Raw genomic sequence first — 57671 nt, forward strand, 5'->3', positions numbered from 1 at the left:
ATAAACTCCTCCTTCCTATGGTACATGGCCTGTAGAGCAATGTTTTATAATTCAAAAACTGTCCACAGTATTGTAATGATAAGTTTTGCTCTAAGGTCGTTTCTTTAAAAGCGTCGAGTGCTTGATCACCCAATGCCGTACGATCCACTAAAAATAAAATCCGTTTAAACCGCTCGGCTTTTAAAAAGCGATACATTAGGCCAATAATGGTTCGGGTTTTACCGGTACCTGTAGCCATCGCCAGCAAACAGTTTTGTTGATTTTGTTGTAGTGCTGTTTCCACTGCTTGAATAGCTTTTTGCTGGTAATCACGTAATTTGAGATAAGCAAAGCCTTCTAGCTTTAACTGCTGTTCCGCTACCTCTTTATCTCGCCTTAACTGATCCAGTAACCCTTCAGGACTATGAAATTGCGAAAGGGGCCTGGCTAGATTAGAAGTTTTTCGGGCATCACGAAACCAAGTACCCGACTGCTCTTTGATCTGCTCAAATATAGGGGCGACCATTACAGGAATACACAAAAAGCACTTGGTAATGCCTATCTTCGGTATCTGCCCAAGCAGCGGGACGGCCTGCTAATTGCCAAGCAGGTACCATGGTTTTAGCTAATTGTATGCTTCGTCCATAACGTTCAGCTTGATGGATTTTACCTGCTACATTAGTGTTTTCCCGCTTAGCTTCAACGATTGCGATAGGGGTAAGGCCTGCAAATAAAATATAATCAGCTTTACCCGTTGCAGTAGGCCATTCAGCAATAGCTTTATTTTTACCCTTTTCTGGACGTGTACCTTTTCGATAAGCAATGGTCTGACTATCTGCTTCTCAACCAGCCTCTACTAATTGTTGGTCAATTAGTATTCGGGTAAACTCTTCATTTAAGGCCAGCTCATTGCTGGCTTGTTGGGTACGCTGAGAAACTTGCTTTAATGCTTGCTGGTGTTGTTTAGATTGTTCTGCCAGCCTTTTTTGTAACTTCTCTTCAAGGTGCCGATTAAACTCCTGCTGTTGCTTGATTAGCTCCTCTTCATACTGTTTAGCTTGCTGTTCAAAATGGCGAGCATCAATATCCATTTGTTCGGCAAGTGCAGCATATTCTGCTTTTTCCTTCGCTTCTAATTCAGCTAAATATTTATTGGAATCTAATTGCTCACTTGTTTCTGAAAGCTCACCTTTCAATTGCGCTATTTGGGTTTGTAAGTCACGTAGCTGCTGACTTGGATCTGATGGAAGCGTAAAGGGACCTGGCTTAAAGTTGGTGCCTTGCTTACCAAACGACTGGTGAAACCACACGGTAATGGCTCGTGCCACCTTAAGCCCATCCATTGCTTCTTTATGTTTGGTCTTAAATTGATGTGTGGCTTTATTACCTTCAATACGCAAGGTATGAAATAAGCCACGAATGGCAGGGTCTAGGTTAATCTCTCGATTAATTTTAAATAAAAGATCTGCTTGTGTTGTTTGGTTATCAAACTGAATACCACAACGAACTGCAATGTCTTGAGCTAAGGCCTCACCTAGTTGCCTCAGCTTCATAAGTGCTGTGTTTGGATCACCCGCAAATGCTTGTTCTGCAGTGATAGCCAACTGCATGAACATAGGGTCATGTTCCTTTAAAAACCAGAAATTACTACCAGAACTATTGTTATTTTTTGTATCCTTCATTTGTCTTATCTTTTACTCTCATGATCATACGACAAGTTTGCCATGAAATAAGGCTTTATGCATCATGCGGTAGTTAGAGGGTAGCAATGCAATATGGAAACTTACTATCAAAATATCAGTATTCAAAACTGATCATAGTTTAATATTTTTTTATTTAACCTGAATTTTAATACAAATTAGTTATTTTAAAGCTCACCAATAAAATGAAATATTTTATCTTAAATACATTCATTTATTTTATAAAAATACAAATCAATAGCTGTATTATTTTTTAAATTTAAATACAGTCACCTTTTAAAACCACTATATTAAAGCATAAACCAATATTAAAAATATTATATTAACAAAAAACATAAACAACATAATTATAATTTAGTTGTTGTGTATATTGTTTTTTACAACATAAATAAATTTAATTACTTAATAAAATAATAATATAAAAAGATAATTAAATAAAAACCGTATAAAACGGCACAAAAAAGCCCGTTAACCAAAGGAAAACGGGCTCAAAAACACGGAGACAATACCAATTACTTTCCAATGCAAAAACTGGAAAAAATTCTCCCCAGAAGGTCATCAGAAGTAAACTCACCTGTAATTTCACTCAGTGAGTGTTGAGCAAGTCGTAAGTCTTCAGCTAATAGTTCGCCGGCCCCATAACTGGTTAGCTGTTGTTTGCCTGTGTATAAGTACTCTTGTGCTTGATTAATGGCTTCAATATGCCTTCTTCTGGCTGTAAAGCCACCCTCTGTTGTTCCTTCAAAACCAATACAAGCTTTTAGATGATCTTTTAATTCTGCAATGCCTTGTTCTTGCATTGCAGAAATGGCAATAGTCTTTACACCTTGTGGATTAGTTTTATCCCCAGCATCTTCGCCAGTGAGATCCACTTTGTTTCGGATGATAGTTACTTTATCTAGAGTAGGGAGCTTATCCACAAACTCCGGCCAGATTTCATGCGGATCTGTTGATTGGGAAGTGCTGGCATCCACCATTAACAAAACTCGGTCTGCTTCACTGATTTCCTTAAAGGCACGCTCTACACCTATTTTTTCAACTTTGTCTTCGCTGTCTCGTAAGCCAGCTGTATCTATAATATGTAACGGCAGTCCATCAATGTGGATATGTTCTCTCAACACATCCCGAGTAGTACCTTCTATGTCAGTGACAATAGCCGTTTCTCTACCAGCCAATGCATTAAGCAAACTTGATTTGCCAGCATTCGGTCGGCCAGCAATGACCACACTCATTCCTTCACGAAGCATCGCCCCTTGATTAGCTTCTTTCAATACTGAATCTACGTTGTGGATAATTGAATCTAAATCACTGGCCACTTTGCCGTCAGCCAGAAAATCGATTTCTTCTTCAGGAAAGTCGATTGCAGCTTCGACGTAAATCCGCAGCTGAGTCAAGTTTTCCACAAGTTCGTTGATACGCTTAGAGAAAGCACCTTGTAATGAGCGAATCGCACTTTTAGCTGCTTGCTCGGATGCACTATCAATTAAATCAGCAATGGCTTCTGCTTGGGTTAGATCTATTTTGTCATTTAAAAATGCACGCTCACTAAACTCACCTGGCCGAGCATGGCGAATTCCCATAGAAAGTACTTCATTTAGTAATAAATCGAGAATAACGGGACCACCATGACCTTGTAGTTCAAGTACATCTTCACCTGTGAATGAATTAGGTCCTTGGAAAAATAAGCTAATGCCTTCATCCAATACCTCTCCTTGTTGACTATAAAAAAGACCAAAATGCGCCATTCTAGGTTTAAGTTGAGCTTTTACTAACTGATCAGCTACTTCCCGAGCTTTTGGTCCAGACACCCGGATAATTCCAACGCCACCTCTACCGGGAGGAGTAGCAATAGCAGCAATGGTATCAGTATCAAGAGAAGCAATAGAATTCATAATCTTTATCTGTGTAAAAGCAAAGCTAGGGAGGTTTATAAAAAAGCGTTAACTTATTGATTATAGGCAAGAAAAAGGCCCTAACCAATAGTTAGAGCCTTGTGGATAAAGTTGTGGAAAGCTGTTGATTATTTTGTTGATTTTGCAGCAGCTTGACCTTCTATCTGCCGTGTAATCATCCACTGCTGAGCAATCGACAACAAGTTGTTCACTACCCAGTACAATACCAGACCAGCAGGGAAGAATAAGAAGAACACAGTGAAGATAATTGGCATCATCTTCATCACTTTCGCTTGCATTGGATCTGGAGGTGTTGGATTCAACAACTGTTGAACAAACATGGATGCACCCATGATTAATGGCAAGATAAAGTATGGATCTTTTACTGACAGGTCAGTTATCCAGCCTAACCATGGTGCTTGACGTAATTCAACACTTTCTAAAAGTACCCAGTAAAGGGCAATAAATACTGGCATTTGAACCAATATAGGTAAGCAACCACCAAGAGGATTAATTTTCTCTTTCTTGTACATCTCCATCATCGCTTGAGACATCTTCTGGCGGTCGTCTCCAAAGCGTTCACGCATTTCCTGTAGCTTAGGAGACAAACGACGCATATTCGCCATAGAACGGTAGCTGGCAGCAGATAACGGGTAGAAAGCAGCCTTGACTAGAACTGTTAGCAAGATAATGCTCCAGCCCCAGTTAGGAATCAGACTGTGGATAAACGTTAATAACCAGAATAAAGGCTGAGCAACAAACCAAAGCACACCATAGTCGATGGTTAGCTCTAAGCCATCGGCCAGTTCAGCCAAACGTTTCTGATCCTTAGGGCCAATATAAAGAGTGGCACTGATTTCACCTTTCTCACCAGCAGCCAACTTGAGAGGATTATTCTGATTTTTAAAACCAACAATATTATTGTTGCCTGCTTTTCTGGTATAGAAAGTATTCAACTGCTCCTGATTAGGTATCCAAGAACTTACAAAATAGTGCTGAAGGATTGCAGCATAACCACCAGTTACATCAGCGCTGAATTTTTCTTCATCAAACTCATCAAAAGGCAGTTTTACATATCTTTCTTCTTTGCCACGTACAGCTGCTCCCAAATAAGTGCTCATTCCCATTGAAGAGGCAGAGTTACTGGGGTCTTGGGTATTGTCTCGCTTCAATTGGGCATATAAGTTGGCCTGCCAAGTTGTGGATGAAGTGTTATCCACAACATAACTAACTTTGACTTCATAAGTGCCCTTAGTGAAGGTATACCGTTTAATAACCTTAACCCCTTTCTTATCAATTAAAGAAAGGTCAACATTTAAGGTATCTCCACCATTAAGTTGATAGCTAGTTTGAGCAGTCTGATAAGTTGGCTTGCCTTTGCTATCAGTTCCATCAGGCCCAATCAAACCACTCTGAGCGATAAAGGTTCTGGCTGATGAGCGCTCAAGTAAAGTAAATGGAGCAGGATTTGGCTCTTCATCGTCTGGCAGTTTTACTGGGTACTTTAATAACGACACTTTAACGATGTTGCCACCTTTAGTATCAATTTCTACTGCTAATGTATCTGTGGTTACTGTGACAACCTGTTCAGATACTGAAGCAGAATCAGTAGGAGCATCGCTTACTGTATCCAGTTTTGGAATATCATCAGCAGTACCTTGTTTAGCCTGAGTCAGTTGAGGGGCATCCTCAGATGAAGGAACTGTTTGGTGCTGTTCCTGCTGTTGAGTAGTAGTTGGGACTTGGTTGTAGTCTTTGTCCCACTGCAAAATCATTAAGTAGCCAACTATTGCTAAGCCACCTATTAAAAGGGTTCTTTGAAAATCCATGGTTTCTTAAGCCATACCATCTGTTGATAACAGTTATTCACATCTAAATAAGAGGAGGGATTATACGCAAGTTTGCCTAATTACCCTACTGCTAATCTTGTTTAATTGTTCTTTGCCTGCAACTAAGTGATGAACAAACCGAGTACAAGCTATCAGGTAATGAGTAGTGTAATTATTTCTGTAGGTGTTTTAAGCAAAATAGCGTGCATTCAAAGGTTAATAATGTAGTTATGTTAGCTAAATAATAGTTAAGAAACTGGTTAACTGTTACTTGTGGATAGTTTTTGTAGATAGCTTGCTGGCTTTTTTTATCAACCGCTTCCATTGTTGTTCCAGTAGCTGAAACATAGCAGGGTTATCTAAATCTGCGAGCCCTTTACGACTTATGCACACTAAGTCTATTGCAGGAAGTTGCTGTTTATGACAACGGAAAGATTCTCGAATCAATCGTTTAATTCGGTTTCTTGCCACTGCTTTTTTGGTATTTTTTTTACCCACAACTAGGCCGAGTCGGGGTTGCTGATGAGAAGAGGGAGCTGCCAAAATTAGCAGGTTTGGGTGAGAAGCTCGAAAGGGCGCGTTGTCAAAGACCCGTTGAAAATCAGCCTTGTTTAATAAACGAGACTCCTTGCTGAATCTTTGATCCACGCTACAAGTGCCCTATCAAAACCAATTACGCAGCCAGGCGCTTGCGGCCTTTAGCACGACGGCGTTTGATTACCAAACGGCCGTTTTTGGTTGCCATGCGAGCACGGAAACCATGAGTGCGCTTGCGTTTTAGGTTACTTGGTTGAAAAGTTCTTTTCATACGTCGTACCTATTACTTTCCAGAAAGTATTTACTGCTCTTTTTTTAGATCTAAAAGACGCGCAATTGTAAGGAATCTTATTAGTCAGGTCAATTTATTAACAGCTTAGCTGCTACTTTTTGTTTTAAGAAGGGGTTTCTTGGCATTAGCCTGCTGCTTTTCCAAGGCTATTCGTTGATTTGAGCAATGCTTTGAATCTCCTTTGAAGCTCAGTTTTTTCTACTTATTCTTGCTTCTGATCCTCTTGCTTTGCTGTGGAAAATGTTTCAGAAGGGACTTATACACAGAAAACGAGTTTATATGGAAAGCACTTCGAGATGTGGGTAACTTTCAAGTTAACAGGCCAACCCTAAATCAAGTAAAGCACAGAATAGTCTCAATACTGTACACACTATCCTTAAGATCCTCTACTTTCAGGACAAATAATCAGCACAGGGCGTTTGAAATATTACTAGTAATGTTGAGTTTATCGAAGAGAAGCCAATAGTTTGGTCAAATGATTCTAATAAAGTCATTTATAGGTAATAACGATTATCCACAGGGAATGTTGGCCACCAGTTTAAAGTTTCTATTGTGAATATCTATAACTTTGAAGAAAAAAATCTTATCTAGAAAAAGTAAATTCTGGTGAGCACAGTTCATCTCATGCTTAAAACTTGTATAAAAATCGATCGTTGTAGGACAATATAGTTTGTTAACTGCATCAAAACTTGGATGGTTATACACAGAGAATGGTTTGAAACCGTTTTTAAAAACAGCAATGCTTTAGTTTAAAAAGCCATAAGTCTTGTTTGCTGTTGATAAATTTACGACTTGTGACTGCAAGGGCCGCCAATTCTATTCATTAATACTGAGGTTGTCCACATCAACTGACGTTTTAATTCTTTCACTACGCATCTTCTTTCATTTCGAGTCTGCAAATCATTATTAATTAAATAATATTCTTCTTATAGAAAGAATGTTGTTTTGTTATTGATGTTATTATTATAAACAACACTTTCTGTGGATAAGTTGGTTTTAGTCTTTAATTTAAGCTAATTATAAGAATGATAAGTTTGTGGCTATCTTGAGTATTATTTGTGTAATAACTATGAAAAGCTTGTGTAATATTTGTTGATAAAGTTATTCAGTGAGTTAACCACTGGGTTGTGCACAGGGTTATCCTATTATCCACTAACAACTTATTCACAACAAAAATTTTCTGTTAATAAACTTGTAAACAACTTGTTATCATCTTGTTTCTAAGTTTGTAATTTACTGATTAGTATAGATTTTTTTTATCCAGAAGAGACATTTTTTAACTCAAAGATTGATGTGGATAACTTTACTAAGAAGATATAGAATGAACCGTTGTGTATTCATTTGTCGCCTGTTGACACATTGATAAGGGGAGAGATTAGTGTCGCTCACAGTCTGGCAACGATGTCTTGAAATATTACAGGATGAGTTGCCTTCTCAGCAGTTCAATACTTGGATAAGACCACTCAAGGTTGAACTTGAGGGCAATGAACTGACAATGTTTGCTCCCAACCGGTTTGTAAAAGACTGGGTTAAGGAAAAATACTTAGTCAGAATTGAAGAGATTCTAAGCGAGCTAGCTGAAGGCATGCCTTTTTTAGTTATGCTAGAAGTAGCTGTGCGTAAGCCTAGTTTTTTAGCAGGTGCTCGCCAACAAAATCAAGCTGCTAATCAATTGGTCTCTAAAGCTCGATCCAATAATCAGCCAATAACAAAAGATAATGTTAGTAGTTTTGTAAATCCATTGACCAGTAATGGTAATAATGAGAGCCAAAATGAAAATATACCTGCAGAAACAGAGCCTACTCAACTGGATGTATTAGCTGAACTGACTGATACAACTAGTCGTAGTAAACCAGCGCCTGTGTCGAGACAGGTTGATGTTGAAGGTGGACTAAAACACAATAGTTCACTTAATGTAGATTTTACTTTTGATAGCTTTGTAGAGGGCAAGTCAAACCAACTTGCTTTAGCAGCAGCAAGGCAAGTGGCAGAAAATCCAGGAGCTGCATACAACCCGCTATTTCTATATGGTGGAGTTGGTTTAGGTAAAACTCACTTGATGCACTCAGTTGGTAACTTTTTAGTTAAACAAAATAGTCATGCTAAAGTCATTTATCTGCATTCTGAACGATTTGTTGCTGATATGGTGAAAGCCTTACAGCTAAACGCAATCAATGATTTTAAGCGATACTATCGTTCAGTTGATGCACTATTAATTGATGATATTCAGTTTTTTGCTGGTAAAGAGCGTTCACAAGAAGAGTTTTTTCATACTTTCAATGCTCTCTTGGAGGGTGGTCAGCAAATGATCCTTACTTGTGATCGCTATCCAAAAGAAATTAATGGCTTAGAAGAGCGCTTAAAGTCTCGTTTTGGTTGGGGCTTGACGGTTGCTGTTGAACCTCCAGAGCTAGAAACTCGGGTAGCTATTTTAATGAAAAAAGCAGAGCAAGCGAAAATTGATTTACCCCATGAGTCTGCTTTTTTCATTGCACAACGAGTGCGTTCTAATGTACGTGAGCTAGAGGGTGCTCTAAAACGGGTAATTGCTCATGCTAACTTTTTGGGCAGACCAATTACTATCGACTTGATTCGTGAGTCCCTCAAAGATTTGTTGGCACTTCAAGATAAGCAGGTCAGTATTGATAATATCCAACGAATGGTTGCTGAGTACTATAAAATAAAGATTGCTGATATTTTATCCAAGCGGAGAAGCCGTTCTGTTGCTAGACCAAGACAGGTGGCGATGGCTTTATCAAAAGAATTAACCAATCACTCATTACCTGAAATAGGTGATGCATTTGGTGGGCGAGATCATACGACTGTTTTGCATGCTTGCCGTAAAGTGAAAGAGCTGACTGAAACCGATTCAGAAATTAGAGAAGATTACAAAAATTTGCTCCGGTCATTAACGACTTAGAAATTATTACAGTGGTTTTCCTGTTGACGACTTTTGTATGAGAAGGAAATGATGAAATTTACTATTACCCGGGAAGCTTTGCTTAGGCCTTTACAAATAGTAGCTGGTGTAGTGGAGCGAAAGCATACGTTTCCGGTTTTGTCTAATGTGTTGTTAGTAGTTGAAGACAATCAGTTATCTTTAACAGGAACTGACTTGGAAGTAGAGTTCATTGGTCGAGTTCCACTTGAGTCATCAGCTCAACCAGGAGAGATCACTGTTCCTGCTCGTAAGCTAATGGATATTTGTAAGTCACTGCCTGATGAAGTAGAAATTGAAGTTAAACAGGACGATCAACGCGTTTTAGTTCGTGCAGGTCGTAGTCGCTTCACTTTATCATCATTGCCTGCTACTGAGTTTCCTAATATAGAAGAAGGAGAGAGTGCTCATTCATTTTCAGTTTCTCAGGCAAAACTTCGTCGCTTAATTGATCGTACTGCATTCGCTATGGCACAGCAGGATGTTCGTTACTATTTAAATGGCATGTTACTAGAGCTGCGCCCAGGTGAGTTACGTGGTGTTGCTACTGATGGTCATCGTCTAGCAATGTGTACGGTTGAGGCAGATATTAATAATGCTGATTTACAGCAAGTAATTGTGCCACGTAAAGGTATTTTAGAAATGGCACGGTTACTGACGGGTGGTGATGAGCCAGTCAACATTGTTTTAAGTAATAATCATATTCGTGCTCATACAGGTGACTTTTCATTTACTTCAAAATTAGTGGATGGCAAGTTTCCTGATTATAAGCGTGTTCTTCCTAAGGGTGGAGATAAAATTTTAGTTGGAGAGCGTCAAGTACTGCGTCAGTCTTTAAACCGTGCTGCAATTTTATCTAATGAAAAATACCGTGGTGTGCGGTTGTTGATGGATAACAATGCACTAACTATTATTGCCAATAACCCAGACCAAGAAGAAGCAGAAGAGCATGTTAATGTTCAATATGACTCAGAGCATTTGGAGATAGGCTTTAATGTTGGTTACTTGCTTGATGTGTTATCAGTTTTATCTGGTGACCAAGTAAAACTAACACTGTCTGACTCCAACAGCAGTGTGCTATTGGAAGAGCTTGAAGATGGAGACTCTACATTTGTAGTAATGCCTATGCGGATGTAATTGACTTGTATTGAAAATACTGCATGAGCATTTCCCGTTTATCAGTTTCCAATTTAAGAAATCTACGTTCTGTTGACCTTGAGTTTGCCACTGGCATTAACCTGTTTATTGGTAAAAATGGCAGTGGCAAAACCAGCTTACTAGAATCTATTTATTTACTTGGGCTGGCCCGTTCATTTCGAAGTACCAAACTTAAACCAATCATTAATTCTCAGTCTCAAGAGTGCACTGTTTTTGCTGAGCTATCAGTAGGAAGTAATCGAAAGCTGCCGTTAGGATTAAAAAGGAGTTTGTCTGGAGAGTTGATGATTCGGTATGCAGGTGAAAAAGTTCGTACTGTTGCTCAACTTGCACAATTGTTGCCGATTCAAATCATTAACCCAGATACTTTTCAGCTATTAGAAGGTGGCCCAAAGTTAAGAAGGCAGTTTCTTGATTGGGGAGTGTTCCACGTGGAACATCACTATATGGAACACTGGAGGCAGGCGCAAAAATGCATAAAACATCGGAATAGTCTACTGAGACGTGATAAAATATCACCAACTGAATTAAAAGTTTGGAGTGAATCTTTAGCTAACTTAGCCAATAAAATTGATCAGCAACGCCAGCTTTATATCGATCAATTTGTCCCAGTTTTTAATGAAATTGTTTCTCAATTAATCGATTTACCAGATCTCTCGTTAAGTTACTATCCAGGCTGGGATAAGAAAGTAGAATTGCTTGACTTGCTTACATCAAATTTTGATAAAGAGCAAAACCAGCATCGCACTTTATATGGCCCACATCGTGCAGACATAAAGGTAAAAGTCGATGGTTTGTCAGCTGATGAAATACTTTCAAGAGGACAATTAAAGCTAGTAACAGCAGCACTAAAAATTGCTCAAGGCTTTTTATTCAATAAATTTACTAACCAGCAGAGTATTTATCTAATCGATGATATTGCAGCAGAGTTAGATAATGAAAAGAAAAGTAAGCTGTGTCAGCTTATTGAAACAATGAATTGCCAAGCATTCATAACATGTGTTGAAGAGACATCTTTAGATTATGAATGGCATGAAACAAAAGATGTAAAGATGTTTCACGTGGAACATGGGCAAATCAGACCACTTGATAGGCCTAAAAAAGGCTGAAAGCTATCCTTTCAAAGCAGGAGTTATCGTGTATGACCACAAATTACGATGCATCAAATATTAAAGTTTTAAAAGGCTTGGATGCAGTTCGTAAAAGACCAGGAATGTACATTGGTGATACGGACGATGGTACTGGTCTTCACCATATGGTTTTTGAAATTGTAGACAACTCAATTGATGAGGCACTTGCAGGATTTTGCTCAAAAATTGATATCATCATTCACCCTGATAACTCGGTAACTGTTAAAGATAATGGTCGTGGAATTCCAGTAGATATCCATGAAGAAGAGGGGATGTCTGCTGCTGAAGTTATCATGACTGTACTACATGCGGGTGGTAAGTTTGACGATAACACTTATAAAGTATCGGGTGGCTTGCATGGTGTGGGGGTTTCTGTAGTAAATGCACTATCTAGAGAACTTCGCTTAACAATACGCCGAAATGGCAAGGTGCATCAGCAAATTTATGATCATGGAGTATCGAGAGAACAATTAGCTGTTATTGGTGACACTGACTACTCAGGTACTGAAATACAGTTTTATCCTTCAGAAGAAACCTTTACCAACATTAATTTTAGCTACGATATTCTGGCCAAACGCTTACGGGAACTATCTTTCCTTAACTCTGGTGTTTGTATTCACCTTAAGGATGAGCGTAGCGGTAAGGAAGATGAATTTAAATATGATGGTGGATTAGAAGCATTTGTTGAGTTTCTTAATCAAAATAAAAATCCCATCAACAAAGTATTTCACTTTACCACGCAAAGGGAAGATGGCATTGGTGTAGAAATTGCGATGCAATGGAATGATGGATTTCAGGAAAATATTTATTGTTTTACTAACAATATTCCTCAGCGTGATGGCGGTACTCACTTGGCTGGTTTTCGTGGGGCGCTTACCAGAACTCTGAACTCTTATATTGAAAAAGAAAATCTAATGAAACAAAAAGTTAACACTACTGGTGATGATGCCAGGGAAGGGTTAACTGCCATTATCTCTGTTAAAGTGCCCGATCCTAAGTTCTCTTCTCAGACCAAAGATAAACTGGTTTCTTCAGAAGTTAAGTCTGCAGTAGAGCAAGAGATGAATAAGCTTCTCTCTGATTACCTACTTGAAAACCCACAAGAGTCAAAGTCTATTGTTTCTAAGATGGTTGATGCTGCTCGGGCACGAGAAGCAGCGCGTAAAGCAAGAGAAATGACTCGTCGTAAAGGTGTACTGGATATTGCTGGCCTACCAGGTAAGCTTGCAGATTGCCAGGAAAAAGACCCAGCTTTATCTGAACTCTATATTGTGGAGGGTGACTCTGCGGGTGGCTCAGCTAAGCAAGGGCGCAATCGAAAAACACAGGCGATCCTTCCTCTGAAAGGTAAAATCTTAAATGTTGAAAAAGCGCGTTTTGATAAAATGCTTTCTTCTGCTGAGGTTGGCACCTTAATTACTGCGTTAGGTTGTGGTATTGGCAGAGAAGAGTTTAATCTGGAAAAGCTGCGTTATCACAATATTATTATCATGACTGATGCTGATGTTGATGGCTCGCATATACGAACACTATTACTCACTTTCTTCTTTAGACAAATGCCAGAGTTAATTGAGCATGGCTATGTCTATATTGCCCAACCTCCTTTGTACAAAGTGAAGCGAGGGAAACAAGAGAACTACATAAAAGATGAAGCTGCTTTAGATGATTATTTAATACAAGCAGCTCTAGAAAATGCTGCACTACATGTAAATGAAGATGCTCCTGGAATTGGTGGTGTACAGCTAGAAGAGTTGGTAAGTGCTTATCGCAAAATAGAATCCGCCATCAATAAGCTTTCACAACTTTATCCTTCAGAAGTATTGAAGAATGTTGTCTACAGTGAAGCAATTACAGAAGAAGGCTTGAAAGATCAGCAACTAATAACAAACTGGGCTGTAAATTTAAATAAAGCACTTGAGGTAGAAGGAAAATCTGGAAAGCTCTATAAAGTAGAGGCCCAGTATGACAAAGAGCATCAAGTATGGTTACCAGTGGTTAAGTTAACTCATCATGGAGTTGACTATGACTATCCGTTGTCAACAGAGTTCTTTATTTCCAATGACTATAGCAATATGGTCAAGCTAGGGGAGAAGCTCTCTGGTTTATTAGAAGAAACCGCTTATGTTGCTAAAGGTGAAAGGAAACACCCTGTAGACAGCTTTGAAGCTGCTTTAGATTGGTTGATGAAAGAAACCACTAAGCGCTTTACAATTCAGCGTTATAAAGGCTTGGGAGAAATGAACCCAGGTCAACTGTGGGAAACAACTATGGACCCAGAAGTACGGCGTATGTTGAAAGTGTCAATCGAAGACGCTATTGCAGCAGACCAGATCTTCACTACATTGATGGGTGACCAGGTAGAACCAAGAAGGAACTTCATAGAAGATAATGCATTAAGAGTAAATAATCTTGATATATAAATAAAAAATATTCTTTAATTAAAAATAAAAAAATGGGGCAAAATTAAAGCCCCATTTTTGTCAGCTTAATAATATTAAGAAATTCTTACTTGCCCTCTATGTTTGCATACTTATCTTGTTGTTAGTTTTTTCACTAATGTAAAACAGTCTTCTAAAGACCCACTCAAATCAACTCATCACCATTTAAAATAAAGAAAATTACGACTACATTTGAAGTAGAGTAGTTTTGTTTTAAATTAATATACTGTTTAAAATAATAGTATTTTTATATTACACAAAAACAACAACAGCCTCTGGGTGGATAGGGCAAATAAAATGTTAAAATTTATTATTGTATTAGTTGTAATAATTGCTATAGGGGTTGGAGGCGCGCAGTTTTACATTACATATAAAGTTGACAAGTTTTTAGAGCAAATGAGTAGTTATGCAGCAATGACTGGATTTGACTTTTCTTATAAAGATATCAAAACAACCTATGTTGGAGCGTTAGAGGTAAGTGAAGTAGAGTTTGGTATTCCAATTCCTGAAGACAATGTTACCTTTAATACTTCCATCGACTTGATGAGAGTGAAGTTCCCTTCTTTATTAGATGTAATCCAGCTTTTTTACAAAGACATGGAAGAGTTACCTAGTAGTTTAAAGTTTGAAATTAATGGCGTTAGAATTTCTCCTGAAAATATAGTTAAGTTAAATCCATTTATACGAAAGCCTACCTACTATCCATTTTATTTAGCTGAGTCAGAACTAGGTCTTGATGAAACCATATTAGATGCATCTGTAGGTTATACATATTACGAGTATACTTCGGGTGCTGATATAGATCTTAACTATGAAGTTAGAGGGATAAAATCTTATAGTATGAATGTTAAAGTAAAAGAAATACCCTCTATAAATATAAAGCAACTATTCATGATGTATCAGACACCACAGCTCCAACTGATGAATATAAACTATACGGATCAGTCATATAATGAGTTATGGATAAAGCTTTGCAAAGAAAAACATAAGATTACAGCTGACCAATGTATAGATAGAGAGATAAAAATTGCAAATAAACATTTAAAAAGAATTTATAGTCTTTCTTTTTCGGAGCAATACATAACAAAAGTTAAAGAGTTTATAAAGGCAACTGGAGGGAATATTAAAGTAAGTGTAGATCTAAGTGACGGATCTAAATCATTCTTTGACGCTATAATTAAGTGGGATGACCCAATTAATGCGATTATTCAAGAAAGTGCAATGTTGTCTATTAATGGAGAATATATACAGCCAATTTTTAGCCGGCTATCAGAAGAAGAAATTGCTAAATCAGTAGATGTAATAGAAGAGTCAGATGAACCAATAAAGAAAAAAGAAAGGAAAAAGATAGTATTAAAGGTATATGATGATTTTAGACAGTATGTTGGGAAGAAAGTATTAATTATAACAGATAAAAGAAAGCAATATATCGGCACTGTACTGGATGCAAAACAGGAAGGGATCAAAATTAAAGTACGACTAGAAAAAGGAGATACATTTACTTATCGTCTAGCCTATGACCGGATTAAATATGCAGAGGTTTATCAGACAGAGCCACTCTATCGTTAACTGTAAAGCTCTCCTCTCTGAAAAGAGGCTGTCGCGAAAGTTATATGTAGCTCCCTCTCCCTCTGGGAGAGGGCTGGGGTGAGGGTATAATTACTTTAAATCAACCGCTATGCGGGCCCCCTCATCCTAACCTTCTCCCCCGCGGGGGAGAAGGGACTTGATTTGTAGTACTTTTGCGTCAGCCTCTTAAAGGGGGAGACAGGAGGCCCTATTGTAAGGAGATTTTAATAGATATACTCTGGTGGTCTTGGTGGATCAATAATAATAGGGGGCTCAATAATAGGAGGCCATCTTGGTGGGTCAATAACAATAGGAGGGTCTATTGGTGGCCTTATTATACTGATATTCATGCACAGCCAATTAACCTCGTAGTCCTCACACTTTTTATCTGACTGATGTTTATTTAAACACTGTAAGCCTGTTCTGGGAGATAAGTTAAGTCTTTCTTTGAGAGTATAATGATTTTTTTTGTTTTTGGCTGAACGGGCTTGAATAGCAATAGGGTTTAGGCATTTTTTAGGTCGCTTTTCTACTTCACCAATAAAATTAGGTTTTTGGCTATTTTTCCAACCACTCCAATGATAGCTAATCTTCGGTGTTGCTGGGTTAGAAGAGCAGTGTGATGATGAGGACTTCCAACGAAGGTTATTATCAACTTTCCCTTTTATACAGTTGATATCTAAAATAGTACGATAGTGCTTAATGTTTTTGTTTGGTATTAGTAAACTCAGATTACCTTTTTTTTGCTGTAGGATTTGTTGGAAGTTTGCTTTAGGAATAAACTGACTGTTAGTATCGATAGTATTAGCCAATATTTTTCGTTTAACCCTATTTAAAGTAGTTGTGGTTCTTCTATCAAACTCAAGCTTAGTTTCAGTGAATAATGTTCTGCCTAGTGCATCTTGAAGTAATGTAGAGTCAGGTAATAAACCTGGCTCTCCTGGTCTTCCCATGTGTTTCAGTTGGATACCACATTGATTTATATCGTTACAGGAAAGTAACTGTTTCATTTTATTTCGAACAGCTTTTTTAGAAAATAGTGGGTTGATACCATTTCTTAAATCTTTAAAGGTAAAGTTGTATAGTTTTATCCAGTCTACATCTAGATTATACGTTTTAATGGGCTGAGAGCTGATAGACCAGTCAACAACACCTGTTAAAAGATGTTGCCAGCCTTCACCACTGGATAATAAGTTATTAATATCTGGCTTCCAGCCAGGTAAAGTAACTGCATCAAATGTAATTCTATTATTAGTGGAGCCAATTGTTGGCAGGTTAGAGTTTAAACTATAAAGTAAATTAATATTAATATCGTAAACTTGATCGGTACCTTTTAAATGGCAAATAGGTATTGTTACAAACGGATCTGAACCACCTTCTACAGGTATTTTTTCAATTTTACAATCTAAAGCCAGTTGACCATTTTCAATATCAAATGCAGTTGCTATAAAGTTAAGTTCTGCATACTGATATAGAGCAGGCATTATTCGTGTGTAGCCTTGTGCCCTTGCTTCTTTTATTAACTTAGCAAGCGAACTGGTATTTTCTAAGGTAGTAAATTGTCCTCCAAAGCCTACCATCTCTTCACCTAAAAAAGGTTGGTTTTGACCAAATAAAGTAACAGCATAAAAGCTAGGGATTTGCCACTGAGGAGCTCTAAGCGCATGGCTATATTCATTACTGTTTAATTTATAAGTTTGCTGAGCTATTGCCCCATATCGGGATATGTATTGTAGAGTTTTCGGTTGTTTTACATCTCTAATAATATGAAATTGATTTAGAACTTCAGCTGAAAAATTTACAGCACTGATTGTATTAGAGGAATTAATAAGTAATGGTATACTGCCTAGCAAAGCCAATTGCTTTAGTCGTTTTTTCATATATAAAATGTGTCCTTGTTGGCGATAGATATCGTTGAATATAAATTTTTTACATAGAGTAAAAATAAACTATTTATTTTTACTGCAATGATTTTTGCCAGATAAATCAGGACAGCTTTCATTTATCCAGCTTAAAAATAACTGCCTCATTGGCTTGGGCAGTGCAGGGGCTGCCATTGGCATGCCTGGGGAATGTGCCTGTATTCCCGTTTCTATTTCTAGTGATCTGACTTCCAGACGGCGCCAAATTTCCCATGGAGAGTTATTTCTTAACCACTGACTTATTGTTATTTGGCTGGTCGTATCAAAATATTGTTTTGCTCGTCCGTCAATACCGTGGCAATGAACGCACATACCATCTCTAAAAAAACGATCCCAGATATAACTGATAGCTTTATCATTTAGCTTTGTCGCTTTTTTTAAAGGCTTGCCTACAACAGTTTTACTTCGTTGATGAATACGCTGTTTGGCTACTTGATAGGATTGATTGAATAGTTGTTGTAAGCCTTTAGCTGTAGCTTTATTTACCTTAATAACAGGCATCGTTCGTTTACTACCAGGTTTTTCTAATAACCCATTAGTAAAATGATAAATCCAATCAGCAGAAAAAAGACTCAATCCTTGTTTATCGTAAGGGGCTATAGTGGACTCATGACAACTTTTACATTGTTGATTCCAAATCTTTAGTGCTTGTGTGTTATCTGCAGCTACTGTTGTAAAAATAGTCTTTGGTAAATCCTGGTTATTATTTAACTTGCTAATTACGTTGTTAAATTGTTGCTTATTTAATGCTGGATAAGCCAGCATAGTTGTGTACGGCACTTTAATTTTATTTAAGCTAACAGGTTGACGTAAAAAGTTGAAAAGTGCTTCAGGGGAAAACCTTGGTACATCATTAACAGAAAAAACGAGCTGTTGAGGTGCATGCATATAAGATAAAGGGGAGTGACTTAATTGAGAAAGACGTTTTTTACTTACAGGTAAAGCAAATCGTCTTTTATCAAACACCCCTGTATTAACATTAATAGCAACATCGTTAATCTCCCTATGACAGCCATAACACTGGCTATCACGCCAATGACCAAAGCCATTTGGAAATACTCCATCTATCGGTTTTACACGAGCTATTGTATGACAACCATAACACTCATCAACATAGCCAGCAGTTGCTGCTGGCTGTGAGTAAAAAACAATAAACGGCAGAAAAACAACGAATAAATAAACAGCTCGAAGCTTGTATGCAGTCATAAACAATACTATAAAAATCAGAAGCTAATACTGAACCTGGTAGTAGTTTGGCCTGCTTGTACTTCGATTGGTTTTAAGGCTGTTTCCTGGTCTATTTCAACATTAAACTCAACAAGCTTTTTTGGAGTCACTGGGTCGGTTACTGTTTCTTCAGTTGTATTTGAATTTACTTCTTCATCAGATAGCGGCTCGTGTTGATTGATAGCCTGAAGGTTAAAATTGTTAGTAAATAGTTGCCAATGTTCTTTTGTTTGCTGGTCAGTAGCAGTACTGAATAAAGTAGGGTTATTGATCGCTAACTTTAAAGATGAATATAAGAAATCTGGCAGTTTACCAGAGTAAGTTTGTTTTTCCTCATTAAAAGTAAGAATATTATCCTTAGCTAAAATACTGATAATATCAGGTTGAGAAATAGTAATAGGATCTATTTTGCTAGCAATATCTGCATGGAACTGAACAGCTTGGTTACTGTTTAAAAATTCAACTAGCTGTTGCTCTGGATGTTCTATGCCACTGTTAGCGAATTGCTCTTTTGGATAAATAATCTTTAGCTTGCATACACTTGGGTAACCACCAATAAAACTTTCCAGCTTATGGACAGTGTATAGCCTTTCAAGCTCTTGTACTAATGCTTCTGATGGCTCGCAAAGTGTTGCATCTTCCGGTAATAAATTAATCTTTGCATCAATAACATCATAGTTATTTAAAAAATCATAATAAATTTCATTATTATCTTTTCTTATACTGGGATTCAGTGTTACCCAAATAACTTTAGTATTTCTGTTTAATCGAGTTGGTCTAAGTGATTTTTGATAGTAGTTTTGATACCAGATAGGACCTTTCTTCAACTCTTTAACTGGTACATGAATAATGCCATTATCTTGTATCATTCGATCCCAATCTAAATCAGCAAAACGAATATTTTCTGCATAACTATAGCAAGCTAAGCTAGCTAAGCCTGCAGCCAGCAATTTCTTCATAATGAAATCTCCTCCGTGAATAGCAAGGACATCAACATAGTAATGAATATGTTGATGTCCACTAAAACTTTAAATGAATAGTTAATACATAAACCGTATTATTGTTGGTTTGCTATATCACGACATGCTGGATCGCCCATATCCCAAGACATTTTTCCACCTAAAGTACCGGTTACACAGCCTATATTCATAGTGGTTGCTGAGTTTTGAACAGTTCTGCCTGGGTTCCAGTATAAGTAGCGAGTTTCATTCTTTTTCACAAGAACTTTTTGGTAATTCGCTTTTAAGGTAAAGACAGAACTACGGCTTTTCTTCAGAGGATCAATTTGCGACTCTTGGTAAACAGCTACTTCGTTAAATAACTCTGTTTCAAGATCTTTTTGGAAAGCTCTTACTGCATCATTAAATGCTGCATCACTTGGAGGTTGATCCTTATATTGACCGTCAGAGTGAAGGAACTCTAATTTAACTCCGCATTGTTCTTCGTTAGGGCAAGTTGCTAGATTTTGGAAAAAGGCTTCAATCTCCACATCTACACAAGCAAAGTTATGAATGGACATATAAGTATGTGCTTGCTCAAAAATTTGTTCCCACTTAATTTTTGCGCGAGCAACTCTTGTTTTCCGCTCAGTACCAATTTCCCACTCAACATCGGCGGTGATTAAATCGTCCCATTGAGCACCATCATCAAGTTTATCTTGAATTAGTTGATCAAAACCTGGTAATAAGACTGCTTGGAAAGGAATATTTTGAGAGACTGTGCTTTTCCCCTGAGGGGCTCTGGAGTTTAGACGATACAGCATGTCTGTTGGGTAGTACTCTCCATCGAAACCTTTAACTTCACACTCTACAACTGTACCTAAACCAGTAATATCTTCGCTATCCTGACAGCGAACATCGGCTCTACCTGAACCAATATCAATTGCAGACACCATAAACTTAGCAGCTGCTTTGCTAGCAGGCGCGGCACGTACAGTTAAACCATAGCTTGATGCTTCATTATTTAAACGCTGAAGTGCACCTAGGCTACCAGATGTTGAAAATGAACCACCTAAGTTAACAATGGTTTCTCCCTCAAAAATGCCACGAGTGACCTCCCGAGAAGACGCTGCAAAACGTGGACGAGGAGCTGTTGTATGGGTTGCTTGTAGGGCAATATTACCTAATTTAGGTACATACCAGAGAATTTTATTATTATCTGAATCCGCAAATAAATCGAAGTTAGCCAAAACTTCTGCTGAAAAGTTTTGAGTAACTGGCTTATCTCTAGGATCCATCGGTGTGGCATTTATATTAATGCTGCAAGCAGCAATAGCTGTTGCTAAAATGAGCGCTTTTTTTTGCATCCATGACTCCATATTTCATTAATTTTTTTGTTTATTTTGAAACGGGAGTAGTGTTAAAAAATTAACAGGTGATTACAATCAGCCAAAAGTCTAAGCTATACCAAGGTATTAATTTTAATATGAGTGATATGAGAAAATATAAATAATAAAAATTCCATTAAGCTGAGTCGGTAAAAAAGTAAAAAGTCTTATAAACTCAGCATGAATGGATTAGCGACTATTTAGCTTATTAAGAAATCTGTCATATATAAGGTGTATAAAAGGCTTTGATAGACTTTAAATCTTTTTCAGGATTTTCGGTTAAATGAAATGTATATCCTAACCCAACAACCCTTTTTTTGTGATCAATAAAAGCAAGGTTAATGGGCACATTGGCATTTTTAGCTATATAGTAAAAACCAGTTTTCCATTGTTTTGTTTTGCTGCGAGTACCTTCAGGCGATATCACTAAAGAGAAGTGGCCACCCGCTTTAAAGTAGCTGGTAACCTGTTCAACCAAGCCAGATGATTTAGATCGGTCGACAGGAATACCACCGAGCCAACGCATTAATGGGCCTAGCCCCCATTTAAATAACGATTGTTTACCTAACCAGCGTACTCTTACGCCCATTTTCAAAGCCATGCCCAGGGTTATAAAAAAGTCCCAATTAGAGGTATGAGGAGCTGCTACTACAACCGATTGTGTCTGATCTGGCTTGTTTCCTTCAATTGACCATTTAGCCAATCTAAACAAAATAGCAGCAATTTTGCCTAAATAGTGACAAAGTTTAGTATGATCGAAAATAGTTTTCTGGTTGATTAACATTCAATTTACTTAAAGTAACTACTGATATACTGCCAGTTTATCACGAACTCACCCATTAGGCTTTGGTTAGCACTGAAAGCTGGATTTGTGTGCTAGTTATTGATTAAGAAATAGCTTATGTGAAAACTGTTTATGCCTTAAGGCTGCAGCATCATCTAGCCAGTACTCATAGAAAGAAAGATACTCAGGGGTATGCCGATGTTTTGTTAGAATTTGATTAATCTTATCTATGACCTCATAGCCCCATTTATTTTTTGAACAAGCCATGTAAGTCTTAGAATATAAAGGCATTTCTTTAACTGGCAAAAAACGAATAGCATTCTCATAACCATGCTTACGGGCAAAAAACTTAGCTTCCACTGGAAAACCAATGATATAATCTAAGTGATCTGCCATAAGCATTTGAAATAGGCCACTAAAAACATCAAGACCAACTCTTTCTATGATTGTTTTTTTGCCTTTATACTTTTCTAGAGCTTGTTGAATGCCACCAGCATAGTTTCTTCCTTTTGCAACACCCACGTTAAAGTGACTCTTTCCTATTAATTTATCAATAGATATATATTCGTTTTCATCAATATAAGGAGTGAAATCAACGAGTCTGTCTTTTTTAAAAACAACACCATTTGGTAAAACTAATAACCGTGGAATAGAGTATAAGATAAACTTTTCTCGTTTTTTGCTCTTAAACAGCCCAACAGTACAGCCGTTTCTTACTTTTAAGTCATGAACAATTCTAGAGTAATTTGCTGTAACAAATTGATGCTGAAATTCAGGCAGGTGTTTTACCATGAACTTCTCAGTTTGGTCATTGTATCCTTTGCCTTTGTCTGGGCCTTTAGATATTGAGCCAGGGGGGAAGTCTGCGTGATACCAAGTAATTGTCTCGCCCTTGAGTACAACAGGCAGGCAACTCAGTAAAAGCATAAAAATGACAGTAAATAGTTGCCTCATGGTTTATATAACAGCGTTAAGTTATAACTCTTCTAAATACCATGAAATATAGACCATAATAATAACAATCACCTCTTGATTGGCTTACAGGCTTAACTTGGCTTGTTTAATGATTCCGTAATAAAGCTACATTGCAGCTCTACTGTTTCCGTTGTCTCATAAGTCGGGAAATTCACTACATCACTGCTTTCTTCTTGATGCATAATCTTGTTGTACTTCAAGTGATTATTATAAGGCTTTGGAAGTACTTTATTACAATCAAGCTGTTGTTTTTTTAATCAAACTTGAGTAGTATTTTGTTATGGTTGATGGGGTCTCCGGCGAGAGTCTTATCTTTGGCCGTAGGCCCTTTTAACCACCCATACTCCAACCCAGCACTCCTTATTTTTAGCCTTTACAGTTTTCTTTGGGTCAATAGAGGTTTTGCCAGCCACTCTCTTCCTTTTAACATACCGTGCCAATAAACAGCAGGAAGCACTCTATGCTTCAGGTGCCAGGCTAGGCGACTGGGTTGAGTACCTTCATTGAGCCAGCTGGGAAGGGTAGGCGATACTTTACCTCCATATAAAAATTCGGCCAGGACGATTTTGCCTTTTTCTACTGTTAATGGGCATGAGCCATAGCCATTGTAAGCAACTGTTGGGTTATTTCCATTTAGGCAATGAATAACATTTTCAGCTACAACGGGGGCTTGTTTACGAGCTGCGGCAGCAGTTTTTGCATTAGGGGTAGAGCAGACATCACCCACCCCAAAGATGTTGTGATATTGAGTGTGCTGCAGTGTATCTGAATGAACACTCAGCCAGCCGTTTTCATCAGCTAAGGGGCTATTGCGAATAAAATCCGGTGCTAGTTGAGGAGGACATACATGTAAAAGGTCGAAAGGTTTTTCGATGTTTTTTTGTGAGCCCTCAGAATCGGTTAGAGTAAAGATGGCAGTTTTACTATTAGCATCTACTGCTGTTAAATTATGTTTATAGAAAAGGTTCACAGAATATTTACGGATATATTGCATTAAGGCTGGTACATACTCCTTTACACCAAACAAAGTATCACCTGCGTTATAAAAACCTAGCTGAATATTATTTAATCTATGGTGTTTAAGCCAGTGATCAGCTGATAGATAAAGTGCTTTCTGAGGAGCACCTGCACATTTAATGGGTAAAGTTGGCTGAGTAAAAATGGCTTGTCCGGATTGTAGTTGGGTAACCAGTTTCCATGTATAGGGTGCTAGCTCAAATGAGTAATTAGAAGTAATTCCTTGCCTGCCAAGTGCTTGTGGTAGCCCCTCAATAGCAGCCCAGTCTAGCTTGATACCTGCAGCGACAACCAAAGCTTCGTAATTGATGGTTTGATTGTTGGAAAGAATAACTCGGTTTTGTGCTGGCTTAAAATATTTAATTGCGTGCTTTACCCAAGTAGCTTTTTTGGGGATAACATCTGCCATTGGTTTTACTGTTTGTTTGGCTTTAAATACTCCAGCACCAACAAGTGTCCAGCCTGGCTGATAATAGTGGCAGTTGGCCGGATCAATAATAACGATATTTAAGTCAGGCTGGCGATTTAATAAACTGGCACTGGTTGCTATGCCGGCAGCGCCGCCACCCACAACAACGACATCATAATGAGAGGCTTTATTTTCTGTAGTTGAATTGGAAGTAAGGTGACTCATAAAGCATTCCTTTGCTAAGCCTATAAAAAACTACGTGAGAAAGTTAATTATCAATATTTGCTAATTGTTGCTCTGTCCATGCATGTAATTCATTACTTAGCTGTTTATGATTTTTATCAGAGGTATCAATTGGTTTTCCGATAACAACAGTAATCGTTCCAGGGTTCTTCAGCCACTGATGGCTTGGCCATATTTTGCCTGCATTATGGGCTACAGGCACAACTTGTTTAGCTGCGTTGATGGCTAACGCTGCACCACCAGAAGAGTATTTTCCTAATTTACCATAAGGTTTACGCGTACCTTCAGGAAAAATTAATACCCAGTTGCCTTTTTGTAATAGGGTTGTGCCTTTACTAATAATAGTTTTTAAAGAGCCGCGAACATCCTTCCGATTAATGGCAATAGGGTTTAGCAATCGAAAGGTCCAGCCAAAAAAGGGAATGGATAATAACTCTCGTTTAATCACTTGAGTTTGTGGACTGAAAATTGTTTGTAGGAAAAATGTTTCCCAAGTACTTTGGTGGTTACTAATAATAACACCAGCTGAGTCAGGAATATTTTCTGCACCAATCACTTGATACTGAACACCACACAGGTGCTTAGATAAGAATAAGGCAGTGTGACACCAAGGTTTGACGATAACCCGATGACGACGATTAGCGGGTAATATCGGCAAGCTGACACAACAAAAAATAAACCAGAACATAGTCCAGGTGCTTAATAGTGAATAAAATAACCCAGTCTTAATCATCCTCAGCATTCAAACAGCCTTATTTACTTAGGGCAACTCTAATAAATTGTTTATGGCCTCTGCGCAACCTGATGGGTGCTTGCACAAAGCGGCTTGTGAAGTGTAAGGCTGGTTGCCTTTCCAAGCAAGCCAACGCCGAGCAAGTACTCGGCAGGCTGCGAATTTTCCAGAAGGCCAGAGACAGTAAACAATTATTAGAGGTGCCCTTTAATCCTGTTTTAGCAAAGCTCTGGTGAACTCAGCTAGGTCTTTAAACACCGGCACATCATAAGACAGTTCGGGTAATTTTTTTAGCGTACTTTGACCTTTTCCTGTTGTAACCAGTGTTGGTTTGCAGCCTGCTGCTTCAGCTGCTTGCAGATCCCTTAGTGAATCGCCAACCACCCAGGTTTCTTGTGGATTAAATTGCAGTTGTTGGGCTAATTGGTAGATCAAACCGGGTTTAGGCTTTCTGCAATTGCAATTGTCATCTGGACCATGGGGGCAATAAGCAATCGCTGCAATATTACCACCTGCCTGGTTTACTAACTGCTCCATTTTGTTATGCATGGCAGTTAGGGTTTCAACAGTGAAATACCCCCTGGCAATGCCTGACTGGTTAGTTGCTATAGCCACTTGATACCCAGACTTACACAGCTTAGCTATAGCTTCGATGCTACCGGGAATAGGTAGCCACTCTTCTGGGGATTTTACAAAAGCATCGGAGTCTTGATTAATTACACCATCGCGATCAAGAATGACTAAAGACATTTATTTAATCCTGGCGCAGTTTTATACCTTTCATTGAGAGTATATTTTTCTACGCATTTACTACTAACACTAAGTGCCTACTTCTTATGAGGTTGTCGCAAAAACTGTTCCCCCCTTTTGCGACACCCTCTTTGATAAAGGGGGGCAAGGGGGGATTAGAAACGTGGCATCAAGAAGTTTGCAACAATGAAATATCCGCTACCTTCAGGAATAAATCCCGCAACTGTTGTAGCAACGCATAACGGTTTTGCCTGACTGCTGCATCATCCACATTAACTAGCACTTGGTCAAAGAAGGTATCCACATTTTCTTTTAATTGAGCCAGTAACTCTAGTGCCAGCGTGTATTGGCGGTGTTCAAACAGTGGAGTCACTTCCTGCGCCATCAGTGCTACTTGCTTAGCCAGGGTTTTCTCTGCATCTTCTACCAACAGGCTATCATCAACAGAGGCTGGGATATTAGTATCACCTTGCTTGGCTAAGATATTGGATACCCGCTTATTAGCAGCTGCCAAGGCTTCTGCTTCAGGTAGTTGGCGGAAATGCTCAACAGCTTTAACCCGTTGGTCGAAGTCTAGAGGTTGTACTGGCCGTAAAGCTTTAACAGCCATGAATACTTCAACAGGTAGACCTTCATCCTGATACCAGGCCCGGAATCTTTCTAAAATGAAGTCCAGTACGGTATTAGCAAGTGACTCAACTGAATCAAGCATTACACCTGCTGACTGATAGGCACTAATAGAATCTTCTATACAGGCTTTTATATCTAATGACAGCTCATTGGTTACCACTATTCTTAAAACACCTAGTGCTGCACGGCGTAATGCAAATGGGTCTTTAGTCCCTGAGGGTGGCTGACCAATACCGAAGATACCAACCAGCGTATCCACTTTATCTGCAATAGAAACAGCAGAGCCTGTCAGAGTCGTTGGGACCTGGTCACCAGAAAACCTTGGCATATATTGCTCATCAAGCGCTGCTGCCACTTCGGGGTTTTCATCATCATGCTCAGCGTAGTAGCGACCCATGATGCCTTGCAGCTCAGGAAACTCAAGCACCATGTCCGTTACCAGGTCTGACTTAGCTAACTCTCCTGCACGCTTAGCCTGACTGGTATCACCACCAATTTGCTCGGCAATATGACCGGCTAGTTGGCTGATGCGTGTAGTTTTATCGTAAATACTACCTAACCTGGCTTGGAAAATGATCGCTTTTAGCTGCTCTCGCCGGTTGGATAGACTCGTTTTCTTATCTGTTTCGTAGAAAAATGCGGCGTCTGCCAGGCGTGGCCTAATAACCCGCTCATTACCCGTAATCACTGTCTGAGGATGGGTGCTCTCAATATTGCTAACAGTAATAAAGTAGTTAACCAGCTTGCTGGCATTATCAACTACATGAAAATATTTTTGGTGCTCTTTCATGGAGGAGATCAGTGCCTCAGCAGGTACTTCTAAAAAGGCTTTATCAAACTTACCTGTTAAAGCAACAGGCCACTCAACCAAAGCAGTGACTTCATCAAGTAAGTCTTCATCTATGACAGCCCTACAGTTTATTGCTGAAGCCTGTTGTTCTACTTGCTGCTTAATTTGCTGTTGACGCTCTTTAAAGCAGGCAATCACTTTTCCTTGCTTATTCAGTTGTCTGGTATAGCTTTTAGGGCTTTCGATACTGATTGGCTCATTATGATGGAAGCGGTGGCCATAACTGACTCTATCTGCTTCAACACCCAAAAGGCTACAAGGAACAACGTGACTACCAAATAAAACAGTTAGCCATTGAACTGGTCGCACAAAGTCTTCGCGGCTGTTGCCCCAACGCATTCGCTTAGGTATTGGCAGGTTGTTCACAGACTTATCCACAGCCCCTGGGAGTAACTGAATAGTTTCTTTTCCCGGCTCTACCGAACGATAAACCAACCAGGCATTTTTACCTTGCTCAAGCGTCTCTAGCTCAGACACTGTAACGCCGCAAGAGCGAGCGAAGCCCTCAGCTGCTTTAGTAGGATTGCCTGCTTTATCGAAGGCTGCTTTAAGCCCTGGACCTTTCCGTTCGATGGTACGATCAGGTTGTTTATCCACAAGCCCTGTGATTAACACAGCAAGCCGGCGAGGAGTAGCAAACCACTGACTTGCATCAAATGTTAACTGAGCATCATTCAACTCTTTAGTGATGCCTTCAGCAAATGCAGTGGCCAGTTGTTTAAGTGCTTTAGGAGGTAACTCTTCAGTGCCAATTTCAACCAGAAAGTCTTGGCTTGCCATTATTTCTGCTCCTCTGCCAGTTTCGCCATAACCTCTGCTTTAATCTCGGGGTCAGCCAAAGGAAAGCCAAGGCGCTTTCTTGCGTCAAAATAGGCTTTAGCTACCTCGCGTGCCAGGGTACGCACTCGCAAAATATAGCGCTGACGCTCAGTCACTGAGATTGCATGGCGAGCATCCAGCAAATTAAAGGTGTGGGAAGCTTTTAATACAAACTCATAAGCAGGCAAGGGCAGGCTGTCTTTAATCATCCGCTTGCTTTCTTTTTCATAAAAGTCGAAGTGCTGAAATAGGGTGGCGGTATCAGCTTTTTCAAAGTTATAGGTCGACATCTCTACTTCGTTTTGCAGGAACACATCGCCATAAGTGACCTTACCCAGAGGGCCGTCGGTCCAAACCAGGTCATAGACTCTATCTACGTCCTGAATATACATAGCAAGGCGCTCTAGCCCATACGTGATTTCGCCTGTAACAGGGTAGCACTCGATACCACCTGCTTGTTGGAAGTAGGTAAACTGAGAAATTTCCATGCCATTTAACCAAACCTCCCAGCCTAATCCCCAAGCGCCAAGAGTCGGAGATTCCCAGTTATCTTCAACAAAGCGAATATCATGGACATTGCTATCAACGCCAATTGCTTTTAATGAGCCAAGGTAAAGCTCTTGGAAGTTTTTAGGTGAAGGCTTAATAACCACCTGAAACTGGTAGTAATGCTGTAGCCGGTTAGGGTTTTCACCATAGCGACCATCAGTAGGGCGGCGGCTAGGCTGCACATAGGCAGAGCTCCAGCGTTCCGGGCCAATAGAGCGCAAGAAGGTGGCAGGATGGAAGGTACCGGCCCCCACTTCCATATCCAGTGGCTGAAGTACAACACAACCTTGTTTGGCCCAATAGTCCTGCAGTGCAAGAATAAGTCCCTGGAAGGTACTTATGTCTGGCGTATTTTCTGTAGTCACAATGCCACCTCAAATAAGCACTCAAAAGTAAAAAAATGAGCAGGATTATAACCCGAATATTTCATCAAAACACGAAATAACAAGGGAGATTAGCTAAAAAACAGGTGTAGTAGAATGTTTTGCGGTGGGGATAAGCTTCTCCCACTAAAGAGAAGCTTAAAAAACAACCAATAAATAAAGTCTAATAGCTACTGGCAAATATACTGGAGTATTTCAACAACCTGTTCAGGGGTTTCAGTAACTGCAAGTGCCTGAGCATCTACTTCTTTCAATGGGTGAGTGAGTTCTGGTGAGTGCATAACAATAAGTGATTTACCTAGTGCCACTGCTTGCCCTGCGTCAAATGCAGCATTCCATTGTTTATACTTTTCACCAAACCTAACAACAACAATATCAGCAGCGCTAAGCTGCTTATTAGTGCGAATAGCATTTATTTTACTGGCTTTATGGTCTTTCCAAAAAGGCTTTTCTTCGTTACCTAAAATCCGGCTTCCGACTTCATCGCTGGCTTCATGATCAGTAACTGGGCTAACTAAAGTAACAGGGAGGTTGTGTTCTTTAATGGCGGTTTTAATTTTATCACGCCAGTCAGTGTGTATTTCACCAGACAAATAAACTATGTAGTTCATAACATCTCCTGTTACTTATAGGATGATTTTAAAACAGAGAAAGCATCACAATTACATTTAGGACAGCTTAGTTTAACTTAAGTGATTTTAATAGGGTAAACTATTTTATAATCATTGAGTTATAAATTTGTAATAAATATGACGTATATTATTAGCGAATGATTTCTAGGTTCATGTGGCTTCATCATTTGATAGTTGAACCTAAAAACATTCGTATTGCTGTATCAAGATAATTAGTTAATATTTACTTTTAGCTTTTGACTATTATTCAAATTTGTCTATTTTAAACCCATCTGGTTTAACGGCTAATACTGAGCAACTGGTTTCACTTAAAACGTTTTCTGCCGTATTACCAATTACAAAACCTGCTAAACCGGTACGTCCTACAGTACCCATAACAACCATATCAATATCTAGCTCTTCGGCAACTCGGTGGATTTCTTCTGAGGCTTTACCTTTTACTAAATGAGGGAATACGCCGTGACGCTCTAATTGTTGAGTAATAATTAATTCATGTAGCGCCTTTTCATTTTCAGTGCGTGTTTTGGTGAGTAGCTGGTCAATTTCATCCTCTGGCATATTAATAAATGGCCCTCTAAGGCGGTCTTCACCATAAAGGCTCCATACTTGTAAAATATGCAGCTCAGCATCTTCTAACTGACTAATATTGTCTGCATAGCTAAGTAGTTTCTGGTTGAGTTTTGCCCTATCTGGGTCATCAAACTCAGAGTCAACAGCTACTAATACTTTATGAATTTTTCCAGGGTGTTTTTCATTGTCTACAATCAGCCAAACTGGAACAGGACACTTTCTTAATAAATGTAGGTCGTCACCAGTTAGCCGCCTTCGACTAAAATTAACAAAAGGGTCGGCTAATTTAATCACTAAATCAAAGCCTTTCTCTTGCACCATTTTTAAGATTTCAACATAGGATTTTCCCCAGCGAATTTCTGTAGTGACAGAACGGATCTTAGCTCTTTCGGCTTGATCTTTGAAATCATTCAGAACTTCTTGCAGCTGTTGAGTGAAAAGACCTTTTAACTTACCGAGCATTGTTTGTTCTGAAAAGCGAGTAATAGGATCATCCACCGCAATAATAGATAGCTTTGCGTCATTAGCTAATGCCAACTCAATAGCTTTAATAAACTCATCACTGTTGTAATGGGTGTGAGTGATGGCAACAAGGATGTTAGTGAATTCCTTCATTGGTGGTTCCTTGTAAGTAGCGTGATGAATTAATATTTTTTTAGTATATCTGACAATGAATAGGGATATAGCAAAAATTAACAAATTCAATAAGGAAGAACTACTGATAGTTTAAGAGATAAATATATTACAATTAAATTACAAAAATATGTTTCTTTAAAATAAATAAATTTTATTCATAAACACTATATAAGTATTTGCCTAACTGATATAAAGTAACAATTTTTATTTGGATGAAGTCATGAACAAGGATGTCAGTATTAAAGACGTTTGTGTTATTGGAGCTGGTATCTCTGGGTTATGCACTATTAAAGAGCTATTGGAGCAAAACCACCGGGTTACCTGTTATGAAAGTTCTAACACTATCGGTGGAGCTTTTAATGCAGCCTGCGAAGGAGGGAAAGCTTATCGCACGATGCGGCTGACTATATCCAATTATTTTATGGCTTATTCATCGTTTCCACCACGCATTATTGAAGATCGCTATTATTGGTCTGCTCTAGAATACATCAAGTACCTCAGCGAATACGCAGACCATTTTAAGCTTTATGACCACATCATATTTAACCATCAAGTTATCCACATTAATACTAAAGCGATACGCCCGACAGTAACTGTAAAAACTGATAAAGGATTAGTTGAAAATAAAGTATTTGATTATGTAGTCATTTGTAGTGGTGCGAATGCAAGTGAGCATGTGCCTCAATTTAATGGTCAGGATACCTATACAGGTAAGATCATTCACTCCTCAATGTTTGATCAATATAGTTATCGAGGTAAACGAGTGCTTTGTATTGGCCTTGGTGAAACAGGTAGTGATGTTTGTCATTTAATTGCACAACAAGCAGATAGTTGTACCGTTGCAGTCAGAAACCTACCTTCCGTAGTAAGGCGCTACGCTCATAACCATACTAACGATGCATTAACAACAAGAATTCTAAGCGCTGCAGGAAAAACAGGTATAGACAGGTTTATGAAATACCAGGCAGCTATTAAATTAAAACTCGGTAAGAAATACAATAAAAAAGAGCGTTATTATTTTGAGCTGATTAAAGAACAAAATGGTGGGTTTAGCGATAGATTTTTAACTAAGAATGATGCATTTATTGAAGATATAGTTAACGAAAAACTAGCCTTAAAAAAAGCAGAAATTAAGCATATTGAAGGTAATAAAGTTATTTTTAGTGATGGAATCCATGAGATGTTCGATTTTATAGTGTGTAACACAGGCTATAAAAATAACTTTTCATTTGTTGATTCTAACCAGTTGCTAGGCAATGTACGAGACTTGTTTAAACACATGCTGCACCCACAATTGCAAACCAAATTAGCCTTAATTGGCTGGGCCAGGCCGACTCAGGGTGGTGTACCAGTGATGTCGGAAATGCAGGCACGTTATCTAGCACTGTTGTTAGCAGGAAAAAAAGCTTGGCTAAGTCAGAATCAGTTAAATGATAAGATTGAGCAAGACAGGTGCTATGAAGAAAGTTTTTTCAAAAACAGTGTTTGGCTAAAATCATTGGTTGATTACCACCAGTATATGCGTGAAATGGCAAACTTAATTGGCTGCCAACCGAATATTCAATTACTGAAAAATCCTGGTTTATTGTTCAAGTATTGGTATGGCTCTCATCTATCTTACTTTTATCGCTTACAAGGCTCTGGGGCTCAGCCAGCTAAAATGAAAGCAGTAATAAACTCCTTGCCAGTGGCGCAAACAAAAAGAAGAAGCGTAGTATTAACTTTGCTGTCGCTTATCAACTATGTTCGTGTTGTATCTATAGTAAAAAAGTAAAGGCGACACTACCTAACTAAACACTAGACATAGCTTTCCTTAGTGCTTTTATAAACAACTTCGCTGGTTGTGATAGTGCTTGGTAGCGGCGATATATTACGCCCAACGAGACATGAATTTCTGGAACAACTGGCAAGACTTTGCAGTTACTCGGCAGTAAAGAGGGTATTGAGTAGCGATCTACCAGAGCAATGCCCAACCCTTGGATGGCCATGCGGCAGGCAACAGCAAAGTAGTTGACCTGATTTTGACACTTCTCTCGCTTTAATCCAGGTAGCTCACGGGCCATTAATTGTGCCCACCAGGTATTTCCAGAACACCAAATAACAGGGGCATTGATTAGTTGCTCATGCGTTAAAACATCAGATGATGCCAAAGAATGCTCTTGTTGTATTAGTGCAACAATACAACTGTTTCCTAAAGACTCCATCATCAGCTCAGGAGCGTCTGTTGGAAAGTGAACAATGCCAAGCTCTGCTTCACCTTGGGCGATACGGTTAGCAATATCAGCATTTTGTTGCACATTTAATTGTATTTGTAGTTGGGGATAATGCTGTTGAAATTGGCTGATTTGTAAGGGCAGAAGTTCTTGTGCTAGAGCTGGAGGAGCCATGATTTCAAGCATCCCATGTTCCAGTGCCGCCATTCGCTGCCCTAGCTGGTTCAACCGCTGCAATGAGTGCTCCACGTCTTGAGCAGCTTCAAACAAAGCTTTGGCTTCAGGGGTGGGTTGCAGTCTTCCACCAAGTCGCTGGAATAGAGGATATCCAATACGCTGTTCAGCATGTTGCAATGACTTGGTAACTGCAGGCTGTGAGATATGCAGTTGACGAGCGGCTTCAGTCAGTGAGCCGGCTCGCATGATTGCTATAAAAATTTCTATATGACGGGCAGAAAAAGCCATAACCTTTAGTTATACAAAATACATGTATTTCTATTATTTCTTATGCTCGGGTTCTTCGACAATAACTATTTAACTATTGTTGGGTTAACTGGTAAGGAGCTAAAGAATGAAAGTTGCTGTCGTTGGAGCAGGTGTTATAGGGCTTAGCTCAGCCTGGATGCTGCTTCAGCAAGGCTTTGAAGTGGAATTAGTAGATCAAGCAGTCGAGCCTGCTGCCGGTTGCAGCCATGCTAATGGTGGTCAGCTTTCTTATCACTACAATAGTCCGATCAATCAGCCTGGTCTGCTCAGGCAGCTCCCTCTTGCTATTTTGGGTAAAGATCCAACTTTAGCTATAACCTACGAAGCGGGCTTTGATTTTTTTCGCTGGGGGCTAAAGCTATTAGCCTGTTCTATACGCGCCCAAACTCAAAAATCTTCTTTAGCCATGCAGCAGTTAGGTATTCGTTCAGGTGAGTTAATGACCTCTCTGCAGCACCAGTTGGGGCTGTCATTCGATTATCGTCCTGCATCAGGAAAGCTTTATCTTTATTTCGATCAAAAGAGTTGGCATCAGGCTTGTCATAACGCTGTTGGACAACAGCTCTCTAAGAAGCAACTACAGAATGTTCCTGGCATTCATGGTCAAGCGGCTGATGCTGTTGGTGCGTTAATACAACCAGGGGATGAGAGTGGTGATGCAGCGCTTTTTTGCCAACAACTGTTTACCAGGCTACAACAGCATCAAGGGTTTCAGTCACGGTTGGCTAGTCCTGTTACTGCTATTCGTATCGCGTCAGGGCGAGTTTTGGAGTTGAGTACACCTACAGGTTCAGTACATGCTGATCACTATTTGATTGCTTGTGGGTGTAGCAGTGTGCAGTTGGCACGAAAAGTAGGTATCAAATTACCGATCTATCCAATGAAAGGTTATAGCCTTACTGTTCCGGCAACAGGTAAATGCCCGGATATTTCAATTACCGACACGAAAAGAAAAATAGTTTATTGTCGCCTTGGCAATCGCTTGCGCATTGCGGGGTTTGCTGAATTTTCAGGGTGGGGGAGTAGTGTTCATCCTGCAGCCATTAATAATATGCTATCCGCTGCACGTCAGCTGTTGCCAGAAGCAGGCAATTACAAGCAGATACTGCAACAGTGGTGTGGATTACGCCCAGTGACTCCCGACAGTTTACCATTAATTGGACAGACTAAAATTGCCAATCTTTGGCTCAATACTGGTCATGGAATGTTGGGGTGGACCCATGCGTTAAGTTCTGCCGAATTGATTTGCCAACTTATTACTTCTTCTATTGGTACAGAAGATACGCCTTTCAATGTGCAGCGGTTTTGATATTTTCTAGCCGAAGCGATAGACATACAATATGTGTTAACAGGCCTAACTAAAATAAAGATATAAATATATTCCTAAAAAGAGCTCAATAAATATATGCATTAATATGGGACAGGTATTTTTGTATCAACATAATTATTTTATATTAATATTAAGTCTATTTTTTGAACAAACTGTTTAATGTCCTCACATACTTTTTGGTAGCAGCTCAGTGCTTCTTCTTTATTTGATGCTTTGGCTGCCAGTTTGGGTGGGTCTTCAAAGCTGTGGTGGATAAATTTGGTTTTAGCTGGGAATGCTGGACATACATCATTAGCATGATCACAAACAGTAATAACATACTCAAAGTGCGATTCTGGCAATTGATCAACTGTTTGAGACCGTTGTTGGTGAATGTCGATACCTGCTTCTGCCATTACTTGTATGGCATAGGGGTTTAGCCCATGAGCTTCAATACCTGCTGAGTAAACTTCAAAGTCATCAGGTCTTAAATGCCTTAACCAGCCTTCAGCCATCTGACTACGACAGGAGTTGCCAGTACATAAGAATAAAACGCGTATCATGTTAGCCTGAATATCTCATCAGAGTATACTCGCTTTAGTGAGCCCTTTGAGTATTGGGGAGCCACCAAGGCTTGTCGGAAAATAAAGTAATGTGTTTAGCCAGAATGCCCAGAATTTTTGATATCTGACGAAACATTCGGGCTAGTCCTGCTAGGCTATAAATAACAGTTTCGTAAAGCCTAATTATAACACTTTGGTTAAAAAAGGTTAGCAAGGATGCGCCATAATGATTTGTCCATCATGTGAACGTTTTTTAAAAGGGTATAACACACAATGTTCATGTGGCTATAAGTTTATATTTCGCGCAAAAACAGAGCCATTTAATGACAATAAAATGAAAAAACTGGAGCTAAAGGCCAGTGCTTTCGATACTCGTTATTTTACTAGAAATATGCTTTATAGTGTCTTTTTAAAGACATCTGCTAAGTCACTTATAGCACCTATGATCTTTATTATAATTTTTTGCGGTATTTTTTCTGCAATCCTTATTGGAACTTTATCTTATATTGGGTTAATTATCGCTACTCTTTTATTTGGGGTAGCTATTAAGCTAGTGATTAAAGCCAATAAACCAATGAGTATAGAAGATTTTGCTGATTACTATAAACGCTGGGTCAACGCTAAAAGAAATAATAGCTATTTAGTTGATAAGCCAAAGCTCAAAAAACCACCAGTTAACAATCAAGAAGCTGATATTTTTGATTACGGTGCTGATCGTATAGTAGTTGTTGATGATCCTTTGTTTGTAGACTGTTTGATACTAAATGAAGAACATATGCGTTCGAAAGCTTTAATAGTATCTCAAGATGGTTATCCTTCATATTTAAAAGAGCAATTTAAAAATCTACTAGAACAAGCTGACAATATACCAGTTATTTTACTACATGGTACAAATCAAAATAAAACCAAAATGATTCATTCAATTGAAAGTAGTTTTAATATCAAGTTGGCTGATAATCAAGTATATGACTTAGGTTATTATGAGGAGCAAATTAAACAAGCAAAATCACTATATAAACGAATGAGAATAACAAAATGTACTGTTGATATGTTGCCTTATCCGTTATCTACTCAGCTAATCAGTAAAGATAGGTCACAACTGCAAGATATGCTGGTTTTAGGTGCTGTGGCTGCAACTGCCAGTTATGTATCTTTTTCTTTTGCAGATGACTTTGGTTAAAAAGCATATGACTGGACTTGTCGGCTATTTTGGTAATCAACCTAAAGCAGTAATTCAAAAAATGGCTAGTCAGCTAGAGCATCGTTTTGCTAATGGTTTACAACAAGTTATAACTGAAGCACTGGTTGCAGCTGTTGGCACTGTGCCTGAAAATGCCAGTCAGAACTTTCATGTGGGTGTCTGGAGAAAAGACAACTTAACATTAATAATTAATGGTTTTTTTACTGGTGATTCATATAACACAAAGCCGCAAGATATAGTAACAAGCTATTTACGTCATGGTATAGATGAATTATGTAGGCTTGAAGGTGCTTTTATTATTGCGTTATATGATAAACAGTCAGGTATAGGTTATTTAATTAGAGACGGTGCAGGACAAAAAACATTATATTTTAGCCAAGTAAACCAAAGCTTATTTTTTGCAGTAGAACCAAAAGCTATACACCAATTATCACTTTTTACTCCACAGCTTAATAATGCTGCACTTGCACAATATCTTAGTTTTAGCTTTGTACCTGGTTGTAATACTATGCTTCAAGGGTTATATGAACTTCCTGCTGGCCATTATCTTATATGGAAGAATAATGAATACTCGTTAAAACGCTACTTTCTTTTTGAACAGGAAGTAATGAAAGAAAACAATCAATATCAAGATGCTGATAACTCTGCCAGACAATTTAAAAAGCTACTAACTTCTGCTGTTTTAGATAGGTTACCAGCCAACAGAGAGTTGGGTATATTTTTATCTGGTGGGCTAGACTCAAGTGTAGTGACTGCCGAACTAGCAAGTTTATACCAGAACAAATTGAATACTTTTTCAATTCATTTTGGTAAAAAATACCCTAATGAATTGGAGTATGCAAGGCAAGTGGCAGAAAGGTACAAAACCAACCATCATGAGGTGCATATTAAGCCAAAACATTTTTTACACCGTTTAAAAAGTATTATTTGGCTATTAGATGATCCAATTGGTGACCCTATAACAGTACCAAATTTTGAGTTAGCCCAGTATGCCAGTAACTACAGTCAGTGGATTTTTAATGGTGAAGGTGGTGATCCGTGCTTTGGTGGGCCAAAAAATTATGGAATGTTGTTAAGTCAGTGGTATGGTACAGATTTTATGGGGTTAACTAGGCAAACACGTGAAGTAACTTATCTAAAATCATTTCAGCGAGCATATGATGAATTAGAAAAATTATTAACTCCTGAAGTAAAAGAAATGTTCTCTCATGAAGCGGACTTGGTAGGAGTCTTGTCACCTTTTTTTAATACTAAAATGCCTGATACTCTGTTAAATAAGCTGATGGTTATGAACATACGATTAAAGGGAGCACACTTAATTTTACCTAAAGTCGAAAGAATGTTACAGGCCCATAGGCTACATTCGCTTTCACCATTATTCGACGAACGAATCGTGCGTTTTAGTTTCAGATTACCAGGTAAACAAAAAATAAGTTATGGCGATGAGAAGTTGGTAATGAAACGGGCTTATCAGTTACAGCTACCTAAATCAATCATTAACAGACCTAAAAGTGGGATGAGAGTACCTGTACAGTTTTGGTGTCAAGGTGAGATGAAACACTATATAAAACATGTGTTTTCTAAAAAAGCAGTAACCCAAGCAGGTATATTTAATTATGAAAGACTTAAGCAGCTAATAAACTACAACACTGGTGAGCATAATATGCGGTTTGGTATTAAATTATGGATGTTATTAAGCTTTGAAATTTGGCGCAGACTAGTCATAGAAAAACAAACCGTTTGAAGGAGAACTATCAATTGTTCTTTATATAAAGGTAATAGTATGGAAGATGTAATAATATGGAATAATTATTTCGGCTTATTATTTGACGACAGTAAAAGTAGCTTCCCTTCACGGCTATTTGCTTATCAAACTTTTGATAAAAACCAGCCTATTACTGTAAAAATAGATAATGCAGGGGCTTGCTTTGGATATGTCTATGCAGGCCAGTTAACAGTGTTGGATAACTTAGTTAGTTGGCAGTTACAGCGTGAACAATGGTTTCATATACCTGCAGGCTGCCAATTGATATTACAGCCTTTTTCTAAAATTGTTGTTTGTCAGCGGCTTGGTTATCGAGGTATGCATATAATGGGGGGGCCTATTGAGCAATCAGGACGTCTTCGTTATATAGATGGTTGTACAGATACGCTACTTTGCAGTCCTCCACTGGAGGGTGATCCATGCTTAAATTTATTACACTTTCCAACCAATATCACTCAAACCCAGCATACTCATCCCAGCGTTCGAGCAGGAATAATTGCGAGAGGGCACGGTCTGTGTTGTACAGCAAAAGATACAATTGAGCTACGTGAGGGAATGGTATTTATGATTCCTACTGGTGCTGTACATCATTTTGAAACAATGCAGCAGAGCATGGATGTGATCGCTTACCATCCAGATAGTGACTGGGGCCCAACCCATGAAGAACACCCGATGATCAATCGTACTTGGGTCGATGGTAAAAAAATAGTTAATTAAGTCAATACTGCGGACAGTTTTATAGGTGTTGTATGTTAGTGTTTACGGGGGGAGTGCTCTACTCTCATATACTTTATTGCAAGATAGCCTGAGGCTTAACATGCAATAAACTCCTCCTTCCTATGGTACATGGCCTGTAGAGCAATGTTTTATAATTCAAAAACTGTCCACAGTATTGTTAAGTAAAAGAGGTGAGTAAGGTGGAAAAACTAAAGCTTAATGATCACCGGCGTTACCCTCGAACCAAAGTTCAATGGCCAGGTGTTATTAAATATCGAGACCATATTATAGAGGTGACAACCGTTGATATTTCTGTACAGGGAGTCATGGTTGTATCATCATTTAAGGTAAAGACTAATCAACATGCTACGTTAATGTTGAATTGTAGCTTCAATGATAAGAAAGCAGTGTTTTATGCTAAAACTAGAGTAAAACAAGTACGGTTCAGTCAATATAAATTTAATTTAATATTAATATTTGAAGAACTTTCACCAAAGTTTAAGGCATTTATAAAAAACTTTGTTTCTGCTAGCCAGAATTTTTGAGCGCTTCCGTTTATTTATATTAGACAGAAATTTAGTATAGTTATTGACCATGAGTATAAATGATATACTGATTTTATAGTCAACCTGGAGGCTTTTATTATAATCAGATTGTCCTAGTTGGTAAGTGTTTTCAGAGAAATTCGGTTAGCGTTGTTTTATATTATTTATATCTTAATTAGCTATCGGAATTATAATCATATAGTGAGTGCTACAGCAAAAGTTGTATATATTACCCTGAATGATTTCTATTTCATTTAAGATAGAATTACTTTAGGGTTAAGTAAATGTCCTTTGCAAGTAGAAAGCTGGTAACTAATAGGTGGTTAGCTCACTATGAAAACAGAAATGCTTGATGCTGGTAGTAGCATCCCTTTAATAGGACTAGGAACCTGGCTTGCTGCGCCAGGTGAAGTATATACTGCTACAAAAACTGCAATTGAAATGGGTTATCGCCATATTGACTGTGCACCAGTTTATAGTAATGAATCTGAGATAGGTGATGCGTTAACTGATAGTATAAAGAAGGGGCTAGTTACCCGTGAAGAAATATGGATTACATCAAAACTCTGGAATAATTCCCATGCACCAGAACATGTTATACCTGCTATAAAGCAAACACTAAAGGATCTTAAATTAGATTATATTGATTTATTTTTGATTCACTGGCCTATAGTTCAACGCAAAGAAGTAATTATTCCTAAAACTGCAGAAGACTTTATTCCACTGGATCATTTGCCAATTAGTGAAACATGGCAACAGTTGGAAAGAGTAGTTGAGTTAGGTTTATGTCGAAATATTGGTGTATCTAATTTTAGTATAAAGAAACTCAAAGAATTAATTAATAGCGCTCAAGTTAAACCATTTGCTAACCAGGTTGAGCTACACCCATATTTACAACAAAATAATTTGCTTACGTTTTGTAAACGAAATGATGTTCACCTTACTGCTTATTCTCCTTTAGGTTCTTTTGGCCGCCCTGGTATCATAAAGCAGCCGAATGAGCCCATATTGTTAAAAGACCCCGTGATTGTCTCTATTGCTAATCGGATGAATATATCCGTTGCTCAAGTAGTGTTAGCCTGGGCTCTTCAGCGAGGAACATCTGTTATTCCAAAATCAATTAATCCACTAAGAATGCAAGAAAACCTCAGTGTTAATGAAGTTTTATTAGATAAAGAAGCCATATTGCAAATTTCTAGTTTGGATAAACACTATAGGTATTCATCAGGCAGCTTTTGGGCGATTGAAGGAAGTCCTTATACGATGAAAAATATTTGGGATGAATGAGCTGGTATGTAGTTTTACTAGATGGATATGATCTAGCAAAACTACATACCAGCTACTTAAAGTTAATTTCGAAGAATATATCTGATGCAATCATTTATTGATTATGGATAGTATTATTTTTTTGGGGTTAATAAATAACTGCCATTTATCATTGTTAACTCCAGAAAAAGCTTTTTTATAACGGCTCTCTGTTGCTGAAGAATTATTCACATTACGGATGAAAGTTTTTATTATTTGTTTAGGGTATTTGCGCATTAACTCACCATAAACTTCAGGGTCTTGTTCACCACTATCACCTACTAAAATAAATTTACGCTTAGGATAAACTTGTAAAATAGCCTCAATTTGCTTTGGTTTGGTTTCAGTGCCTTTTTTAAATAAATTTAATAAGGTCTCATCCTTAAAGCGAATATATTTCAAACTATAGCTTGCCCAAGGGTAGCCTGCCGTGTCTGCAAACTCGACCAGAGGTTGATATAAATGCCATGGGCTAGAAGAAACAAAATGAAAGGTTGCCCCTTGTTGCGCCCAGCTTTGGTATAAAGCTGGCATACCTGCTGTGGGAATAAAGTCTTGAAAAAAAGTATAATTCATTAACTTAGCATGGTCTGTAACTTGAGTAACTTTGATTGTGTCATCGATATCGCTTACAACAGATATACCTTCAGGGGGAATCAGGCTTACAGTCCCATAAAAGTTTCTTTTGTCTTTCGAATTTATTACAGCGCTAAATACAATTTGATTATTTTGCTGTAATTGATTAGCCTGTTGTTTCGTCAAGGTAATGGTGTCTTGAAAGTGACCATTGGGTGAAGATTTTGGTAACGTATAAAGTTGCTTTCCTATCCTGATTATAATACTTTTATTCCTTTCATTATCGGTAATTAGCAGGTTAACTCGCCTATTGAAGTTGTTTTCCGTTTGTTTAGATGTGGCTGATAGGCCATACTTTGATTTTAATGCTCTAGCAATTAGCCGTTTTCGAATAATACTTTTTTCAGGTTCATACACCCAACCATGAATCGGTAAGTGCCATAATTGTGATGTTTCATCTAACCATGCACTACTACGAAAAAATTGTATATATTCATCAGACTTTATATTGGAAACTGTTTGATTATCAAACTTGTTGTGAGCTTTAATTGAAGAGGCATGCCCGTGTGTGGTTAAAAATACATAAATACTACAAAGAACCAGTGTTGTAGAAAGCCTGATTGTATAAAACATGCTGATTTACCAAAAAAGTATTTTTAATGCCATGAATAATATCTTGTATTAAGTTTATATGTAAGCATACCTTATATATACACTATGTAGTGTACTATAGAGAGTGTCTAAAAATGCACTTTTAATAGGATAGCTGTTAGTATCACAGCATTGTGTTTTAACGAAAGTGTCTTAACCAAACCTATGTCAGGAGGCTCCTTGTGAACCAATGGTACTTTTCAATTGAAGGGAAGCAGTCAGGCCCGATTGATGATGCAATGGCCAAGGTGATGGTGAGAGAAAACCCAGGTTCTTATTGTTGGAAACAAGGCTTTAGCGACTGGTTGCCAGTTTATGAAGTACCCGAGTTACGTCGTATGAAGAAGGATGGTGTAACACCTTTTCCACCTCCACCCGCAAATATGATGTCACCTAAACCCTCTGCATTACCTCAGGTTGCGGGACAGACTGCAACGAATGTAGCGAAGACACCGGCGAGTCAGCCAGCAGTACAGCCACAGACTACTACTCAAGCAACACAAGCATCGGCAGGTTTTGGTAGTGCTCAATACACAGAAGGTATCGACTATAAAATATATGGCACAGAAACCCAGTTTCTTGAGTTGGAGTTAGACCCAAAAGAAAGTGCGGTTGCTGAGGCTGGTGCCATGATGTACAAGACATCAGGTGTAGAAATGGAAACAATCTTTGGTGATGGCAGCCAACAACAAAGCTCAGGCTTTATGAGCCAGCTGATGGGGGCAGGGAGAAGGTTAATCACAGGAGAGAGTTTATTTACTACCGTTTTTACTCAAACTGGCTCTGGCAAAGGTAAAGTAGCATTTGGTGCTCCATTTCCTGGTACTATATTACCTATTTCTTTGTCAGATTATCATGGCAAGTTGATTTGCCAAAAAGATAGTTTTTTAGCAGGGGCTAAAGGTGTTGAAATTGGCTTACATTTTCAAAAGAAAATTTTAACCGGGTTATTTGGTGGCGAAGGTTTTATTCTGCAAAAGCTAGAAGGTGATGGGCTGGTATTTGTCCACATGGGGGGCACTGTCCATAAAATGGAATTAGGCATAGGCGAAACATTGCATGTAGATACTGGTTGTTTGGCTGCAATGACGGAAAGTGTAGATTACGACATTAAGCGCGCAGGTGGTATTAAAACGATGCTTTTTGGTGGTGAAGGTTTCTTTTTTGCTACATTGACAGGTCCTGGAACGGTATGGTTACAAAGCCTGCCATTCTCCAGATTAGCAGGCAGAATGTTAGCTGCTGCACCAGGTGGTGGTGGACGATCTCAGGGTGAGGGATCACTACTAGGTGGTTTAGGTGATATATTTGGCGACAGCAGTCGTTAACACTTTTAAAAGGATAGGGTTGGGTCAGCTCTGAAAACTGTTACCCAACTTTATGTATGTACAACTATAAAATAATGAATGGAGCTGATTTGGCTTTGAGTTATCTAACTATCATAGTGAAAACTATGCTGAAAGTTATATATACGATACTATCCGCCAAATGAAAACAAATATTATCCGACAATTATTATTACTTTTGTTACTATGTTTTGGCAAGCCAGTGTTGGCTGAACAGGTAAGCCCTGATGGTAAGGCAACTCAGTTATTTAATGAGTTTAATAAACAAGTCTATCAAATTCGCGTAATTGATATCGCTTCAGGAGACAAGTCGAGTATAGGCTCTGGCTTTCAAGTGAGTGCAAATGGTTACGTGGCCACTAACTTTCATGTGGTTTCTTCTTACATTCATGAACCTGAAAAATACCGGCTAGAATATGTCAGTCATAATGGAATAACGGGAGCTTTAGAGGTTAAGGGGATCGATGTTATTCATGACTTGGCTGTACTTAAAGCAGAAAAGCTGGCAGCTAATCATTTTAATTTCAGGCGTGAGTCTATCGCTAAAGGAGACCGTATCTTTTCCATGGGTAATCCTCAAGACTTAGGGATGACTATTATAGAAGGTAATTATAATGGCTTACTCAAAAACTCTCGGTTCAAAAAAATATTATTTTCTGGCTCGTTAAACCCAGGTATGAGTGGTGGACCTGCTTTGGATATTAATGGGCTTATTGTTGGTGTTAATGTATCAAAGGCGACTCGGGGTGAACAACTTAGTTTTCTTGTACCTGTGCAGTACTTGAGCACACTGGTGCAACAAGTACAAACAACAGCAGCTAGTAATAGTTCGAACCAAATAGAAAGTTTTCAAAAAGTCATTGAAAGTACATTACATGAAGACCAAGATGAGTTTTTTCAAACAATTCTAAGTCAACCATTTTTAACTGATAGCTTTGGTGATTTAAAGCTACCGACTAGGCTAAGCCCTACATTGAACTGTTGGGGGCACTCTGTTGATGATGAAGAGATAAAATACAATAGCTTTCATCAGCATTGTAAGCTAGATGACCAAATATATATAAGCAATGACTTTTATACAGGTGATTTTGCTTATGACTATGAGTGGTTGACCACCAGTAAGTTAAACCCACTACAGTTTTACGATGCTTTAGAGCAGCGTTATAGCCATACCAAACTATACAACTTATCAGGTAAAAAGCATGCTACTGGCTATCAATGTAAGTCAGATTTCGTCAGGGTTGCAGACAGTTCATGGAAAGTGTCTAGCTGTTTTCGGGCCTATAAAGACTATAAAGGGTTGTATGATGCGCTCTTGCTTATGGCCTTAGTTGAGCGTAATGATAAGGCAGCCATTTTAAAGATAGGAGCGGCGGGTATTAGTAAACAAAATGCAACGTTACTCTTTAAAAAATTTATGGAGTCAATAGAGTGGCAGCATTGATTATTCAAACAGGTATACGACATGGTCGTGTTGCAGAAGTAGTAAAAAGCAGTAGTGATTCGCTAACTATCGGCCGAGGATTTGATAATGACCTGGTGTTAGTGGATCCTTATATTGCTGCTAATCAACTTTGTTTTAAACAGAGAGAAGGGGAATGGTTTGTTGATATTATAGATGAAACTAACCCTGTATTAATCAATGGACAAAATATAGTTGATAATACCCAAGTTCAGTCGGGTGATAGATTAAGAGTTGGACGAACCAGTTTAACGATATATCTTGATAACCATCAAATTGAGCCGACACGTAAATTATTACTGTCTGGTTGGTTGCATCATGATAACTTGGGAATAATACTACCTACACTGGTTTTGCTTGGGGTCTGTCTTTTAGATGCAGGCATTGGTTTTTTACAAGTATCGGACCGCTATGAGTGGAAAGAATATACATTTTATTCACTGATTGGTGCCCTAATTATTGTTATTTGGGCAGCTATTTGGTCAATTGCAGGCCGGTTACTCAGGCATGAGCACCATTTTTCTAGCCAATTATTAATTACTAGTGTGGCTGCAGGTGTGTATACACTATTAGAACCAATAAGCAGCTATATAGAATACGCAACTAATAGTATCTTTACTGGAGAGGCTACAGCTATATTTTTTGTGTTAGTGGTACTCACTGGTTTATTAAAATTTAACTTGATGTTTGCTACTAATATAGTAAGAAGTAGCACCGCTGCATTGGTAGCGAGTATAAGCACCACAATTTTTCTACACACAATTAACTATCTAGAGCAAACTGATCAAAGTAACAGACCTGAGTATTCAAATGTACTAAAAGCACCATTTGCACACATAAGTGGTGATAGCTCGATAGATGAATATTTTCAAGAGTTAGAAGGGGAGTTTGAACGGCTAGAGATAGAATAGAGTTATTTTATAGAACTACAAAAACTTTTGCTGCAGGTCAATCAAGTTACTGCCTTCCCCTAAGCTTATTTAGCTAATACCTTAGAAGCTCATGGTGTCTAATACTGGGCTTTTGTTGAAACTTCATTATCCCTGGAGGGTGGTATGCAAGTTAAAGACTCTTCTCGCCTTCGCTATGTACAGGTCCTCGTTTCTATAGGAGATATTAAAAAAATAAGCTCATTTGCTGTCCCTGAAAATATTGCTTCCATCAAAATCATGAAAAAATTGGGGATGAAGTACATAAAAACGTTTATCAACAAGGATCCTTTAGGTGACGTAGAGGCACTACTTTATGAACGAGAAGTAAGATAATTTGTGGCTTATGTATCTTGGTTAGTTGAATAATAAGCCATTAGAATCTCAGTCTTTCCTGTATGCTCATCGGGCTGTTCCTTAATAGCAGTAAAGCCATTTTGTTGATAGAACTTAATGCTTTTTTTATTATCTCGATATACGGTCAAATCTAATTTATTGCGTAATGATTTTGCTTTGGCTAATAATTGCTGTCCAATTCCACTGCCTTGATCAGAAGGGTCCACAAATATAGCAGCTAATGTGTTATTATAAAGTGAAAAAAAGCCTTTAATACCTTCAGCATCTTCATACACATATGTTTCTGATGATGGTATATAGACCTCTTGCATTAAGTTTAATTTAGAATGCCAAAAGTCAGGACTTACAAAGTCATGAGCTTTAATAGAAGCTTCCAGCCAAATATTTAATACAGTATCCATATCTGTTGGAATAAAGGGACGTATCATTGTCATATTTATTTTCCTTATTCTATACTGGGGTTTGTTAACACTATTGGGTGTAGATATAGTGATTTATGATGTTTTCGATTGTCCCGCTATTTCTCATTTGTACTATAATAGAATCTAATTTTTCTATAAAATCTTTTTTGAAAGGGTAACGATCAAGACCTCTATTTGTATAACCAATATAACCCCATTCGCTATTTAAAACAGCTCCTTGAACTACTTTTCCGTGAATGGCAGGTTTATATTCGCCAGATTTTTTTAGTTTTTCGAGCCCCCAAAAAATTGATGTCTTATCATTCACATAACATGGTATTCGTTTTTTTAATAATTTCAGTAAATTTAATTGATTACCTCTAGCTTCTTCTATTTTTATTTTATTCTGTTGAGCAAAACTCCAGAAGTGATCAGTGAAGCTCTCAAAACCACTGTTTCTACCAATAGTTAAACCTTTATAATCCTCAGGCCAATTAGCCCTGTTATCATCAATGAGAAACTCCTCACGACATACCACAACAAGCTTTTCAGCTAAGATAGGTGTTGAATAAGGATCAATATAAGGACGGGTCTCTTTTCTCAGGTAAGGAGGATACAAGGCAAAACCTTCGCCTAGTTCCAATTGTTTTAAGCCACGCTTCCAGGGGATAGGATGAATTTCTATATCATAACCAGTCATTTGCTGAAAGGCTTGTAATAAGATATCAGTATATATGCCTGCAGCCTCTCCATTTTCTTCATAAGAGTAAGGTGGGTATGAGTCGTCTGCCAGCACAATGACTGGAATGCGGGCTTGCGCATTAAATGTAGCTGCAGTAACTAATAGAGCTAGTACTAGTGCTTTTATCTTCATTACAGCGATAAACATGATTTTGGCTCAAGTATAACTAATATAGCAACTAATATACCTTTATAGATACTAAGTAGAATTATTTATTTTAAGTCTGTAATAGATTGTCTCGTAAACGATTAATGCTAATTCTAATCAATAAATCGCCAAGAGTCGGCACCATCAAATTTTCTAATTGGAATCGATTGAATGGTGTCAAGATTGAGCATTCTTCCATTAACTGCAATCCTTTGCTCCTCACATTTTTCAGTTGAGGTATAATGTGTTGTACAGCCACAGATGCCACAATGATGTAGCTCAATGAACTTATCTCCCCATAAGTAAGTTTTTGTTGGCTCGCTATTTATACAGATATTGACTTCTTCAGGCTTATAATAAGCCCACAAAGAACCAAGCCGATTGCAAATTGAACAATTACAGCTGGTTACAGCAGAGGGGAGATTGCTAACTGTTATATTCACGTTGCCGCAGTGGCAAGAAGCTTTATACATAATGTATCGCCCTAAATATTATTTTTTGTTTTTTCATTTTATTACCTTGAGCTATCTACAGCTAATAAACGAGGTAAATTACAATCTACAATAGCTTCTAAATTTGCTGTAATTTTTTCTGCATCCCAATCCCACCAAGCAATTTTTAATAGTTCATTTATAGTACTATCATCAAATCTGAACTTTATGACTTTAGCAGGATTACCTCCCACGATGCTGTATGCTGGAACATCGTTGGTCACGACGGATTTACTAGCAATAATTGAACCGTTACCCGCTTTAACTCCAGGCATAATGGTTGAGTTATAACCAACCCAAACATCATTTTCTATAATGGTATCTCCTTTGTAGGGTAATTCTCCTTCCTTTGGCATAGCTTTTTCCCAACCATTACCAAATATTTGAAATGGATAGGTAGAAAAGCCAGAAGTTTTATGATTGGCACCATTCATTATAAAGGTTACGTCTTTGGCAATAGCACAAAATTTTCCAATAATTAACTTATCCCCAATAAATGGAAAATGATAAAGTACGTTTTGTTCGAACCTTTCTGGTCCTTCTGGGTCATCGTAATAAGTGTAATCACCAACAATAATATTATCTGAAGTGATAAAATTTTTTAAATAGCCAACTTGAGGAAAACCTTTCATTGGCTCCTTATTATTAGGGTTTGGCCCTTTCAATCCTATCTCCTGAAGTGAGTGAGTTTGTAATAAATCAGTTTTTAGCACGCTACCGCCCTTTGGAAGGTTAAGTTCCAATTTAGGTGTAGGTTTATTAAATTAAATTGTCCTACAGTTGTTTTGTGCACTACAGCAAAAGCATACTTAACCCACAGTATTTTGAGTACCTTACTTTAGTCTTTAGTTAAATATGAAGTGATTAATAAGTATTCACCTAAGACCACATATACGACCTAATCATAGTTGCGAATAGTTATCATTTGCTTTAGTCTGATCAATATTTCAGTTTGTAATTATTCCTTTTGGGAGTACTCAATGTCAGCATCACTTCAGCTGTCTTCTGCTCAATATGGTATCTGGTTAGGGCAACAACTAAATCTTGAAAGTTCAGTTTATAATACTGCTGAGTTTGTTGAAATTGTAGGGGCTTTACAAGAGGAGGCTTTCAAGCAGGCTGTTTATCTGGCTTTAGAAGAAGCTCAGGCCCTTCGGGTGAAAATTGTTAAGCAGGCTGATAACTCACCTGGCCAACAGGTACAGTCTTTGACTGATTGGTCTTTAGCTATTATTGATTTTACTGCACAAAGTGATCCGCAGCAGGTAGCTGAACAATGGATGTCTAACAATATAAAAGAGGCAGTTGACGTATCTGTAGGTCCTCTCTACTACTCAGTGTTGCTAAAGTTAGGCTCTAATCAATATTATTGGTATCAGCGCATACATCATGCAGTGATAGATGGCTATGGATTTTCACTTATTATAAAGCGCGTAGCAGATTTATATACGGCTATAGTTAATCAAGTTAGCCCTGTATCAAAGCCATTGGGTTGTCTAGCTGATGTGATAGAAGAAGATCTTGCGTATCGGAATTCTTCAAGGTACGAGAAGGATAAACTATTTTGGCAGCAGGAAATGGCCAGTTTATCGAGCGTTGCTACTTTTTCATCAAATACAGCATCCATATCTCAAGATTTTATCCGATGTGAGGCAAGTATTGAGCCGTCATTAGTTAATAAAGCTGAAATATTAGCAAAACAACTAAAAGTCTCTTGGCTGGATATTCTGGTTGCTACATTTGCAGTGTTAATTAACCAGTATAGAAATCAATTTGACGATATCGTCATAGGCTTGCCTGTCATGAATCGATTGGGTTCATCTGCTATTCGTGTACCTTGCATGCAGATGAATATTATACCTTTACGAATTCAATTTAATGTAAATGATAGTTTTTCTGATGTGGTAATCAAAGTCAGTGAAAAGATATGTCTTAGCAAAAAACATCCAAAATATCGTTATGAAGATATGAAGCGAGACTTGGGCTTATTAGGTGGAGATAAACGTTTATTTGGCCCAGTGATCAATATAATGCCATTTGATACAAACCTGAATTTTGGTGGCTGTAAAGGAGAAACAAATAATCTAACAGCTGGACCGGTTGAAGATATTTCGTTTGGGGTTTTGGCACCTGGTCAAGGTCGAAGTATGCACTTTAATATAGATGCGAATCCAGCTTGCTATAACGAAGAAGCAATACAAGGCTTGTCACAAGACTATTTAGCGTTAATAACACGCTTAATTGAAAGCCCTGAACTCACAGTTTGTAATGAATTACACTCAATCAGGTTGCTTAATGGTGGAGAAAGTCTGGCAGCCAATACAACAGTTATACAGCTGATTACCTACGTAGTAAAACAGTTTGGTGATAAGACAGCAGTAGTACATGAAAATGTGAGACTGACATACAATGAGTTAAATGATTATGCGTATTTTATAGCAAGTCTAGTTGTCAGCAACACTACCAACGATAATAAAAATCCATTAATTGCTATTTTGTTGCCAAGAAGTATTGATGCTATCGGTAGTATATTGGGAGTACTGATGGTTGGAGCAGGGTACTTGCCATTGGACCCTGAATGGCCAGCATTAAGAATTAATGAGGTACTTGAAGATGCTCAGCCTGATCTAGTTATTACTTATTCATGCTATCAGGAAAAACTTACAGGTAATGTGGGAAAGACTTTATTTCTTAACCAATATATACAAGCACAATCACCAACCAATAATTCCACAGAAGTTGTACAACGATTAGTGTCTAAAATAGAGCAAGGGTCAATGGCTTACGTTATCTACACGTCTGGGTCTACTGGTAAACCTAATGGTGTAGCAGTCAGTCATAGGGCATTGGCAAACTTTGTAGCCGCAGCAGTACAAAGTTATGGTGTTGATAATAAAGATAGCATTTTACAGTTTGCACCACTGCAATTCGATGCCAGTGTTGAAGAAATATTTTTAGCTTTCTGTACTGGTGGTACTTTAGTGTTGAGAACAGATGACATGCTTAACTCTATTCCACAACTGTTGTCTGAATGTACTAAGCATAAAATTACAGTGCTTGATTTACCAACGGCCTATTGGCATGAGCTAACTCTAGCAATTGCTAAGGATAACTTACCTCCAACTCTGAAAACGGTCATCATTGGTGGAGAAGCCGCATTACCAGAAAGGCTTGCACGCTGGCAAAGTCATGTAGGTAACAAAATAAAGCTACTTAATACCTATGGCCCAACTGAGGCGACAGTAGTTGCCACGTTTGCAGATATTTCAAAAATAAATCCAGATAATCAAGCGCTTAGTATTGGTAAACCACTACCTGGTGTGCAAGCAGTAATATTAGATAGCCAATTACAACCAACAGTTAATGAAGGCGAGCTTTATTTGTTAGGTAGTAACTTAGCTAATGGTTATTTAAATAGACCTGAGCTTAATCAACGCAGGTTTATTAATCTTAACAGCTTGCCTGGTTACCCTAAAGCTTATCGTACGGGTGATAGGGTAAAGTTGAATGAAAATGATGAGTTAGTTTATTTAGGCAGAATTGACGATGAGTTTAAGATCAGTGGTTATCGTGTTAACCCTGCTGAAATTGAGAATATTCTTATTAAGCAGTCAAGCATTCAAGATGCAGCTGTTGTTGGTCAAGTACTAACAAATGGAAGTAAACGGCTGATTGCTTTTGTTGTTCAGCATCCGCCACTCAGTTTAACGTCAGAAGAAATTCGCCAAATATTACTACAGGAAATGCCACCTGCAGTGGTGCCGTCTGCTATTGAGTTAGTCAGTCAATTACCTAAAACGACTTCAGGAAAAATTGATAGAAAAATGCTACAAAGCTTTTATCATACAGATGAAAGTGTTCAAAATATCACAATAACAGCTACACCTTTAGAAAAAACAATACTCAACATCTGGTCAGGTGTATTAGGACAAACGGCACTGAGCCCTCAAGATGACTTCTTTAAAATCGGTGGACAGTCATTACAAACAATTCAAGTAGCAAACCGACTAGGGTTGGAACTACAACAAACAGTCGCTGTAGAAGATATTTTTAAGTATCCAGTTGCTGCTGACTTAGCAGCGATATTATCTAACAATAACTCGAATAATAATACTACAAATAAAGAAGCGATGTTGGAGTTGGGTGATCATATACTTGAAGAAGAATATGTTGCCAAACACTTAAATGAATTAGCTATAAATAGTTATCCTAAAAAAATATTGTTAACTGGTGTTACAGGATTTGTAGGGGCACAGCTATTACATAAATTATTAAAGAATACTTCAGCAGAAATATATTGCCTGGTTCGAGCAAATAACAAGCAACAAGCATGGGCACGTATAAAAACAGCTCTAACCCAGCAGCAATTAGCAGTTAATGAAAGTGAGACAAGGGTGATTCCTATTGTTAGTGATCTTAGTAAACCTTTGTTAGGGCTGGAGGAACAAGAGTTTAACTGGTTAGCGAGCCAGTGTGATGCAATCTATCATAATGCCGCTGTGGTGAGCATAGTTCGGGACTATTCAAGTTTAAGAGAGGTGAACGTACTGGCCACAAAAGAGTTGTTAAAGCTGGCTGCTAGTAATCGAGTTGTACCATTTCATCATATTTCCACCCAAGCGGTAGCAGCACCTCAATCAATAATGGATGAACTACCAGAAACGTTTATCAATCATCACGCGGGTTTAATCGATGGTTACCAGCAAAGTAAATGGGCTGCGGAGAACTTAGTGCAGCAAGCAGGAGAAAGAGGCTTGCCCGTAAGTGTGTACCGGCTAGGCCGAGTAACAGGGGCCATGGAAACAGGCTATGTTAATAAACAGGATTTTTTCTGGCGTATTATTCATGCAAGTATACCAATTAAGGCAATACCACAAATAAATGTTGAAGAAGTATGGACACCGGTTGATTTTGTTGCAGAAGCTGTTAGCCGTATTTCATTGATGCAAACGAGCGGTTCAAAAGTATTTAATGTTGCTTTAGATAAAAAAGTACTCTTACCAAAACTGTTTCAGTGGCTGGAACAGTTTGGCTATCAATTAACTTCGTTACCCCTACCGGACTGGAAAACACAAGTTAAAAAATACTCCAATGATGAAGACTTAGCTATAGTGGCTTTTTTTGATATGAGGTCATCTTCTAGTAGTAATCAATCTACAGAAAAGAGGGTGGCTAATAAAGTAGCAAACAAGCAATTTAAAATAGAGATTGAAAAAACAAAGCTTAAACAACCAGCTATTAGTAAAAAGCAGTTTTTCAACTATTTAGAATTTGCGATAAAAAATGAGCTGATTTTGAGCCCTAAATTGTAAAAAATACTAATAAATTTTTGTTGTCAAAGATTTGTGAATAACCTTAAAAGAGGATAAAAGTTGAGTAGTCATACTACAGCTGCTGTTATAAAGAAAACGGCTAAACCAGTGCCGAAACGCACACCACCCAGGCTTTTACAGGTGGTGAAGTCTGAACGTGTATCAGCACATATGCAGCGAATTACGCTGGCAGGAGAAGCGATTAAGGGGTTTCCGGAAGATAGAAATGGTGCTCATATAAAGGTTTTTTTACCACTTGCTCATCAAGATAGACCTGTATTACCAACACTAGGCCCTGCTGGAGTCGTTTGGCCCCCGAAGGAAGAAAAGCCGATTACTCGTACCTATAGTGTACGTAAGTATCATCCAGATCGAGAGGAACTGGAAATAGACTTTGTTTTACATGGGGCCGACAGCCCTGCTTCAGGTTGGGCTTTAAAAGCTAAGCCAGGTGACTTTTTAGGGGTAGCAGGGCCTGGTGGGCCTGATCCATTACTTGCACCTGCTGACTGGCATATTATTGCAGGAGATATGACTGCTCTACCTGCAATTGCTGCATTGCTTGAAGAGCTGCCAGAGAATACAACAGGACATGTATTTATTGAAGTGGAAGATGAAGCAGAGCAACAATCTTTAGTGACTCGCTCTCAGGTTGAGATACATTGGTTATATCGAGGTAACATGGCTGCTGGTGACAGTACTTTACAACTAGATGCAATTAGGCAAATAGAAAAGCCAGTTAACATTATTACCATGTCAGCTTGGGTCGCTGGTGAAAACAGCGCGGTAGTCAATATTCGTAATTATTTAAAAAGTAAATATGGTCTGACTAAAAAGCAGCTATATGCGGTACCTTATTGGCGTTATGGCCTTGATGAAGAAGGCTATCATGAAGAACGCCATAGAGTAATGGATGAGAAGTATTAAATAACTATCTAGCATCAAGGCTCAGAAAAGCTGAGCCTAATGAAAATTCCAAGTCAACTAGCCATAAACTAACTATTCATAACTATATTTTTTACTATACCCATTACTTTACCCCTCTCATAAATTATCTTAGTGAGTTCGTTTATGAGAGGGGGTTTCACACTTCCCCATTATAGGTTGCTTAATGATCATGATAAGTGAAGCAATCTATAATTGTTCGACAATTAATTGAAAGACAATTGTTGTTCTGTATGGCTCATTTCTAATCATGAGGATATATGGAATGGATACTAAATAAGCAGTGGTAGTTTGTTATTCATCCAGCTAGTAATATAATACTGAATCAAGTAATCATTGATACTACATAATACTTGAAAAACGAGAGATTTACTTTTCTACTTCCCCAGGCTGGCAATTTAGTGATAAATAAGTAAAGATGCTGGATATATCAAAAGATAAAAGCTTCATAAGAAACTAAATATAAATTAATTTGAAATAAATAGCGGCGTAAATTAACTTGTTTTCATTAGTTTTTATTTTACATCTTTGTTGAAGGAGCACACATTTTAATTAGAGATGACTGCTGCTACTCAGCAGATCGCAGTAGCTCCTTATGGCGCTCGCCCCAAGCACATAACATATCCATAATTGGTCGCAGCTCGTCAGCAATTGGGGTGCTTGTATATTCAACCCTTGGCGGAACTTCAGCGTAGACCTTACGTACAATCAGATGGTTCGCCTCCAATTCACGCAACTGCTGCGTCAGCATTTTCTGAGTGATTTTAGGAATACGCTTTCTGAGCTCTCCAAACCTCAGCGTATTGTTCCGCAGGTGATACAGAATGATTACCTTCCATTTTCCACCGATGACATCAATAGCGGCTGTTACTGGACAGTCCAGATTTTCAGTGCAGCCACTGGGCTGATCTATCTGCTTGTTTTTACTCATGAGTTACTTTTTGGATACCTTATTCCTAAACAGTGCGTACTTGATCTTCGTATACCGAATCACTACGGTATATAAAACATACCAACAGCAACAAAGATACTGTGTAATGGTTTTATACCATAAAGCTGGCGTGATGTCCTTGGAGCGAGGCATTGTCATGAGCATCCCAGCAAGTCCATTGAATGAACATAACCGGAGATCGCAATGAAAAAGTTTTCAAGCAGCAAAGTACTACTGGCGGCGGCTATTCTGTCCTTGTCAGCAAATGCATCTGCTGTTGAATTTATCTATAAACCCGCTTCCCTGACGGAGGTCGCCACTAACTTGCAAAAGGTTGAAGGGGGGCATCTTGAGCGCTTTAAAAAACCATTTGAAGTGCAACGCTTAAGCGAAAATATTTACTGGATTTCTGTTGCTAACTACAACGTGACCTTACTTGTGGGTAAAACGGGCGCTTTACTTATTGATGCCCCGATACATACAGGTAAAAGGATTTTAAAGGCGATTGAGGCGATTACAGATAAGCCACTCCGTGGGATTGTTTACTCCCATGCGCATGCTGATCATGTGGGTGACTCAGGTGTGCTTTTAAAAGAGCTTAGTGATAACAAAATCGATATATACGCAACAGAGGAAGTCCGAGATGCGTTGATCTCTCATAAGGTGACTTTGCCAGCGCCAGTTACAAAAATTATTTCGGATAAGCTGGTTTTTGAAGAGCACACTTTTGAGGTGTATCAAAACTTTGATGGTCATACTCCGGATAACACCGGCTTTTTGATTAAAGATGGTGGCCGTAAGATATTACACGCGATTGACTTGATTCACCCAGATCAGCTGGAGTTCAGAAGCTTCTCCAACGTTGAAAATGCCATCGCATATAAAAACGATATAGATTATCTGCTGTCGCTAGATTGGGATGTGATGGTTACTGGCCACAGCAATCTAGGCTATAAAGAGGACGTTAAATTTGTCCAGGAATACATTCGGGATGTACAAAGTTATATTCATCAGGGCCATTCAAAAGCAGACTTCTCGGCTCACCTGAAAAGCAACACCCCGTTCGCCTGGTATGCAGGCTATAGTGATGAGGTTATCGACTTTGCAACTAGTTTGCTGGCTAAGAAGTATCGCGAAGGGCGAGAGGAAGAGTTTGATATCGTCGCTCGATCTCATGTCGAAGTCCTTTTCTGGGCAATGCTGGCTCGTGCACTCTAACTTGTAGCTGAAATTATTAATGAAAGCCATCTCTATCTCCTAAATTGAATCCGTGATTTATAGGAATAAATTGCCTGGTGATGGCGGAAAAATAGCATTAGACAAATAGCATTGGAGTAAATGTATGACACATTCGGCAGTCTTAGCGGGCTCCCCTTTTCCTAAAATCATAGTAAATCAACAGGATGAAATACCAATTCATCTTGATGCTATTAGTGAGGGTATGGATTGGAAAATGGTGGTAGTTTATCGTGGTAAACATTGCCCATTATGTACTAAGTACCTTAATAAACTGGAAAATTACAAGCAACGGCTACAAAGGCTTGGAGTTGAACTCGTTGCTGTTTCAGCTGATGACAAAGCGAAATTAACTCAGCACTTAACTGAGTTGAGTGTTAGTTTTCCTATTTTCTACGGGTTGAGTGTCGAGCAAATGCAAGAGTTAGGTTTATACATTTCTAACCCAAGATCAAAGCAAGAAACCGATCATCCCTTTGCTGAACCAGGTATTTTTGTCATCAATGAAAATGGTCAGGTACATTTGGTTGATATATCTAATGGCCCATTTGCACGCCCTGAGTTGGATTTATTGGTCTCTGGAATAGAGTTTATAAAAGATCCTAGTAATAATTACCCAATTCGTGGCACCTATAGGGGACATGTTTAATCGTTTCGATGGGACACAAAAATACTGATCTTGATGGGCAAGATCAGTATTTTAAATGTAGTCAAGTAATCACTTCAGCCACCAAACCACTTGACAGTTGAATTATATTTTCGAGAAGCTATCAACTCTGCAGCTAAAGATAGCAAGGAGTTTCATAGCCAAGCTGTATATAGTGAATAGTTTGCTAGCTCGGGGTGGGATAGGGATTATACAACCAAGTAGGGGCTTTCCCATTTATCTGCTGGGAAATGAATTATCACTTTGCTTTTTGCAACCACTTATCGAGGTGATTTGCAAACATTTGTTTATCGCTCTGACTTAATGGAGCTGGCCCTCCAGTATGAATGCCACTACTTCTCATGGTTTCCATAAAGTCTCGAATATTCAAACGGGATTTTACATTTGCTTCAGTAAAAAGCTCACCCCTTGGACTTAAAGCAAGAGCACCATTATCAATAACCTCTGATGCAAGCGG

At 38.4% G+C, this 57671-nt stretch carries 48 protein-coding genes (1 of these 48 running past the window's edge); 20 read left to right on the forward strand and 28 right to left on the reverse strand.

The window, feature by feature from the left end:
- The 6 genes from ORQ98_RS17385 to rpmH form a co-directional block, all read right to left on the reverse strand.
- Positions 1-505 (reverse strand): DEAD/DEAH box helicase family protein (locus ORQ98_RS17385; protein ID WP_274690078.1); only part of this gene is annotated, 505 nt, incomplete at its 3' end.
- 316 nt (positions 506-821) lie between these two features.
- Complete coding sequence (locus ORQ98_RS17395; protein WP_274690079.1) at positions 822-1661, reverse strand: DUF4145 domain-containing protein; 840 nt, start codon at positions 1659-1661, stop codon at positions 822-824.
- A gap of 530 nt (positions 1662-2191) precedes the next feature.
- The gene (gene mnmE, locus ORQ98_RS17400; protein WP_274690080.1) at positions 2192-3571 is read right to left on the reverse strand and encodes a tRNA uridine-5-carboxymethylaminomethyl(34) synthesis GTPase MnmE; all 1380 of its coding nucleotides are present in this window, start codon (positions 3569-3571) and stop codon (positions 2192-2194) included.
- 128 nt (positions 3572-3699) lie between these two features.
- Positions 3700-5400 (reverse strand): membrane protein insertase YidC, encoded by a 1701-nt coding sequence (gene yidC / locus ORQ98_RS17405; protein WP_274690081.1) that lies wholly within the window; start codon positions 5398-5400, stop codon positions 3700-3702.
- A gap of 267 nt (positions 5401-5667) precedes the next feature.
- Complete coding sequence (gene rnpA, locus ORQ98_RS17410; protein ID WP_274690082.1) at positions 5668-6048, reverse strand: ribonuclease P protein component; 381 nt, start codon at positions 6046-6048, stop codon at positions 5668-5670.
- A 25-nt stretch (positions 6049-6073) separates the two neighbouring features.
- Positions 6074-6208 carry a 50S ribosomal protein L34 gene (gene rpmH, locus ORQ98_RS17415; RefSeq protein ID WP_163836336.1) on the reverse strand — a complete coding sequence of 45 codons (135 nt, stop codon included), beginning with the start codon at positions 6206-6208 and terminating at the stop codon, positions 6074-6076.
- A 1399-nt stretch (positions 6209-7607) separates the two neighbouring features.
- Between rpmH and dnaA the strand changes: the two genes are divergently transcribed.
- The 5 genes from dnaA (at position 7608) to ORQ98_RS17440 (ending at position 15462) form a co-directional block, all read left to right on the forward strand.
- Positions 7608-9149, forward strand: a complete 1542-nt coding sequence (gene dnaA, locus ORQ98_RS17420; RefSeq protein ID WP_274690083.1) for a chromosomal replication initiator protein DnaA — start codon at positions 7608-7610, stop codon at positions 9147-9149.
- A 51-nt stretch (positions 9150-9200) separates the two neighbouring features.
- A complete protein-coding gene (dnaN, locus tag ORQ98_RS17425; protein WP_274690159.1) occupies positions 9201-10304 on the forward strand; it encodes a DNA polymerase III subunit beta in 1104 nt (367 codons plus the stop codon).
- Positions 10305-10327: 23 nt separating this feature from the next.
- Positions 10328-11434: a DNA replication/repair protein RecF gene (gene recF, locus ORQ98_RS17430; RefSeq protein WP_274690084.1), complete on the forward strand. Its 1107-nt coding sequence runs from the start codon at positions 10328-10330 to the stop codon at positions 11432-11434.
- A gap of 32 nt (positions 11435-11466) precedes the next feature.
- Complete coding sequence (gyrB, locus tag ORQ98_RS17435) at positions 11467-13875, forward strand: DNA topoisomerase (ATP-hydrolyzing) subunit B (RefSeq protein WP_274690085.1); 2409 nt, start codon at positions 11467-11469, stop codon at positions 13873-13875.
- A 315-nt stretch (positions 13876-14190) separates the two neighbouring features.
- The gene (locus ORQ98_RS17440; RefSeq protein ID WP_274690086.1) at positions 14191-15462 is read left to right on the forward strand and encodes an LSm family protein; all 1272 of its coding nucleotides are present in this window, start codon (positions 14191-14193) and stop codon (positions 15460-15462) included.
- Positions 15463-15686: 224 nt separating this feature from the next.
- Here ORQ98_RS17440 and ORQ98_RS17445 read toward each other — a convergent pair whose 3' ends face one another.
- The 13 genes from ORQ98_RS17445 to ORQ98_RS17505 form a co-directional block, all read right to left on the reverse strand.
- Positions 15687-17342 carry a hypothetical protein gene (locus ORQ98_RS17445; RefSeq protein WP_274690087.1) on the reverse strand — a complete coding sequence of 552 codons (1656 nt, stop codon included), beginning with the start codon at positions 17340-17342 and terminating at the stop codon, positions 15687-15689.
- A 69-nt stretch (positions 17343-17411) separates the two neighbouring features.
- On the reverse strand, positions 17412-18590 hold the full coding sequence (locus ORQ98_RS17450) for a hypothetical protein (protein WP_274690088.1): 1179 nt from the start codon (positions 18588-18590) through the stop codon (positions 17412-17414).
- Positions 18591-18607: 17 nt separating this feature from the next.
- Entirely contained in the window at positions 18608-19570 is a 963-nt protein-coding gene (locus ORQ98_RS17455; protein ID WP_274690089.1) for a hypothetical protein, read from the reverse strand.
- Between the two features lie 98 nt (positions 19571-19668).
- Positions 19669-20916, reverse strand: a complete 1248-nt coding sequence (locus tag ORQ98_RS17460; protein ID WP_274690090.1) for a hypothetical protein — start codon at positions 20914-20916, stop codon at positions 19669-19671.
- 241 nt (positions 20917-21157) lie between these two features.
- Complete coding sequence (locus tag ORQ98_RS17465) at positions 21158-21721, reverse strand: lysophospholipid acyltransferase family protein (protein WP_274690091.1); 564 nt, start codon at positions 21719-21721, stop codon at positions 21158-21160.
- A 96-nt stretch (positions 21722-21817) separates the two neighbouring features.
- Positions 21818-22675 (reverse strand): TIGR02285 family protein, encoded by an 858-nt coding sequence (locus ORQ98_RS17470; protein WP_342455211.1) that lies wholly within the window; start codon positions 22673-22675, stop codon positions 21818-21820.
- 394 nt (positions 22676-23069) lie between these two features.
- Positions 23070-24347 carry an NAD(P)/FAD-dependent oxidoreductase gene (locus tag ORQ98_RS17475; RefSeq protein ID WP_274690092.1) on the reverse strand — a complete coding sequence of 426 codons (1278 nt, stop codon included), beginning with the start codon at positions 24345-24347 and terminating at the stop codon, positions 23070-23072.
- Positions 24348-24390: 43 nt separating this feature from the next.
- Positions 24391-25107, reverse strand: a complete 717-nt coding sequence (locus ORQ98_RS17480) for a lysophospholipid acyltransferase family protein (protein ID WP_274690093.1) — start codon at positions 25105-25107, stop codon at positions 24391-24393.
- Between the two features lie 198 nt (positions 25108-25305).
- Positions 25306-25848, reverse strand: coding sequence for a D-glycero-beta-D-manno-heptose 1,7-bisphosphate 7-phosphatase (gmhB, locus tag ORQ98_RS17485; protein WP_274690094.1), 543 nt, complete (start codon positions 25846-25848; stop codon positions 25306-25308).
- Between the two features lie 169 nt (positions 25849-26017).
- Complete coding sequence (glyS, locus tag ORQ98_RS17490) at positions 26018-28108, reverse strand: glycine--tRNA ligase subunit beta (RefSeq protein ID WP_274690095.1); 2091 nt, start codon at positions 28106-28108, stop codon at positions 26018-26020.
- Positions 28108-29061: a glycine--tRNA ligase subunit alpha gene (gene glyQ, locus ORQ98_RS17495; RefSeq protein ID WP_274690096.1), complete on the reverse strand. Its 954-nt coding sequence runs from the start codon at positions 29059-29061 to the stop codon at positions 28108-28110. The genes glyS and glyQ overlap by 1 nt, the downstream gene beginning before the upstream one ends.
- Positions 29062-29249: 188 nt before the next feature.
- Positions 29250-29690, reverse strand: coding sequence for a YtoQ family protein (locus ORQ98_RS17500; protein WP_274690097.1), 441 nt, complete (start codon positions 29688-29690; stop codon positions 29250-29252).
- Between the two features lie 264 nt (positions 29691-29954).
- Complete coding sequence (locus ORQ98_RS17505; RefSeq protein ID WP_274690098.1) at positions 29955-30896, reverse strand: universal stress protein; 942 nt, start codon at positions 30894-30896, stop codon at positions 29955-29957.
- Between the two features lie 241 nt (positions 30897-31137).
- Here ORQ98_RS17505 and ORQ98_RS17510 point away from each other — a divergent pair, with 241 nt between their 5' ends.
- Entirely contained in the window at positions 31138-32691 is a 1554-nt protein-coding gene (locus ORQ98_RS17510) for a flavin-containing monooxygenase (protein WP_274690099.1), read from the forward strand.
- A 16-nt stretch (positions 32692-32707) separates the two neighbouring features.
- Here ORQ98_RS17510 and ORQ98_RS17515 read toward each other — a convergent pair whose 3' ends face one another.
- Entirely contained in the window at positions 32708-33595 is an 888-nt protein-coding gene (locus tag ORQ98_RS17515; protein WP_274690100.1) for a LysR family transcriptional regulator, read from the reverse strand.
- Positions 33596-33701: 106 nt separating this feature from the next.
- Here ORQ98_RS17515 and ORQ98_RS17520 point away from each other — a divergent pair, with 106 nt between their 5' ends.
- Complete coding sequence (locus ORQ98_RS17520) at positions 33702-34925, forward strand: FAD-dependent oxidoreductase (RefSeq protein ID WP_274690101.1); 1224 nt, start codon at positions 33702-33704, stop codon at positions 34923-34925.
- Between the two features lie 140 nt (positions 34926-35065).
- Here the strand turns inward: ORQ98_RS17520 and ORQ98_RS17525 are convergent, their stop codons facing one another.
- A complete protein-coding gene (locus ORQ98_RS17525) occupies positions 35066-35488 on the reverse strand; it encodes an arsenate reductase ArsC (RefSeq protein WP_274690102.1) in 423 nt (140 codons plus the stop codon).
- 226 nt (positions 35489-35714) lie between these two features.
- On the opposite strand from ORQ98_RS17525, the gene ORQ98_RS17530 reads away from it, so the two are divergent.
- The 5 genes from ORQ98_RS17530 to ORQ98_RS17550 all read left to right on the forward strand — a co-directional run bounded on the left by ORQ98_RS17530 (position 35715) and on the right by ORQ98_RS17550 (position 41003).
- A complete protein-coding gene (locus tag ORQ98_RS17530) occupies positions 35715-36668 on the forward strand; it encodes a hypothetical protein (RefSeq protein WP_274690103.1) in 954 nt (317 codons plus the stop codon).
- A 7-nt stretch (positions 36669-36675) separates the two neighbouring features.
- The gene (locus ORQ98_RS17535) at positions 36676-38433 is read left to right on the forward strand and encodes an asparagine synthetase B family protein (RefSeq protein ID WP_274690104.1); all 1758 of its coding nucleotides are present in this window, start codon (positions 36676-36678) and stop codon (positions 38431-38433) included.
- Positions 38434-38472: 39 nt separating this feature from the next.
- Positions 38473-39171: a cupin domain-containing protein gene (locus tag ORQ98_RS17540; RefSeq protein WP_274690105.1), complete on the forward strand. Its 699-nt coding sequence runs from the start codon at positions 38473-38475 to the stop codon at positions 39169-39171.
- A gap of 200 nt (positions 39172-39371) precedes the next feature.
- Complete coding sequence (locus ORQ98_RS17545; protein WP_274690106.1) at positions 39372-39716, forward strand: PilZ domain-containing protein; 345 nt, start codon at positions 39372-39374, stop codon at positions 39714-39716.
- Between the two features lie 333 nt (positions 39717-40049).
- Positions 40050-41003, forward strand: coding sequence for an aldo/keto reductase (locus ORQ98_RS17550; RefSeq protein WP_274690107.1), 954 nt, complete (start codon positions 40050-40052; stop codon positions 41001-41003).
- A 90-nt stretch (positions 41004-41093) separates the two neighbouring features.
- Here the strand turns inward: ORQ98_RS17550 and ORQ98_RS17555 are convergent, their stop codons facing one another.
- The gene (locus ORQ98_RS17555) at positions 41094-42230 is read right to left on the reverse strand and encodes a phosphatidate phosphatase App1 family protein (RefSeq protein ID WP_274690108.1); all 1137 of its coding nucleotides are present in this window, start codon (positions 42228-42230) and stop codon (positions 41094-41096) included.
- A 200-nt stretch (positions 42231-42430) separates the two neighbouring features.
- Here ORQ98_RS17555 and ORQ98_RS17565 point away from each other — a divergent pair, with 200 nt between their 5' ends.
- The 4 genes from ORQ98_RS17565 to ORQ98_RS17580 all read left to right on the forward strand — a co-directional run bounded on the left by ORQ98_RS17565 (position 42431) and on the right by ORQ98_RS17580 (position 46321).
- Complete coding sequence (locus tag ORQ98_RS17565) at positions 42431-43576, forward strand: TIGR00266 family protein (RefSeq protein ID WP_425347694.1); 1146 nt, start codon at positions 42431-42433, stop codon at positions 43574-43576.
- Positions 43577-43736: 160 nt separating this feature from the next.
- Positions 43737-45038: a S1 family peptidase gene (locus tag ORQ98_RS17570; protein ID WP_274690109.1), complete on the forward strand. Its 1302-nt coding sequence runs from the start codon at positions 43737-43739 to the stop codon at positions 45036-45038.
- Positions 45026-45967 (forward strand): FHA domain-containing protein, encoded by a 942-nt coding sequence (locus ORQ98_RS17575; RefSeq protein ID WP_274690110.1) that lies wholly within the window; start codon positions 45026-45028, stop codon positions 45965-45967. The genes ORQ98_RS17570 and ORQ98_RS17575 overlap by 13 nt, the downstream gene beginning before the upstream one ends.
- A 144-nt stretch (positions 45968-46111) precedes the next feature.
- Positions 46112-46321 carry a hypothetical protein gene (locus ORQ98_RS17580; protein WP_274690111.1) on the forward strand — a complete coding sequence of 70 codons (210 nt, stop codon included), beginning with the start codon at positions 46112-46114 and terminating at the stop codon, positions 46319-46321.
- Positions 46322-46329: 8 nt separating this feature from the next.
- On the opposite strand, the gene ORQ98_RS17585 is transcribed toward ORQ98_RS17580, so the two are convergent.
- The 4 genes from ORQ98_RS17585 to ORQ98_RS17600 form a co-directional block, all read right to left on the reverse strand.
- Positions 46330-46776, reverse strand: coding sequence for a GNAT family N-acetyltransferase (locus ORQ98_RS17585; protein WP_342455212.1), 447 nt, complete (start codon positions 46774-46776; stop codon positions 46330-46332).
- Positions 46777-46813: 37 nt separating this feature from the next.
- Positions 46814-47632 (reverse strand): substrate-binding periplasmic protein, encoded by an 819-nt coding sequence (locus ORQ98_RS17590; RefSeq protein ID WP_274690112.1) that lies wholly within the window; start codon positions 47630-47632, stop codon positions 46814-46816.
- Positions 47633-47745: 113 nt separating this feature from the next.
- Entirely contained in the window at positions 47746-48105 is a 360-nt protein-coding gene (locus ORQ98_RS17595) for a GFA family protein (protein ID WP_274690113.1), read from the reverse strand.
- Positions 48106-48146: 41 nt separating this feature from the next.
- Complete coding sequence (locus ORQ98_RS17600) at positions 48147-48788, reverse strand: Vat family streptogramin A O-acetyltransferase (protein WP_425347695.1); 642 nt, start codon at positions 48786-48788, stop codon at positions 48147-48149.
- A gap of 315 nt (positions 48789-49103) precedes the next feature.
- Between ORQ98_RS17600 and ORQ98_RS17605 the strand changes: the two genes are divergently transcribed.
- The gene (locus tag ORQ98_RS17605; protein WP_274690115.1) at positions 49104-53435 is read left to right on the forward strand and encodes an amino acid adenylation domain-containing protein; all 4332 of its coding nucleotides are present in this window, start codon (positions 49104-49106) and stop codon (positions 53433-53435) included.
- A 60-nt stretch (positions 53436-53495) separates the two neighbouring features.
- The gene (locus ORQ98_RS17610; protein WP_274690116.1) at positions 53496-54362 is read left to right on the forward strand and encodes a siderophore-interacting protein; all 867 of its coding nucleotides are present in this window, start codon (positions 53496-53498) and stop codon (positions 54360-54362) included.
- A 586-nt stretch (positions 54363-54948) separates the two neighbouring features.
- Here ORQ98_RS17610 and ORQ98_RS17615 read toward each other — a convergent pair.
- Positions 54949-55311, reverse strand: a complete 363-nt coding sequence (locus ORQ98_RS17615; RefSeq protein ID WP_274690117.1) for a winged helix-turn-helix transcriptional regulator — start codon at positions 55309-55311, stop codon at positions 54949-54951.
- Between the two features lie 204 nt (positions 55312-55515).
- Between ORQ98_RS17615 and ORQ98_RS17620 the strand changes: the two genes are divergently transcribed.
- Positions 55516-56529, forward strand: a complete 1014-nt coding sequence (locus ORQ98_RS17620; protein WP_274690118.1) for an MBL fold metallo-hydrolase — start codon at positions 55516-55518, stop codon at positions 56527-56529.
- A gap of 124 nt (positions 56530-56653) precedes the next feature.
- Complete coding sequence (locus ORQ98_RS17625; protein WP_274690119.1) at positions 56654-57196, forward strand: peroxiredoxin-like family protein; 543 nt, start codon at positions 56654-56656, stop codon at positions 57194-57196.
- Positions 57197-57452: 256 nt separating this feature from the next.
- Here the strand turns inward: ORQ98_RS17625 and ORQ98_RS17630 are convergent, their stop codons facing one another.
- Positions 57453-57671 carry the end of a YaiI/YqxD family protein gene (locus tag ORQ98_RS17630; protein ID WP_274690163.1) on the reverse strand. The gene runs 228 nt beyond the window's last position, so only the last 219 of its 447 coding nucleotides appear in the window; its start codon lies beyond the right edge, outside the window; the stop codon is at positions 57453-57455.

The organism is Spartinivicinus poritis (assembly GCF_028858535.1).
GTDB lineage: Bacteria > Pseudomonadota > Gammaproteobacteria > Pseudomonadales > Zooshikellaceae > Spartinivicinus > Spartinivicinus poritis.

What these genes read in the sequence shown, in the direction of transcription:
- ORQ98_RS17395 (WP_274690079.1), bottom strand. Translation starts at nt 1,661, where the DNA reads ATGAAGGATACAAAAAATAACAATAGTTCTGGTAGTAATTTCTGGTTT.
- mnmE (WP_274690080.1), bottom strand. Translation starts at nt 3,571, where the DNA reads ATGAATTCTATTGCTTCTCTTGATACTGATACCATTGCTGCTATTGCT.
- yidC (WP_274690081.1), bottom strand. Translation starts at nt 5,400, where the DNA reads ATGGATTTTCAAAGAACCCTTTTAATAGGTGGCTTAGCAATAGTTGGC.
- rpmH (WP_163836336.1), bottom strand. Translation starts at nt 6,208, where the DNA reads ATGAAAAGAACTTTTCAACCAAGTAACCTAAAACGCAAGCGCACTCAT.
- dnaN (WP_274690159.1), top strand. Translation starts at nt 9,201, where the DNA reads ATGAAATTTACTATTACCCGGGAAGCTTTGCTTAGGCCTTTACAAATA.
- recF (WP_274690084.1), top strand. Translation starts at nt 10,328, where the DNA reads ATGAGCATTTCCCGTTTATCAGTTTCCAATTTAAGAAATCTACGTTCT.
- gyrB (WP_274690085.1), top strand. Translation starts at nt 11,467, where the DNA reads ATGACCACAAATTACGATGCATCAAATATTAAAGTTTTAAAAGGCTTG.
- ORQ98_RS17440 (WP_274690086.1), top strand. Translation starts at nt 14,191, where the DNA reads ATGTTAAAATTTATTATTGTATTAGTTGTAATAATTGCTATAGGGGTT.
- ORQ98_RS17445 (WP_274690087.1), bottom strand. Translation starts at nt 17,342, where the DNA reads ATGAAAAAACGACTAAAGCAATTGGCTTTGCTAGGCAGTATACCATTA.
- ORQ98_RS17450 (WP_274690088.1), bottom strand. Translation starts at nt 18,590, where the DNA reads ATGACTGCATACAAGCTTCGAGCTGTTTATTTATTCGTTGTTTTTCTG.
- ORQ98_RS17455 (WP_274690089.1), bottom strand. Translation starts at nt 19,570, where the DNA reads ATGAAGAAATTGCTGGCTGCAGGCTTAGCTAGCTTAGCTTGCTATAGT.
- ORQ98_RS17460 (WP_274690090.1), bottom strand. Translation starts at nt 20,916, where the DNA reads ATGCAAAAAAAAGCGCTCATTTTAGCAACAGCTATTGCTGCTTGCAGC.
- ORQ98_RS17465 (WP_274690091.1), bottom strand. Translation starts at nt 21,721, where the DNA reads ATGTTAATCAACCAGAAAACTATTTTCGATCATACTAAACTTTGTCAC.
- ORQ98_RS17470 (WP_342455211.1), bottom strand. Translation starts at nt 22,675, where the DNA reads ATGAGGCAACTATTTACTGTCATTTTTATGCTTTTACTGAGTTGCCTG.
- ORQ98_RS17475 (WP_274690092.1), bottom strand. Translation starts at nt 24,347, where the DNA reads ATGAGTCACCTTACTTCCAATTCAACTACAGAAAATAAAGCCTCTCAT.
- ORQ98_RS17480 (WP_274690093.1), bottom strand. Translation starts at nt 25,107, where the DNA reads ATGCTGAGGATGATTAAGACTGGGTTATTTTATTCACTATTAAGCACC.
- gmhB (WP_274690094.1), bottom strand. Translation starts at nt 25,848, where the DNA reads ATGTCTTTAGTCATTCTTGATCGCGATGGTGTAATTAATCAAGACTCC.
- glyS (WP_274690095.1), bottom strand. Translation starts at nt 28,108, where the DNA reads ATGGCAAGCCAAGACTTTCTGGTTGAAATTGGCACTGAAGAGTTACCT.
- ORQ98_RS17500 (WP_274690097.1), bottom strand. Translation starts at nt 29,690, where the DNA reads ATGAACTACATAGTTTATTTGTCTGGTGAAATACACACTGACTGGCGT.
- ORQ98_RS17505 (WP_274690098.1), bottom strand. Translation starts at nt 30,896, where the DNA reads ATGAAGGAATTCACTAACATCCTTGTTGCCATCACTCACACCCATTAC.
- ORQ98_RS17510 (WP_274690099.1), top strand. Translation starts at nt 31,138, where the DNA reads ATGAACAAGGATGTCAGTATTAAAGACGTTTGTGTTATTGGAGCTGGT.
- ORQ98_RS17515 (WP_274690100.1), bottom strand. Translation starts at nt 33,595, where the DNA reads ATGGCTTTTTCTGCCCGTCATATAGAAATTTTTATAGCAATCATGCGA.
- ORQ98_RS17520 (WP_274690101.1), top strand. Translation starts at nt 33,702, where the DNA reads ATGAAAGTTGCTGTCGTTGGAGCAGGTGTTATAGGGCTTAGCTCAGCC.
- ORQ98_RS17525 (WP_274690102.1), bottom strand. Translation starts at nt 35,488, where the DNA reads ATGATACGCGTTTTATTCTTATGTACTGGCAACTCCTGTCGTAGTCAG.
- ORQ98_RS17530 (WP_274690103.1), top strand. Translation starts at nt 35,715, where the DNA reads ATGATTTGTCCATCATGTGAACGTTTTTTAAAAGGGTATAACACACAA.
- ORQ98_RS17535 (WP_274690104.1), top strand. Translation starts at nt 36,676, where the DNA reads ATGACTGGACTTGTCGGCTATTTTGGTAATCAACCTAAAGCAGTAATT.
- ORQ98_RS17540 (WP_274690105.1), top strand. Translation starts at nt 38,473, where the DNA reads ATGGAAGATGTAATAATATGGAATAATTATTTCGGCTTATTATTTGAC.
- ORQ98_RS17550 (WP_274690107.1), top strand. Translation starts at nt 40,050, where the DNA reads ATGAAAACAGAAATGCTTGATGCTGGTAGTAGCATCCCTTTAATAGGA.
- ORQ98_RS17555 (WP_274690108.1), bottom strand. Translation starts at nt 42,230, where the DNA reads ATGTTTTATACAATCAGGCTTTCTACAACACTGGTTCTTTGTAGTATT.
- ORQ98_RS17570 (WP_274690109.1), top strand. Translation starts at nt 43,737, where the DNA reads ATGAAAACAAATATTATCCGACAATTATTATTACTTTTGTTACTATGT.
- ORQ98_RS17580 (WP_274690111.1), top strand. Translation starts at nt 46,112, where the DNA reads ATGCAAGTTAAAGACTCTTCTCGCCTTCGCTATGTACAGGTCCTCGTT.
- ORQ98_RS17585 (WP_342455212.1), bottom strand. Translation starts at nt 46,776, where the DNA reads ATGACAATGATACGTCCCTTTATTCCAACAGATATGGATACTGTATTA.
- ORQ98_RS17590 (WP_274690112.1), bottom strand. Translation starts at nt 47,632, where the DNA reads ATGTTTATCGCTGTAATGAAGATAAAAGCACTAGTACTAGCTCTATTA.
- ORQ98_RS17595 (WP_274690113.1), bottom strand. Translation starts at nt 48,105, where the DNA reads ATGTATAAAGCTTCTTGCCACTGCGGCAACGTGAATATAACAGTTAGC.
- ORQ98_RS17605 (WP_274690115.1), top strand. Translation starts at nt 49,104, where the DNA reads ATGTCAGCATCACTTCAGCTGTCTTCTGCTCAATATGGTATCTGGTTA.
- ORQ98_RS17615 (WP_274690117.1), bottom strand. Translation starts at nt 55,311, where the DNA reads ATGAGTAAAAACAAGCAGATAGATCAGCCCAGTGGCTGCACTGAAAAT.
- ORQ98_RS17620 (WP_274690118.1), top strand. Translation starts at nt 55,516, where the DNA reads ATGAAAAAGTTTTCAAGCAGCAAAGTACTACTGGCGGCGGCTATTCTG.
- ORQ98_RS17625 (WP_274690119.1), top strand. Translation starts at nt 56,654, where the DNA reads ATGACACATTCGGCAGTCTTAGCGGGCTCCCCTTTTCCTAAAATCATA.